We start from the raw sequence: 57671 nt of genomic DNA, 5'->3' as shown, positions 1-57671 counted from the left end.
CATTGAAATTAATATTTAGATAAATAACTATAACGCTTCAATAATAACTACTCCAACTTTAAGATTGAAATCAATAGCTATTATATTAAGTTTAATTGTAAATAAAAAAATAGCCCTGAATGAAATTTAAATAACTTCACATCGGACTATATATCTAAGTTTCATAACCTAGACCTTTATTATCTATATAAAAATTTGCTTAAATCTAAAGTAAAAAACCATGCACCTTTGTATCGAACGCATATCATAAACGTTACCGAAGTCGACAGCTAAATCTCGGCTACCCTACGGCACATATGAGGATCCACTTAATGCTGCTTCCGTCAGGACCTGACATGGTTCATGGGTTCATATTGCATAGGACCGAAATCTTCAAACACTACGTGCTTCGGGCAGACTTCACAAAAATACGCCCTCAACAAAGGAATTAAGTCTCGCATAAAGCGGATTTCGAGTACAGGGAACCGCTACCTCCCCACCTAGCACGGTAAGAACTATATTACTATAATTCTGCCTCTCTTTGCAAGCGTAAAAATTTAATCTTCTTCGCTTTAAAAAAACACGACGATTTTTGAAACTCATTAAAATGTAATTATCGTCGTCTTAAAAATTCTGCGAACTTAAATTCTGTGGCTAAATATTTTGAAATAATATATTAAAAATATGTGGTATCTTTAAAAAAAACAGTACTTCTGACAGTAGCTGTAAAAGGTGTAAAATAATTACCAAAAATTTCGTAGTCAAAAGATAAAAAAGTTTCAAAAGTAATAGACTTACTTGAATAACTTATATCTAATTTCGAATCCTTTTCAATGATTAATTGTCTTTGAAGACGTTTCTCCTACGATCATTAATTCTTTATTTCCAAAAGCATTTAAATTTTCTGCACAATGAGTTACATTGAAAATTTATTCATATATAAAAATCACAACTACAACATAAAAAGGCAAATACTTATTAACATAAGCACTTGCCTTTGGTATCTATTAGTCTTGGAATTTAAATTCTAATGGCGGAGGAAGAGGGATTCGAACCCCCGCGGCCCGTTAAGGCCCTGTCGGTTTTCAAGACCGATCCCTTCAGCCGGACTTGGGTATTCCTCCAATTAACACAATAACAATAATATAATGACTTTAATTAAAAGTCAATATAATTATTCTTGAGTTTACACTAGAACTTTTTTACTTAAGTATTGATCAACAGACTGTGCTACTTCACGACCTTCTTTTATTGCCCAAACAACCAAGCTCTGACCTCGTCTTGCATCTCCTGCAGCAAATATTTTAGCATGACTGGTTTGATAATTTGTATCATTAGCTACAATTTTATTACGCTCGGTGTGTATATCAAACGCATGCGGAACAGTGGTTTCAGTGCCAACAAACCCTATAGATAATAAGACTAAATCAGCCGGCCAAAATCGTTCTGGTCCATCTTCCATAACCATGCCATCAGGCGTTTCTTTTAATATTTGTGTATATAAGCCTTTAACATTTCCTAACTCGTCAACATCATAGCGCATTGTTTGTACACCATAGGCTCTTGGTTCTTGACCAAATTTAGCTTCATATTCCTTATGCGCATAATCCATTTTGAAAACAGGCATTGCTAATGGCCAGGAAGTATTACTTTCAAAAGTAATCTCTTCAGGTTGCTTCGTATATTTATTAAATTGGACAATAGATTTACAGTTTTCACGTAATGCAGTCGCTACACAGTCTGCACCAGTGTCACCAGCACCAATAATAATTACATTCTTATCTTTAGCAGTAATGCTCAAACTTTCAATCTCACCATTTAGATACTGGGTTTGTTCAGTAAGATAGTCCATTGCAAAATGAATACCAGAGCCCATTCGTCCTTCTAATGGCAAATCTCTCGCATTTTGAGCACCTGTGCATAAAATAATAGCATCATAATTTTCTTCAAGTGTTTCACGGCTCACATCGACGCCAATTTCAACGCCTGTTTTAAATAAAATCCCAGCATCTTTCATAAGTGATACACGTCGACGTATTACGTCTTTATCTAGTTTCATATTTGGTATGCCATACATTAGCAAGCCACCTGGTTCATGCGCCTTTTCATAAACCGTAACTTTATAGCCTTTAAGGTTTAATTCTTCAGCTGCTGTAAGTCCCGCTGGGCCACTACCTACGATAGCAACTCGTTGGTCCTTACGCTCTTCAGGATATGCGGGATGAACCCACTTGTTCTCATATGCTTCGTCAATAATTGTACGTTCAATACCTTTAATCGCCACGGATTCTCTATTAATTTTCATAACACATGATTGCTCACATGGTGCTGGACAAACTCTTCCTGTAAATTCAGGAAAATTATTCGTCTCTCTCAATCTTTCGTAAGCAGCTTTAAAATCTTGATGATAGACTAAGTCGTTCCACTCAGGTATATAATTACCAATAGGGCATCCTATTGTTTCTCTTCCATAAGATTGACCAGTTTGACAAAAAGGTGTTCCACAATCCATACAGCGAGCACCCTGAATCGAAGCATCTTCTTTAGTGAAGCGTTGTTGAAACGCTTCATGATTCGAAAGACGGTCTACCAAAGACAATTCTGATAGCGACTGTTTATCATATTTCATAAATCCTTTAAATTCGCCCATGATAATCCCCCACTTCTTTAATAAATGACTGCTGGCTGTAACTCTTGTTCAATTGTTTCTCTATCATCATAAAACGCTGCCAGTGTTGCTTCATCTTCACGTTCCATTTGACGTTTTTTCAAATCAATTTTTTGCATCATTAATTTGTAATCTTTTGGAATAACTTTAATTGCTAACTTTTCAATATTGTCAAATTGGTCGAGTATTTGGCGTGCTTTATTACTACGTGTATGCTTAAAATGTGCTTCGAGCATGTCTTTGATAAGGGATTTTTCCTCATCAAAACGTATACTACTGAATTCTAAAGTTTCAAGCGCATTAACCTTTTTAAATGTCTCCACGTCAGAAGGGAAAATATAACTTACGCCCCCGCTCATACCTTGGCCAAAGTTCTTTCCTACATCTCCTAAGATAATGACATGTCCCCCTGTCATATATTCAAGTCCATGATCACCAATACCTTCTACCACAACATCTGCGCCACTATTTCTAATACAGAAACGCTCACCAGCTTTACCATTGATAAACGCTTTACCTCTAGAAGCCCCGTAAAAGTTTACATTTCCTGCTATAATTTCATTTTCACGCTGACTATTTGGAGCATTTACGATGACAGTTCCACCGGACAATCCTTTACCTACATAATCATTAGCATCACCGGTATGATGAATTGTTAATCCGCGTGGTGCATATGCAGCTAAGCTTTGACCTGCATGACCTTCAGTGTAAGCAAGTATCGTATCTTCAGGCAATCCTTCTTCTCCATATTGTTTAGCTATCGCACTACCTGTAATTACACCTACATCTCGCTGTTCATTATTAACAACATAATTTCCGGTAAAAGAGTGCCCGTTTTCAATGCTATAGCGTGCGTCAGGGTACAGATAATTCAAATCGAATCCTTCATCAAGATGATGATTTTGTGATATCTCTTTCGTATTAACACCGTCAAATTGTTCAATTAAACGTTCTATTTGAAGAGACGCTGCTTTACTATTTGGTTTCAATTGCGTCGAACGTTGAAGAAGATCTGTTCTCCCTACTAACTCTTCTACTGTTTCTAAACCAAGTGAAGCCAAAATTTCACGTAATTCTTCAGCTATAAAATACATAAAGTTAACTACATGCTGTGCCTTACCTCTAAACAAAGCTCTCAAATCTTTGTTTTGTGTTGCAACCCCTACTGGACACGTATCGTTATGACAAACTCTCATCATAATACACCCCAAAACAACAAGTGGTGCTGTTGCGAAACCAAATTCTTCTGCACCGAGCGCACAAGCATAAGCTACATCTTTACCTGTTAGTAACTTACCATCCGTTTCTAATTTTACACGACTACGCAAATCATTTAATTTAAGTGTTTGATGTGTTTCGGCAAGGCCTATCTCCCATGGCAAACCTGCATGTTGAATACTTGTTTTAGGCGATGCACCTGTACCTCCATCATAACCACTTATAACAATTTTATCGGCGAAAGCTTTAGCTACCCCTGAAGCTATAGTTCCAACGCCAGTTTTAGATACAAGTTTAACTGCAATATCAGCTCTTCTATTTGCATTTTTTAAATCATGAATGAGCTGTGCTAAGTCCTCAATTGAATAAATATCATGGTGTGGTGGTGGTGAAATTAATCCTATACCTGGTGTCGAACCTCTAGTCTCAGCAATCCATGGATATACTTTTGAACCTGGTAGTTGTCCACCTTCCCCTGGTTTAGCGCCTTGTGCAACTTTAATTTGAATTTCTTTTGCATGTTGCAAGTAATCACTCGTCACCCCAAAACGACCTGATGCAACTTGCTTAATTGCACTTATCTTATTACTTCCATCCTTTTGAATTTCGTAACGTGAAGAATCTTCACCACCTTCTCCACTATTGCTTTTACCTCCAATTTGATTCATAGCTTGAGCCAAAGTCTCATGTGCTTCTGCTGAGATAGAGCCGTAACTCATAGCTCCCGTATTAAAACGTTTCACAATTTCACTTGCTGGTTCAACACGACTAATATCAATAGATTGACGTGTCTTGAATTCTAATAAATGTCTAATATGATCCGTACGTTTTAAATTTACAGCTTTGGAGAATTTTTTAAATAACTCGTAATCATTTTCTCTACATGCATGCTGCAATAAAAAAATCGTACGAGGATTAAATGCATGATGCTGACCTTGTTGTCTCCATTGGAATACACTTCCGGATTCAAGATAATCAGAATCATCACTTTGTCTCGCTTTATTCTCTTGGTCTATTTGTTCAATACTTATACCAGATAATTTTGACTGTGTACCTGTAAAATATTTTTCTATGACGCTATTCGATAAACCTACCGCTTCAAATATCTGTGCTCCTTGATAACTTTGTACGGTAGAAATGCCCATTTTAGCCATCACTTTAATAACGCCTTCTGACAATACATTGGTATACGTAGCAACATTTTCAGCGACGTTTCCTGAAAGTTGACCTTGACGCGTTAATTGTTCAATCGTTCGTTGCGCTAAATATGGAACTACAGCGTTTGCACCATAACCAAGTAAACATGCAACATGATGAACTTCTCGTGTTTCACCGGACTGCGCAATGAGGCTGGTCTCCATTCTTAATCCTTCTCGAATTAATAATTGATGCACGTGACTTAATGCTAATAAAATTGGCATTGCATAACTATTTTCGTGAGTTAACGACGTATCGTCTAACACCAAAATTTTCGCCCCTTCATGTACAGCCTGTATTGCTCGGTTCCCTAGTTCAGTTAAGCTACTTTCCAAATCATCTGTATAAAGTGTAGATAAATACGTTACATTAAAATACGAATGATCGATTGATGATAATTGCGCTTCATTTAAAACTGGTTTTTTTAATTGAATTCTTTCTAAAACTGATTCATCAGGACATAAAAGGTTCCCTTCTGAACCTAAATATGAAAGTTCACTCGTTACAATCTTTTCTCGATAAGCATCGATGGGTGGATTGGTAACTTGTGCAAATAATTGTTTAAAATAATTAAATAGCGACTCAGGCTTATCATTAAGAACTGCAATAGGTGCATCATATCCCATCGCTCCAATGGGATCTTTTTTATTGATGACTAAATCTGTCATATATTTATTGATATCTTCTTTAGTGTAAGCAAATTGTTTCTGTAAGCGGAAGAGTGTTTGATCATCCCAGTCGGAAGATTGGTAATAAATATTATCTAAATCATTTTGATTTTTATAATCTTTTAGCCATTGTTCGTAGGGCAACTCATTAGCAATATTAGTTTTTAGCTCATTATTTTCTACAACCTTATTTTGTAAAAAGTCTACAAGTAATAACTTCCCAGGATTAAGTTGTCCTTTAAATGCTACATTTTCTTCCGGAACATCAATGACACCTACTTCGGAAGAAAAAACAATAAAATTATCTTTAGTTATTGTATAACGCCCAGGTCTTAATCCATTTCTATCAGTCAATGCACCTATCTTATCTCCATTGCAAAAGGAAATCATAGTTGGTCCATCCCATGGCTCCATTAAATAACTATAAAATTCATAGAAAGAACGAACTTTTTTATCGTTAGATTCATTGTATAACCATGGTTCTGGAATTAATAACATCGCTGCTTTTTCAGGCTCCATTGCTAATGATAAGAACTCTAACGCATTATCAACTATTGATGAGTCACTACCATCTTCATCAACAATAAAATGCACCTTATCTTTCTCATCTTCAAATAATGTTTCAACTAGTTTATTTTGGCGTGCTCGCATCCAGTTTACGTTACCCTTAATGGTATTAATTTCACCATTGTGCATAAGCATTCGATTGGGATGTGCACGTTTCCAACTTGGAAATGTATTAGTACTAAAGCGGGAGTGTACAAGTCCTAATTTTGATTGATATGCCTCATTTTGTAGGTCTAAATATAAGCCTTTAATTTGATCTGAACGTAACCAACCTTTATAAACAATCGTTCTATGAGAGAGACTTGTGAAATATAAATCTATGGATTGTGTTTCACTATATTTTTCAATTTGTTTTCTTGCTAAAAACAATCGTTTTTCAACTTCATTTACACCTGTGATGTCAACAAATACTTGTTGAATATAAGGCATAGTATCTGCAACATGTTGAGCAATAGCGCGAGTATCTACTGGCACATCTCTATATCCAATGACTTTAAAACCTTCACTTTCAAAATATTGATTAAACATCTCTTCGTGAATTGAATCTCTAACTTTCTCTTTAGAAAAAAATAATCCCACAGCATAATATCCTTCGCCGGGAACTTTGAATTCTGTTAATTGTTCGAACAATTGGTATGGTATCTCCGTCATAATTCCAGCACCATCACCAGTAATACCGTCGGCACCTACTCCACCACGATGATCTAACCGTCTTAACATTTCTAAAGATTTTTCTATAATATCGTGAGATCTTTTATTATCCATATTGGCATAAAATCCAATACCACACGCATCATGCTCTTCACGATAATCGTATAGTCCCTTTTTTAATTTCTCATTGTACATGATGCACACTCCCTTATTAGAATTTTCTGACAATTTTGTTTGATAGTAATAACTATAATGTAATTTATTTATCTGTTCAATATATAAATTAGATTAAATTCATCTAATTATTAGAACGATTCCAAAAAATACTGATATACTAGGTTTAGAATAAGACAGTATTTATTTTATTGAATGGAGGGAAATCAACTATGGATATAAAACAACTTAGATACTTTGTAGAGGTTGCACGTCGAGAGCATATTTCAGATGCAGCATTAGAACTAAACATTGCACAGTCTGCGATTAGTCGTCAAATCACTCAACTCGAAAAAGAATTGGGGGTGACATTATTTAAAAGAAGTGGTAGAAATATCATATTAACTGTTGAAGGTAGACAGTTACTCTCACAGGCAACTCAAATACTAGAATTAATGGATAAAACCATTCACTCATTTCAACAACACGCATCACATAATCAACAGATAATTTATATTGGATATGAAGAAAGTGATGCCTCTCAAATGATTCTTCCCCTAATTCAAACATTTGAACAACAAAGTAACAGTACCATGATTCCGCAACTTACAATACATGATAAATTATTAGATCAAATTCTTTCCAATCAGTTGGATATTGCAATCACTGAATTTACTCCTGTGTTAGAACGGGAAACACATTTACGCGTCATGCCTTTATTTGAAGAAAATTATCATATGTATGTACCCAAATCACATCCGCTAGCTATGACTATACATCCCCCGCTATCTCAATTTACAAATCAATCACTATACTGTCTCGAACCAATGACAAACTCTATAAAAAGTAAATTGATTGAAAAGACTAAAGCACAAGTACGAATGATTTCAGATATGAAACTCGCGCAACATATTTTGAGTAATGATAAGGGATTTATTATTTCTAGTCAAAATTGTTTACTATATAATCACGTAAATTGGACTAAAATCCCTTTAAATCATACAGAATTAAAACGAACGCTATGTGTAGTTATGCGAAAAGATAACAAGAAAAACGACATCAATGTAGCATGGGATTTAATTTACACATTATTAAATAAATCTACTATATATTAATTATTCATCTTATCTTTGTAAAACTTTATCACTCTTCGACATCAACATTTCATTGATAACTTTTTGAGTTCAATCATAAAAGGTCGTATAATCGCTATATCAATATGATTATTAAGTTGAGAATTGAGGTTTTAAGATGCAATCCAAGAATTTTTTAAAAATACCTTTTACTTGGATGATGATAATCTTTAGTTGCCTATTTTTAGGTACGTTAATATTCACGTTTTTTAACGATAGATTTTATAATATGCCTATAGGTCAAATCACTCAAATTACTGATATCCAATCACAAAAGGTAACAGACGAGCACAAAAATAAAGATATTAAATACAAAGAGAAGCTAACATTCAAGATTCTAAATGGTGAATTCAAGGGGCAAACAACGACGATTCCCCACCAATATGTGAAATCTCAAGCTGATTCAGAATCATTTTCCAAAAATGACAAAGTTGTTTTACATATTTCTAAAAATCCTAAAGACGCAACGATTATAGAGAAAAAACGAGATACTATTGTTGTCATAATAACCGGCTTATTTTTACTTACTGTTTTAGTCGTAGGAAAAAAAGTAGGACTTCAATCTATATTATCACTTATCGTTAATACTATTACCGTTATGGGAGCTATTTTAATACATAATCAATATGGGACTATAAGTTTATTCTTATTGATGACTTGTGCCATTATCATTTCCACTTCTTTCACTTTGCTACTTGTAACAGGTTGGCATACCCGAACCTTAATTACTATTGTAAGTACGCTGATTGGTACGTTCTTATGTGTTGGAATTACCGAAGTCATCATCAAATTTACTGGGGGAAATGGAATAAAATACGAAACAATCACTTTCCTTACTCTCCCTCCTAAAGATGTCTTTCTAGCTTCCGTACTAATAGGTACACTTGGAGCAGTGATGGATGTTTCTATTACCATTGCAAGTGGGATGTATGAAATTTTACAACGTAGCCCTCAAATATCAATGAAACGTTGGGCTCTTGCCGGAAGACATATCGGTCAGGATATAATGGGAACAATGACTAACATACTACTCTTTTCATATCTATCTGGTAGCTTACCTATGTTTCTAATTTATTTAAAAAATGCTAACACTATTACTTATACTATTTCGATGAATTGGTCATTAGAAATTGCTCGAGCATTAACTGGTGGGATAGGCATCGTTTTAACTATTCCTATAACAATTGCTTTAATGGAACTATGGCTTAAACTGCGAGGTGTTAATCAATGAGTGCAATTACTATTTTAGGTTTCTTATTTTTGTTGATAATGGTTATTTTCGGAGGTAAAAAAGGACTCATTTCTTTTTTTACTTTGTTTTTAAACTTTAGCATTCTTGTAATAAGTATTCTTTTAATTATATATGGTGTACCAATCTATCTTGTCACATTTATATTTTGCTTTATCATAGCCGCAGTTAATTTATTTGTATTAAATAGTTATAACGTCAAAACACAAGCAGCTTTTCTAGGTACTTTAGCAACAATACTTATATTAATACTCATGATATACTTTTCAGTTGAGATGGGTCACTTACAAGGTTTTGCAACCGAACAGCAGGATGAAACATATGTGTATTCAATGAATATTGGTATTAATATGGTACAGTTTATGGTATTTACAATTGTTCTTGCAGTGATAACCGCAGTCATTGATTTAGCAATAACAATTAGTTCCCCTATGTATGAACTATATGAGACTAACCCTAATTTAAATCAGCATCAATTATTTCAGTCTGGTATGCGCGTGGGTAGAGAGATATTAGCAACTTCAGCCAATACCATTTATTTAGCATTTTTCGGAGGACAATTAACTTTATTCTTCTGGTTCTTTAAATTACATTATTCATTTGGACACATCATTAATTCGAAAATATTCACACAGGAATTTATAACTATTTTACTAGGTGGCATCGCCGTTGCAATTAGCATTCCCATTACTGCATGGATTACAGCATTTATGATTAAACATGTCAGTCAAAAGAAGACTCTTACGAATCAACAAAATAAATAAAATATTCCCACCGCCTTTAAATAATTATAGCGAGCGTTTATGATCAAACAGTTTAACTTAATTATTATATGGCGATGGGATGTTTAATATTATTCTTAATGTATAGACCTAATTTAAAGTAATTGCATTTTTAATAAATATTCGTCATGTTCTTATTTTTAATATTTGATAGTGTACGTAAATTCTTTAACCCATGAAAAAATATATATCATCTGTGTAACAACTTACTCATTTTTCGCCGACAACTTATCCTCAACATTAACTTTCTATAATGCATCATCAAAATAGTATAGCAAACAGGAGTTTTCATATACTGTCTAGCCATTAATCTTTCCACTCAGAAAGATTCAGTCATCTATGTACCTGCACAACTAGGTTAGTCTAATGGATTCTATGATGAGTACGGTTTAAATACTTAATTAACGATCTTTCATAAACTTGATATTATCAAAACTTCACATCAATAGAAATTGAGTTGCGTAATATGATGTTAATATTTAACTCCTATCTATTAATGATTGATAAATTCCTTAATCCAACTATTTACTGCAGGCGCTATATTTTCACTGTCATTGATATCGAACCATTTCATGTCAGTAATTTCATGATCGGTTTCAACTTTTGACCAATCTATAGCTCGATTAACTTTGAATCCATTAAGTTCAGTCAACATATTAGGTTGTGGATAGGCTTCTCCGACAATAGTTCCAATAAATTCTAGTTCATCTTTAGCTAATTCTAAGCGCAATTCTTCCTTCAATTCTCTTTGTAAAGCTTCCACAAGACTCTCACCCTCATCAATTTTACCACCCGGGAAATAATACTTATCTCTATGTCGAACTTGTACAAGTAGTAACTGATGATTCTTTTCTTCAACTAAGCAAACACATTTAATCATTCATCAATTCATCCCTATTCATAATAAATATCTTCAATTTCATACTTATATTTAGTATTATGTTATCATAAATAAGTTACTACATGATTTAACTAAACTACTTTTAATTGAAAATATGACATTTAACCATACATTCGAATATTTTATTCTTCAAAATAAGTATGGTATACGGAGGGAATCATTATTTATGGCTAAACAAGCAAACACTTCACGTTTATCAAGATTATTCAACGTAGCAGGATTCATTGTAGATGGTTATAACGGGATTCGCTATAATGCTAAGAATAAACAACTTGTCTATTTATCATTAGGTCTAAGCGCACTAGGAACAATCATTGATTTTTACATTTCTATTAAATCCGCATCTAAACTTCGTAAGTTAAGTGCACTTGGATCATTTGCAATCAACGGGGTACGCTTATTTACAAGTTTTAAAAAAGTTAGAGATGAATATGACTATCACTAAACAAATTAAAACTGATAATTAAATTTTTTGAGAAAAAATAAGTTGCCAAACATTAAAATATATTCTTATGAGATGACTAGTTTTAAAATATCGTTTTAATCATTTTTAAACTAGTCATCTTAAAGTAAGGGGTGAGGAGATGAAGAGTTTAAAAATTCTTCCTTACCTCTTTTTTATTTTAAACAAATTAAACAATTATAAAATAGTGTGACAAAGCATTGCATTTAATACTAATCACCAACACGGTTATATAGTACAAATACTGAATAGTTATTAAAATTCTTGTATTTTTCATAAAAGTGTTTATCATGAGTAATTAACAATTTATAAAACTTATCTAATAATTTAAGTTTGAAATAAAGGAGAATTAATTATGATATACACAGTAACAACCACCCTCCCATTATCCCATGGTGGTAGGACTCAAGCTTTACTCAGACGAATTAAACTGTTAGATGAAGAATTTAAAATTCCAAGTAAAATTCTCACCACTAATTATCATGGTAATTATCCTAGTATTTATAAAAAATACAGACAAGAAAACAAAGTTACAGAAAATATACAATTCGAAAATATGTATGAATGGTTATCAAATTTCAAACTTTTTAAAGTCCCAAAAACATTGATTACTAGGAATCCAAAATACATTAAAACACCTAGAAAGATTAAAGGACTTATTGATAGGCGAGGAAAAAAGAGTGGTCTTATTCATTATTATAATAATGAATGTCATGTGAGATCTCGAAAGTATTATGGACAGTCTAATGTTCTTGAATATGAGGACTTCATTTCTCCCACATCAGGATTGAAATATGAGCGCCATCAATATAATTTATACGGCCAACTTCATAGAAAAGAATATTATTATGATGACTCTTCTTTAAAACATAGTGACGAATTATTTGATACTGAGGGCTCTATGTACTGCAAGAGATATTTTAAAACTAAACCAAACAGCAAAATTAATGGCGTAGAAATATATAGAAATAAAAAACTTTATAAGACCTTTAAAAATGATAAATTATTAGCTCAGTTTTATTTTCAGAATAGATTCAAAGATCAAGATATCGTCTTTAATGATGCTCGATTTTTAGATAAGCCATTACTTAAGCAAACGCACCAAACAAAAAACATTCTTGTTTTACATAGCTCGCATTTATCAGGGGACCAAATAAAAAAATCATATCGATTTGCTTTAAATCAATCAAAAAATGTTTATAAGTATATTGTTCTCACTCACCAACAAAAGCACGATATACAGCAACATTTCCCTATAAGTGACGACCAATTTCAACTAGTACCACATTTTATCGAATTAGATACAGAGGTAGAACAAGATTCCTCAAACAATCAAAATCGCTTTATATATATAGGACGTTTTAGCGCAGAGAAACAGATTGATCATATTATTAGAGCTTATCACAAGTTTTTGCAAAGTGGTTACCAAACAGAATTACATTTATTTGGTAGAGATGAAGATAATCAAATTCCATTGATGAATACTTTGATTTCAGAATTAAAATTATCGGATAAAGTTAAAATATTTAAATATACCAATCAACCTTTACAAGAATTTAAGAATTCTAAAGCCTCTCTACTTACAAGTCAATATGAGGGATTTGGCTTAACACTAATGGAAAGTATAGAAATGGGGTGTCCAGTCCTATCTTATAACGTTCGTTACGGTCCAAGTGAAATTATTCAAAACGGAATAAATGGCTATCTCATTGAAAAAAATGATATTGATAGTTTATCAAAACATATGATTAACATCATTGAGCACCCACTACAAGAAGTGAAAAATAAAGACACTTTAAAATATAACGCCGCAGTGAATAATTACAAACAACTTATGCAAAGCTTAGACTTATTAAAATAGTCACTTTTTCCGATATTATAAAGATTTGGTAGCATCTTTATAAAACTATAAATAAGCCCATCGATGATTCTTAATCCAATCATCAATGGGCTTAATTTGATAGTTATATATTGTTAAACAATTTTCTTAATGAATAAATTTGTAATTTCTCACTTGATAAGCTGGAATTGTTCTATATGTCATATTTCCAGGAGCTGCACTCCAGTTCATTTCTGAAACTAAAATACTTCCATCGCTATTCACGCGCTCTACAAACGCTACGTGACCATAGTAACCAGCGTCAGTTTGTGCAATTGAGCCTACTGTAGGACGATAATCAATAGTATATCCATCAGCAGCTGATGCATTGTCCCAATTATTTGCATTCCACCAGTATGTACTGATACCTTTTCCTATTTCAGCACGTCTATTAAATACGTGCCATGTACATTGTCCCCAAGTATACAAGTTTTGATGGTTAAAAGTTGGTGAATAATAGCCACCATTTGATCTAGTATTATTAGAAGATGAGCTACTAGAACTACCACCAGGCACTTTTAACTTCTGTCCAGGATAGATAAAGAAATTAGTTAGTCCATTTAATTGCATAATTTTTTGATATGTTGTCCCATATTTACTAGCAATTGCAGATAGTGAATCTCCATATTTAACAGTATATGTTGCAGTACGACCACTAGACCCACTAGCTTTTGTACGACTGGAACTCGTCGCTTTACCAGAAACTTTCAACTTTTGTCCGGGGAAAATAAGATAGTTATTTAACCCATTAAGTTGCATGATTTTTTGATACGTTGTACCGTATTTTGCAGCAATAGAAGATAATGAATCTCCAGCTTTAACTGTGTAAACTGTGCCACTATTTGTTGACGTTGCTCTTGAAGATGAGCCTGATACTTTCAATACTTGATTAGGGAATATTAAATTGGAAGTCAATCCATTAAGTGATTTTAATTTAGCAATACTAATCCCATATTTGTGGGAAATTGACCATACAGATTCTCCACTTTTTACTGTATGCGTTGTTGCAGCTTGTGCATGAGTTGATGCCAATGCGCTAAGGGCAGTTGTTCCTATAATGGCAGTAATATATTTTTTTTGCACTTGAAATCCTCCTCTACTTTAGTTTTGCTTATTCGCGTTTTAACAATACAAAGATATTATACTCTTTAATTATGTATAGCATGTTTGCTTTAGATGACATTCTGATTACAAATATTATTTTAAATAAAAAATAGGGCTACGCTCAAACATATTTGCATTTATCCAATTTAATACATTTTGCAGTCAATTACAATGTCTTTTTTATTACAAATATTATTAATATGGTTTCGCTCCTTATATTTACAATTTCGAATATAATATTTTTTCTATTTTCAAATTAATATTAAATAGACAGACGCTTATTTCTAGATTCTAAATTCAACATTTTGAATAAAAAAAGAAGTAGGAATAGAATTCGCTATGGATTCTTTATCCCACTTCAAAAAGGTGAAATGCCATGAAAGATATAGAAATATATCTTCAACTTTGTCATTAACTATAAAATTGTTTTGCAACCAACACATATAACTGGAATTCTAGACTGAAAGTTTCTATAAGATGAATGTGCGCTAAAACTTTATATTATTTTTTTGCCAACTCATTTTCGATTTCTTTGATTTCCTTTTTAGAAAGATCTACTGGTTTTTCACCGTCTTTAGTGTCTTCTTTTAATGCTTTTTGAGCTTCTTTTGAATGATAAAGTTCTATAATTTTTTTGTAGGTTTTATTATCTTTGTCTTTAGAGTTGACAGCTACAACATTAATATATGGTTTTACTGCATCTGAACTTGCTTTTTCCAAATAAATAGGATCCTTTTTAGCATCTTTTCCTGCTTTTGTTGCAACACCGTTATTGATAACTGATATATCCACATCAGAAAGTGCACGCGCTGTTTGTTGTGCATCAACAGCTTTAATTTTTAAATCTTTAGGATTACTTTCAATATCTTTTGTTGTTCCGTTTAATCCAAAGTTCTTCTTAAGCTTAATTAAACCTGCAGATTCTAATAACTTAAGTGCTCGAGCTTGGTTAGATACATCATTCGGAATAGCAACTTGCGCACCTTTTTTAACATCTTTAATGTTCTTAACTTTATCTGAATAAATACCTAATGGAGCTAATACAGTAGTGCTAAGTGCTTCAATATTGGTATCTTTATGAGCTTTTTTATATTGATCTAAAAAAGCAAAGTGTTGGAAGGCATTTAAATCGATATCCCCGTCACTAAGCGCTTTGTTCGGAACATTGTAATCTGAAAAGTGCTTGATTTCTAAATCAATATCATCTTTTTTAGCTAATTCTTTAACTTTTTCCCAAGCCTTCGTGTCGTTGGATGCAACACCTATGGTTACCTTTTTACTATTATTACCACCACATGCTGCTAAAACTAAAATTGCAATGATTAAAAAACTTAAAATCTTTTTCATTAATGAATTCCCCCTAAATATTTATAAAACCCTTACTAGTATTTTAATTTCTACGGATAACCCTAGCGATAAAGTTACCTAACGTTTGTATAATTTGAACAATAATAATAAGTACAATGACTGTAATCACAATAACAATGGTATCGAACCGTTGATAACCATACACTAAAGCCAAATCACCTATACCGCCACCACCAACAGCACCAGCCATTGCTGTACTACCGATGAGACCAATAATAGCTGTAGTTATAGCTAGAATTAATGAACCAAGTGCTTCCGGCAATAAAAAATAACGTATAATTTGAAGAGGTGATGCACCCATTGCTTTAGCTGCCTCAATAATCCCGTCATCGACTTCCAGTAATGAATTTTCTACTAAGCGTGCGATATAAGGTGCTACATAAACCGTGAGTGGTACTATGGCTGCTGTTGTACCGATAGATGTGCCAACTAGCAATTTAGTAAAAGGCACTATGGCTATTAATAAAATTATGAACGGAATTGATCTTAAAATATTAATGATAGGATTTAATACTTGATGCAATATCGTATTCGACCATATACCGTTTTTTCTAGTTACCACCAACAAGATGCCAAGAGGTATACCAATCAAAGCACCGATTACAAGCGATACTGTCACCATATACAATGTTTCGTATAGAGCTTGTAATAATTGAGATGAATCTAAACTTGAACCAAACATATTTATATAACCTCCTCATACCGAATATGTCGTTTTGAAAGGTAATCAGTAAGTTTAAAATCATTAAAAGACTCATCATGCTCAAATCTCAACCACAAATAACAAACCGTTTCATCTTGTATTTCTGACATAGAAGAAAATAATACGTTAACGTTAAGATGATGCTCGTTGATAAGCTCATTCAATATTGGCAATTGAATTTGTTCGGAGTCTAAAAACAGTTTATAATCTGTGAAATTTGAATCCTTTCTCGAGTTAAAAGAGGCTCGTAACTCTTTTGAAGGCTCAGTGTTAATCACCGTCGAAACGAAATTTTTTGCAGTGTTCGTTTGTGGATGACTAAAGACATCTTTAACTGTCCCCATTTCTATCACTTCGCCATTTTCCATGACAGCTACACGATGACAAATTTTTTGAATTACGCTCATTTCATGTGTAATCATCATAATCGTCACACCAAATGTTCGATTCACATTACTTAATAAATTTAAAATTGAGCTTGTAGTAGCTGGATCTAGAGCACTTGTCGCTTCATCACATAATAATATTTTAGGATGCGTTACTAATGCTCTTGCGATGGCAACACGTTGTTTTTGTCCACCTGATAGTTCATCTGGAAATTGATCTTTTTTATCAGCAAGCCCTACAAATTCTAACATTTCGTCAACTTTTTCCTTAATTTCTTTCTTATTTGTCTTACTTAAAATAAGTGGCATTGCAACATTTTTATAGACTGATTTAGAATTAAGCAAATTGAAATGTTGAAAGATCATACCGATATCTTTTTTAATATGACGCAAATCTTTTTCTTTATATGTATCAATCTCATGACCATCAACAATAACTTGACCATCTGATACTGTCTCAAGTTGATTGACTAACCGAACTAATGTACTCTTACCAGCACCACTATAGCCAATCACACCAAAAATATCATGTTGGTCGATCTTAAATGATACATTTTTCAAAGCTTGAATAGTTTCTCTTTTTTTGTGAAAAACTTTGTTAACATTTTTGAATTCAATCACCTAATCTCTCCCTCCGATTTCCGATTAAAATTATCTGAATATTTGCATTATATTGAATTGATGTCGTACCGTCAACACGCTTTTTTGATTTTTCCAAAATTAATTAATATTCCGAAAAATTACGTTCTAAAATTGATTACTTATATAAAAAATTGTGGAAATTACACAACTCAATAGTAAATATAAAACAAGAGATTAAGATGCAAAACGCTTTATTTCATCATCTTAATCTCTAACTAAGCGATATTACCTCAAAGTATTTAAGGCTTGTTCTAAATCATTAACTAAGTCTTCCGTGTCTTCAATACCAATAGATAAACGAATGAGACCATCCGTAATACCTTCCTTGGCTCTTACATCTGATGGAATGGATGCATGCGTCATAAGTGCCGGTACAGAAATTAGACTTTCTACTGCCCCTAAACTCTCTGCCAGTGTAAAGTAGTTTGTTGCGTGAATCACTTGTTTAGCCGCTTCTGTATCCTTAACTTCAAAAGATACTACCCCTGTATGACCACTTGCTTGATTTTGATGGATAGTATAGTTCATATGTTCCTTAATACTAGGATGGAATACTTGTTGAACTTTAGGATGCTTTTGTAACATTTGAACGATACCTTCAACGTTTCGGTTTATTTGCTCCATTCTTAGACCTAGCGTTTTAATACCTCTGATTAATAAATAGCTATCTTGAGGTCCAAGTACACCACCTGTAGAATTTGAAATAAAGCCTAGACGTTCTGCTAAGGCATCATCAGCAGTAGCAACAAGACCAGCTACAACATCACTATGACCTCCAATATATTTAGTAGCCGAATGCAATACGATATCAATACCAAAGTCTAAAGGATTTTGGTAGTAAGGTGTCATAAATGTATTATCGACTACGGATATCAAATCATATTTTTTCGCAATTTTTGCTGATGCTTTAATATCAGTCACACGTAATAATGGATTTGAAGGTGTTTCTACATATAACATTTTAGTTTCAGGTTTAATATATTGTTCAATGTTTTCAATTTTAGTTGTATCAACAAAATCTACGTCTATACCAAAGCGAGTAAATACTTTAGTTAATGCACGATATGTGCCACCATAAACATCAGAATTAAGAACTAAGTGATCTCCTTTATCTAATAACATGATAACTGCACTAATTGCTGACATTCCTGAACCAAAAGCAAAACCATGCTTACCATGTTCTAAATTAGCAATAACACTTTCAAGAGACGCACGTGTAGGATTTGCAGTACGTGAATATTCGTACCCTTGTCTTAAATCCCCAATATCATCTTGTAAATAAGTACTTGTTTGATAAATAGGTGTTGTCACTGCTCCAGTATAGTTGTCTGTCGTATGTCCCCCATGTATCATTTGCGTTTTTTTATTCATTATTAAAACTCTCCTTATAGTTGAATATTTGTTTGGACATGTATCGATCGCTCCCATCTGGAAAGATGGTAACAATCACACCAGTTTGAATGCTTTTTTTTAATTCCAATGCTCCTTGTAATGCCGCTCCCGAAGAACTACCAACTAACAATCCTTCTTTATTCGCAACAAGCTTAACATTATTAAAAGCATCGTTATCAGCAACAGTAAAAATACCATCTACTAATTCTTTTTCTAAAAATGATGGCCACTTTTCAGAACCAATCCCTTCAGTTGCATGAGGATGACTGACACCACCATTTAAGACAGAGCCTTCTGGTTCTACAATATAATTTTTTACATCATAAGTTTTTAAGTGTTGTGCAACTCCTGTAAAGGTACCACCGGAACCAACACCTGCCACAAAATAATCAATATGTGAAAGTTCATCTGTGAGTTGTTTGGCAAGTGTTTGTGTATATGCCTCAGGATTATCTTTAGTTTCGAATTGATTCATATATAAATATCCATATCGTGTTGCGTATGCCAACGCCTCTTGCTGTGCGCCAGTCATTCCCTCAACTTTGGGAGTACGTCTAACATCTGCACCCAATGCTTTCATAATTGAAATTTTTTCTTCTGCAAATCCTTCTGGAGCAAAGATGATACATTTTACTTTGTGCCGATTAGAGGCAATAGCAAGTCCAATACCTGTATTACCAGCAGTCGCTTCGACTATTGTATCCCCTTCTTTAAGTCGTCCTTCGTCTATTGCTTTTTCAATTAAGTACTTCCCCAGACGGTCTTTGATGCTACCTCCAGGATTAAATTGCTCAAGTTTGGCGTATATTTTAACATTCTCGTCACTAAAGCTTTCTAATAAAACTAATGGAGTTTGTCCTATCAAATCGTATGCAATCATTATTTTTGGTTCAGATGACAACAATGAGTATCACTGAACTTAACCCACTTTCTTTATTTATGTTAGCGCTAATCCTTACTTATCAGATATGAATTATAACTTATCGACATTGTTTTTGCAATTTCTGAAAAACGTACAATCAATTTGAAATTTAAACATTATTTAAAATAAGTATTTTTATAATTGATTACGTTCATATGAGAATACTTAACGAAAGTGTTATGATAGGGGTAAATAAGCTAGCACATCGATAAACGTTATCGAATTACATACACTAGAAATGATAAGGAGCTGCTTTAATTATGACGAAACAAGATTTATCTTTATCTGTATTTACCAATGAAAATTATAAGAATCTTCGTTACACATCATCTAGTTTTAGAAATTCTATGTATGATGAATTAGAGGTTAATAAAAGTCGCTTTAAAAACTGTAATTTTAATGAAGGTATTTTTAAGAATATAGAAGCAATTTGTAATTGTAAATTTACAACATGTGGGTTTAATAATTGTATTTTCGAAGATGTTCATTTTTATAAAAACCAATTTAAAGATTCAACATTTGTGAATACACCATTTGATCAATCCGTATTTAATAACACTTTATTCCAAAATGTAATGTTCGATAGCAATCTCATTCGTAGCGTAAAATGGACTGATATTATTTTTAAAAACGTTTCTTTTAAAAATGTAGAAATTGAAGGAACAACATTTAAAGATGTAAAATTCAAGAATTGTGAGTTCAAAAATGTAATTATTACTAATTCAACTATGTCGCAAAAGTTAATGAATGAATTACAAAAACAAGATGTTACTTTAGAAGATATAGACACTTCTATTTAACATTCATTAACTTGATCTTAAGAAAACAATTTAAGATTATAGTTAAACATTCGCTCGTTTAATGGTGTTCGATATTTCGAATCAGCTACATAGCATTCTTTATATAGTAAAACGGTCAACTCCACTAAAAAATGGAATTGACCGTTTGTTTTAGTTTTATCAATAACGTCTCAATGATTTAAAATAATTGAACTATAAATACTAAAATAATGACAATGGGCATGATGAACTTAATTAAATAATACCACGGTAAAAATAGGTTGAATTTGTCTTTCCCAAAGCTTTCTTTTAATAATTTTTTATCTAGTAATTGGCCAACCACCAATGTTGTTCCTAATGCCCCTAATGGCATAAGAATATTAGATACAATAAAATCCATATTATCAAATATAGTACCAGCGCCAAAACGCAAATGACTTAGACTACTAAAAGATAATGTTGCTGGGATACTAATGATAAATACAAGTATACTACCTATGATTGCCACTTTTTGTCTTTTACTATTATCATTTTTAGTAAAATTAGATACATTTAACTCTAATAATGATATAGAAGACGTTAATGCCGCAAATAAGAATAATAGTAAAAATATAAAGTAAAAGATTGTACCAAAAGTCATTTCGCTAAACACTAGTGGTAAGACCTTAAATAATAAGCCAGGGCCTTCTTGGGGTTGGTAACCAAATGTTTTAAGCGCAGGAAATATAGCTAATCCAGCCAAGACAGAAATTAAAATATTCATTACGACAATTGAAAGTGCTGAAGACTTTATCGTCATATTTTTAGGTGCATAACTTGCATAAGTAATCATTCCGGTTGTACCTAGAGACAGCGTAAAAAACGATTGTCCTAACGCAAATAGTACCCCTTGAATAGACATATCTTCAACTCGAGGTTGCAGTATATAACGTACACCTTCTAAAGCACCTTCTAAAGTTAAAGATTGTGCTACAACAATAATTAAAAAGATAAATAATAGAGGCATCATTATTTTAGAAGCTTTTTCTAAACCTTTTTCAACACCTAACATAACAATTACCATTGTTATCAAAATAAATATGCCTTGACCTAAAACAGTCAACCATGGATTACTAATAATTGTTTCAAATTGAATATTTGTCAGCATACTTGATTTAAAAATCGCGATTTGTGCTATGACATAACCTATATATATAATAATCCAACCACCAATAACACTATAAAAACCAAATAATATAAATACGGCTAAATTACCATTCCACCCGATAATATTAAGCCATTTCTTTCCCGTTAATTTCTTATATATTTGCGTTGTATATGTACGCCCCATTTTACCTACCGTAAATTCCATAATTAACAGTGGTAGTCCTACAAATATAGTAAAAATTAAAAACATTAAAAGAAAAGCGCCACCGCCATATATACCTGCCATATATGGGAACTTCCACATTGCACCCAACCCTATTGCAGAACCTGCGCTAGCTAATATAAAACCGGTAGACGTTTTCCATTGTGAATGACCACTCAAATTACCAACTCCCTTTAAAGCGCTAAAGTGTTAAAATGCTTAAGTCCTACTCTATCATGAGTTTATTTTATGTGCAATGTACCTATATATTGTCAGAATAATGAAATACACATTTTTTGATATTTATGGATTGTTGCTGTATTTTTATTCAAAATCATAAGTAATGTGTTGTCCCTCTGTCACTTCTTCAATGTCTAGACTTTCAATGTGATCAACATTAATATAATGTACAACATCTTTTTTAATATATAAGTATGCCAATTCATCAAATTCATCTATGATTCGCGATACACATGTATCGTAATCAGGACCATTTTCAAATGTTTTAAATTCCGTATATGTTTTTCCTGATACAGTTGTATAAGTTAATAAAAATGTACGTTTCATATTCCTACACTCCTTTATTTACTGAAAAATTGGATAATAGATTGTTCTACTTTGTATGCATAATCACCGTATGTCATAAGATGACCACTTTTTTCAAATTTGAGAAGTTCTTTATCTTGACTATTTACATTATCATAAATGTATTGCGCACTTTGAGCATATAATGGGTCATCTTCATCGCCATACATAATATTCACTGGTACTGTAATATTTGCAAGACAAGCCATAATTTCATCAATTACACCTTGAAATACTTCAATTTCTTTATCATAGGACAAGATGGTTTCCATTTGGTGACGACGCTCCTCTTCGCTCAAACTCAAAATTTCATTCATTCGATGCCCATACCTTTCAAGACGCCAAGCAATCTCGCTTTCACGCTTTTTATGTGGGGCTGACATCACAGCTATACGTTCTAAATTAAAATGTTCAGCCAACCTTAAAGTAAATAACCCACCTAATGATACGCCTGTCACATTAATTCTGCTATATCCTTCATTTCTTAAAAATTGATATGCTGAAGTAACTTGTTCCCACCAATCATTAATATTGTGTTTAGTAAATTCCTTAAGCGGCAAACCGTGCCCTGGATAACTAGGGACGTAACAAGTAAACCCCTCTTCATTTAACTGTTGTGCTAAATGTTTTACATCACGTACAGTTCCCGTAAAAGAATGTAATAACAATACAGCTTGTTGACGATGTCCTTTTAAGTAGATTGATTGTGGTGATTTAACTTTCATTTTTACATTCACTCCTATTTATGTAGATGTTGATATAAAATAGACGCCCTGCACTCTCAAGACCGTCTAAAAATTGATATTTTAAAATTTTTCAAGCTACTTTCACTTACTTTTCCCCCAAAAATTTAATAAAGGTGACACTAATATAAATAACGATACCCAAATAATCGCTAAACTTACGCCTCCTACAACGTCAGAAAAATAGTGTGCATGAAAATACAGTCTACTTATTAAAACGCTAATCCAAAATACAATACTTAAAATTGTGATTATAAATTTAAAAGCACGCTGTCGGATTAATGGGATAATAATGATCATAATCATTAAAAAGAATAACGTATTAATATTAGAATGCCCACTAGGAAAAGACCATCCTGTATCAACACTTAAATGATTCTCAGGCCTTGACCTTTCAATCGTTTGCTTAATTAAATAATTAATCAATGCGCCACTAGTCATCGTTATGATTAGCCATATTGCTTGTTGAACCTTCTTGTAAAACATGAGTAGCACTGCAATAAGGATAGCCACAATTAATATAGTCTTAACATCACCAAAGGTAGCGCAAAACATCATTATGTTGTTGATGAAACCATGTCCAAACACTCTATTAGGATCCCCAAATTGTTTACTAAACCACTCTTGCACGGTAAGATCAACCATTCCCAACCACTGATTATGCGCTAGCACATGAGTAGCGATAAAGCTTAAAAGAATAATCATGCATATTAAAATTGGGATTATCCCTTTTGCTATATTCATATATTTAAAATTCATATCAACACCTATTTCTTTAATATGGTTCAGTTAAGTTATTTTGTCTTCTTTTGAATACGAAATATGTCTTCGCACCTCAAACATAATCATTCTTTCTCATTTTACACTATATCAGTGTTTTATCATTAATTTTACTTAACAAACATTTACTTGAATACTTTAAATGTCTTTAAAATATCATACTCATTACATATACAATAATGTATAATGTGATTTAACATAAAATATAATTTTAATGAGGAGGCGACATATTGTTTACTAAAAAAATATTGATTTATATTGCGCTCCTTATTACCTTAATTCGTTTTTTTATTCCATTACATCCAGACTTTGATACGTTGTTAGTATGGTTGTTTATTCTTTACATAGTTCCAATTATTTTATGTATCATTGGCTTTAAATCAGATAAACTCATCGCTACTATGATTATGATTCCAAATTTAATGGGTATAGGTTATCGTCTATTCATCTTCTTTAATGACTTTTTGCATTTAAAATAAAACAGCACTATCTATTAAAGATAGTACCGTTAAATAATTTATTACTCATGTAATGCTTTATCAAAACGATCTTCCAACTTAAAAATCATTACGCGTTCACCGGTTATAGTACTTAAATCACTATGAAAACTTTTCACATTAAGTCCAGTCAAATCTTTAATAATGCGACTCAAGTCCTCTTCACCAGACTCTACAAGTTCAGAACGTGTACGTTTAATATTTAAAAGCCCTTCATTTGTTTTACACACGCGATATTCAGCAGGTGTCAAAATGCCTTGTAAACTAACAATCACCATATCACGAAGAATGTCTGTTTTTACAGACAAAGAACCTCTCCCTAAAAAATCTTTTTCCCATTGCGTAATGGCTTTACTAATTTCAGATTCATAAATACCTTTCGTCTTTTTCATAACTGGGCGACTCCTATTTCTTGATTACTTATAGTTTAACATTAAACTGAAATAATCAAAAAACTTAATTTCTTCTAATGTATCTTTAATTATTAATCTCACCGAGTATTTTCTACCAGTCTTTCCAACTATTATTTTCATCAATACTAGCAAGTCTTATCCATTGATGATCAACCTTTTGTCTAAAATGATCATGATGTTTTAACAAACGTTGAATATATGCATCTGGTGCTTGAATAACAATTAAAAGTCTAATAGGTGCGTGATACGCCTCTTTATCATTCATCATTACTGACTGCCATGGTAAGCCATACATTAAATCACTAGCATTTCCTTGCATGACACCAACACCACTTGTCACAGTTTGCGTTGTTTTACTACCGCTTCCATAATAATGAGGTGCCACAGTTGAGGCGTAGTATTGTAAATTAATCCATTGTGCTACTAGTGCCGGCCCAGAAATAATTGTATTTAAAATCTCACCGTCTTCATCCTTTGTCCAATCATAATTATGAAGAAATGCCCGTCCCTCTAGGTTACTATTTTGAGTGATTTGACGTTTCCCAATAATGAATTCAGCATTTCGTGCTAGGCCCCATTCTGGACGAACCTCACTCCAATCGCTAGCGTGACGATGCGCTTCGGCTTTAGGATTTTGGTCAGTTTTTTTTATATTTGGCAATGATGCCAAACGTTCTAAATTGGCTTTATAACATACTTTTGGCATCACACGCTTAAGTTCGTCAAAGGCATTTTGAGCTTCTGTAGTTAATGGTGGAACATAAATATACTCTAACTCATCAACTGACGTTTGATGTTCAGCAGCTATAAACACTGTATGTCTTGGAATATCGATTCCTTCCATCACTAATCCACGTCTAACATTTTCTTGATTACACATTACTGCTAATAATTTCGCATTGAATCCACTCGAGGCACCGCCGCAAGCACCACATTCTAATGAAGCATGATAGGGATTATTATGTGATTCACTACCGTGTCCGCATAGAACAATAAGTGGTGCAAAATCATCTGTTAAGTCCATTAATTGTAATGCTTTTTTGGAAAATTGAATCTGTTCATCTAAAGTAAAGCCGATAGGTAGTTTTGAATACGCATCTTGCTCACGCTGAATAGTTAACTTACCTGTTGGTTTACGTAGCCATTTTTGTGAGAATCGATGCACAATACGTTGTGCTTTTTTAGGAAAAATTGTGTTAGCTATAGTCGCAATACTTAAAAAAGGACCACTTAATTCTGGTAAAAGTAAACTTGGCAAGACGTTGTTTTTCATTAATTTAAAGTTATAAAACATAGATGTAAGTGTATGTTGTTGTTGATTATAAATTTTCATTTCATGTTGATCAGCATATTCTTTAATACGATATGCAGGTTCTACCATCACTGGTAAAGATGGATGTGCAAATTGCTCATCAAGTACTTCTTTTTGAATTGGCAGACCAAAGAACCCAGCAATTCCTATTGTTTCAAAAGGCCCTTCACTTTCTAAATGTCTTCTAAACGGTTCGGATCGTACATCAATACAAAACGCAAGTTGTACTTTTGCTTTTGCTTGATTAGTATCTTCGGTTGGAACACGATAAACTTCATCAACCAAGCGACGTTCATGCGTTTCTTCCCATGCATCTAACCATAACTTTTTAAAATAAAACGGGCTGAATCGTGTCCCCAATTCAATGTATGCTTGTTGCTTTTTAGATGATAGATTTAACCACTGCTCAACATTCATTTGTATGTTAAATAGCAAATAACGTATTTGCTCTAACTTTTTTTGAAGATATATAGATTTTTTTAATAAGGTTGTATGGTGGTCCTTTAAAAGTGCCATCTCAATTGAGAGACGAATCGCAACATAGTCTGTTAATAAGTAATCATCATTACTATGTGTCTGTGACCGATGATACATGATTCCTGCCCAACCTGGTAAAGATAATAAATGACTCTCAATATATGATTGTCGATATTCTTCTTTTACCCCTAATTCTTGAAAGGCGTACTCTATTGCTTCGGTTGCTTGATTTGGCAGATGTACTAAAGTAAGTCGTTGTTTTTTTGTGAATAGCGGATCATGTTTAACTAAACGTTGCCAAGCATGATAGAACCCTTTTTCTCTTTTTGGCATGGTCCAACTTGATTGAAAGTCATCAACATATAATTTAGACCACTTAATCATATGAGCATCTAAAATATCAATAAGTCGTGTACCTTCCTTTGTGAAAACACTAGCACTTTGCGCTATCACATCATCTTTTTTCTTATAATCCTTAAAATAAGTTTGCACCCATTTTTCCAGTTTCTCGTTATCTTTTGTATCAAAGTAACCTTCTTCAATCGTTTTTAAATTTTTCGCTCTGTGAATATATGTGTTGATATCACTGTCAGATAGTGAACTATTATTATAATGCGCACGATTTTCATCCAACCGTTCTTCAAATACTTTTAAATCTATTTCTTTATTACTAATCGCTCTGTGAATGGAAGACGCATTAGGATAAATGTCAATATCCCCTATACTTTTTAACCAATGTGCCACTTGATCAAACGAAGCATCTTCTAGCCCCTCCCACGGATTACGTGCAGCAAATGTTGAAATCGGTGATAAAGGGGTAATCACACGTTTAGCCTGATTAACTAATTCATTGATATCTGATTGAAGCATAATTTCTATCCTCCTTTATTAAAATCTTTTTAAATATGAGGGATGACTTTCTATAGATTGGGTTTTAGCCTCTCCTACTTTAATAAGCCACAGGTATAACTTCGCAAATGCCTTTGATTCTCTTCGCCGTGCTACCCATATGCTTAACATACTGCCGAAAACTATAATAGCAATCGATAGAATAATACTTATGAGTGGTGGTGAAACAATATGAATATCAACAGTACTTAATGTCGTGAAGAAGTAATGATGCGTAATAATATAAACAAGTGCTACAACAATAATCATACATATTCCGATAATTCTTCCGATGAGTCCATGACTAAAAGCAACTAATTGATTCCATGACACCATTAACGACCAAGCTAATATAAGAGCGCTTAATATATCATAGGTATGTCTATCACTATTCAACCAAAATATTATCGCTATAAGAATAGCTAGTAGACGACCAAATACAAGCCATCCATATGACTTTTTAACAGATGGAGGTGTAGGGATGTTAAATCTTTTAACAACAGAACCCGATTGTAGAAATAATGTCGCTTTAAACACGCCATGCAATATTAAATGTACTATCGCCGCAGAATATGCTCCAAGCGCACATTGTACTAACATAAAACCCATTTGACTTATCGTAGAACCTACAAGTTGTCTCTTGTAATCAACATGCACAAGACTGATTCCAGAACCTAACAATACTGAAATGCTTGCAATAATTAACAACAGTGAAATAGCTATTTCGTCATTAAATACCGGAGAAAAGCGTGTAAGAATCACGCCACCAGCATTAACAATACCTGCGTGCATAATAGCTGAAACTGGCGTAGGCGCAGCTACAGATTCAATAAGCCAGCCTTGAAATGGAAATTGTGCCGCCGGAATAATCACTGCTAGAACAATAAGTAAATTGATACAGAGACGCATTCCATAATTGATTGCATTATCATCTGACATATTCGAATGAATATACCAATCTCCTGTAGCGATATACAATAAAATGACAGCAATCAATAGCGACAACCATGCCAATGTAAATGACCGAGCTGAAATTCTTGCCGCTTCCCTAGGTACCTTCCATAATTTGTTAACTTTAATGAGACGTGTTAACACAAATAATGTTGCCCCCCAAAACATGGTCATTAACCTTAAGTCGCCACTTAACCATGCCAATGAAGCAAATGAAGTAATTAGTGTAAGAAACGGAAAATATTTACGGTAATGCATGTCACCAATTAAATAACGCATAGAAAACTTTTGAATGATAAAGCCTAAAGTCAAAATAAATGTCATCATCAACCAAGTAAGATGATCAACTACAAAAGGTCCAACATTCACCCTTTCACCGAAAAATATTAATCCACTTAATCCCGCAATGATAGGTAAAACAAGTAAATATATATGAAATTTAATATATTGAATGGGCACTTGATGATTCAAAAATATTAATCCACTCAGTATAGCAATGACAAGTGTGATAAAAAACATAAACAAAACAAACTCTGAACTTAACATTGCGTATCCTCCATCTCAAAAAATATTTAAAACATAATAAAAAGCCTACAATAGCCAACCTTTCATATATCATAATGAAAGAATTTAAACTATTGTAGGCTTCAATTTAACTCAAGTGTTTCGCACTTTTATCCTCAATATGTATATAAATCTTACGGAGTATAAATAAATCGTACACTTTATTTAAATAAGCTGCCTATATCATTTTGTAGTAAAGTAAGAACTCTTTCCCCTCTATCAATCAAGGTTACTCAACCTAAAATTGCTAAAGCAAGACTTAGTTATTACCTTTTCGAATAATACTATTAATATATTTTAAATGAGCAAGAGTGTCAATGGTTACGCTTCTCAAAATAAGATTCAATTAATCATATAGTAATGATTATTGAAAGCTTAATTACTCAAAGATCCTTTTGTAAAGCTTATGTAAACAGTATAAAGACAAAATAACACTTAGGAATAACTCACTGTTGAGTGAAAAACATGAATCATTCACTTAAGACATTGATATTTTAATTTAGGGACTATGCACATATTTAATTCAAATTCCAGTTACACTATAGATAACAAATTAGTAAGGGAGGTCATTTAAATGGCAGATGTAATCGCTAAAATTGTTGAAATTGTTAAAGGCTTAATTGATCAATTTACTCAAAAATAATATTTAAAAGTTAAGTATTTTATAAGTTAGCTTTTGAATATTCAACAACCATCTCTAAATACATTTCCCTTTTGAAAGGAGGTCATGAACATGAGCATCGTATCAACTATCATAGAAGTCGTTAAAACTATCGTAGACATCGTTAAAAAATTCAAAAAATAGTCTACATTCTACATAGCCACCATCTTTTACGATGGTGGTTTTTTATGTCTATTTATTTTCAGCTCGCTTAAACACCTTTAACCACCCAACATTTACTTCTCTTCATTATTGGATAACTTTTCAAAATAAACTATTGTAATGAATATATTTTTACTTATAATGGTAAACACGGCATCACGTTTATTAAAACAACGATGACTATTGATTCATTTGGTAAATAACGACATCGAAAGGAAGGACAAAATGAAGAAGGGTTTAATTTCCAGCTTATTATCAATTATTGTCACGCTCATTAGTATTTTTATATGTTTTACAACCATGTTTACGAACATCTATAACAACACTGACTTTAACTTTTGGTATTTCCCAGGAGCAATTATCTTTGTTATCTCAATTATTATTAATATCATAGCAATGTTTAAAGGTAATAAGACGTTAAACATCATCCTATTTTTTATTAACTTTTTTGCCTTACTTATCTTTACCACACCATTTGCAATCGTTTAAATGTTGTTTTCAACTGCAAAATAGTTAGGCACAAGTCATATCACATCTTCGCCCGTAGAAATTTTTTGCAACTAATAACTGATTTTGAAAATACGTCGATATTAATATTTTAGGTTTCAATATTTAAGCGGGCAAGCGTCTCTGAATTCAAAGGCACTTGTCCACTTAATTTTTCACGTGAAACAGCACAGTATATTCATTCGTATTACATTTTCATTTAAAATGATGAATCAATCAACTACATTCTTTGATCATACGTCCACTGATACGGACTATCTAGCAATCGCCAATCTTCATCAATCTCATCACTACGAATTAAACATGCATCTAATTCCCGGGAAATTTTTTCTTGATCTAAATCCGTACCAATAATTACAAATTGCGTTTGACGATCTCCATATTCGATATCCCAATCTTCTGCTACATCTTGACGTGCTTCCAAAATAGCTTCCTGCTGGCGCTCACTCATTGTTGCCACCCAGTATGTAACGGGGTGAATATTACAAGATGAACCAGCCTGTGATAACAAACACGCTACATCATTATACTGCGCTAGCCATACAATCCCTTTTGTTCTTACAATATTTTCTGGCATTTGTTCTAGCCATTGATGAAATCTTTTTGCATGAAATGGTAATCGTCTAGTATAAGCAAATGATGTAATCCCATACTCTTCTGTTTCCGGCGTATGTGTCGCATGTCCTCCAGCTGTTAATTCTTTGATCCATCCAGCTGATTCACTTGCCTTCTCAAAATCAAATAATTGCGTATTAAGTACATCTGATAGTTCCACTTTAGCATTTACTGTTTTAATCATTTTAGCTTCGGGTTGCAATGCACGTAATACATTTTCTAATTTTTCTAAAGCTTCGTCGCTAATCAAATCGATTTTATTGATAATCATCACATCACAAAATTCTACTTGATCAATGAGTAAGTCAGCAATAGTACGCTCATCTTCATCATCAACACTTTCATCACGGTCTGCCAATAAATCTTCACTACGAATATCATTAACAAAGCGATTCGCATCTACAACCGTCACCATTGTATCTAATCGACATATAGAGGTTAAATCAATACCTAATTCTTCATCTATATATGAGAACGTTTGAGCTACTGGTACAGGTTCAGATATCCCAGTTGATTCAATTACAATTTGATCGATTCCTCCTTTTCGAACTAAACGTTCCACTTCTCGTAGCAAATCGTCTCTTAAGGTACAGCATATACATCCATTAGAAAGTTCTACTAATTTCTCATCTGTTCTAGATAAGCCACCACCTTGTGCTACTAAATCCTTATCAATATTAACTTCACTCATATCATTGACTATGACAGCAATGCGACGCCCTTCTCTATTTTTTAATATATGATTAAGCAATGTCGTTTTTCCCGACCCTAAATATCCACTTAATACAGTTACAGGTATTTTCGCCATTTCAAGAACCCTCTCTTTTGTAAATAGTAATTATTACGTTTTACATTCTATAGAAAGTTTCTTCTTTTATCAATACTCAATTTTTTAAAAATTAAATAAACGTTATTAAATAAAAAAAGCTAGTTGGAATCATTATAAATTTCCAACTAACTAAGATTAAAATATTACAATTATATATGTTCATCTAAAAAGTAATTAAATACCCAAATGATACCATTGAGATGGTCTTTTACCTCTGCATGATAGGCATTAAAAAAAGTTTTATTGAGTTTCACTTTAGCATGACCACCATCATCAATTAACCTTTTATAGACACGCTCCAACTCTTCTAATGAATCACATTCAATAATAAGATGAGGATTTTTAGAAACGGGATGCTTATGAAACGTATCGGAGAAATGAACGAACGTTTCATCACCAATAATAAGTTGGGCATGATAAGTTCGACCATCTTTACCCATAAGTATTTCTGTTTGAGCATTAAATACATCTTTGTAATAACATAAAGATTTATCTACGTCCTTAACGTAAATAAACGGACTTACATTCTTCATAATTTCCTCCTTTTTTTATTTATTAACACATTTAGACACACTTTCATCAATTTAAACTAATCATTTTCGGGATTATTGCAAATTAATACAATAAAACCACTCCTCAATGGAGTGGCTACTTTTCTATTTTTTAGGTTCACCGTTGACTAGCACACTATTTAAAAAGTTGAGAAATTGTATTACGAATTGAATTGAATCGTTCATAATCTACATCTCCTCTCAATACTTTTTTAACACTTTTATTATAAAACGTTTATGCTTCAACATACTAAATTTGCCTAACTGTATATTTTTCATACTCAAGTGTCAAATAAATGGTGTGATATTATTTTGTTCAACTACATTTCTTCTAATATTTAAGAGTTGCACGCATACATATTAACAAAAATATTTTCTCTAACTTTGAATAGAAAATATTCTGTTCATTTTATGTATTCACATAATCGTGAAATCATCTATGACTTTGATCAATTTTCAAATCGCCTAGTCTTAGCGCTCATCATTGTATACTCAGTTATGTCATTGTGTCCCGTTCTAACATTTGCTTTTTAGTAATAATGGGGTACTTTTTGAAAACAATAGACCCTACAATACCAGCAATAGTTCCTATAATCGCCATAACCACACCATAGATAATCACTTTCGTTAAACTATTAAAACCAAACATCACTAAAAAACCTGCAATAGGTGTAGCAGTGCCAGTTGCATTATTAATCATACCTGACCAAGCAATTATAATACCGGCAATTGCCCCACCAAAGAAATTAGTGACATAAATAGGAATAGGATTAGCGGAAACAATATCAGCTTGAGAAAGCGGTTCGATTCCGACTGAAATGGTTGATTTACGGTCTCCCAATTTCAAACGATGGAACAATGCACTATTCATAAACGCGGAACTAAATGCGGCCATGGCACCTATGGCCATAGGCGCACCCGTTAAACCAAGCAATGCAGTGAGAGCCATTGAACTTAATGGAGCAGTACCTACTACTGTAATAATACCTCCCAATACAATTCCCATAATCAACGGGTTAGTGTCAGTACTACTTTGTATAATATCCCCAATTTTAATTAACGTGTTATTAACCACTGGCGTCAATCCAGTAGCAATTAATCGAGCAATAGGTGCAAGTATAACAATTGAACCAATTAAATCAATACCGTCTGGCACATATTTTTCTGTATACTTCATCATATAACCTACAATATACCCAGCGAAAAATCCTGGTAATAAATCCATACCTCCACAAGCTGCCCCAATAACAAGTGCATAAACTGGAGATACGCCAATCGCTAATGCGGTTAATCCAGCCGCAGCCACACCACCTAAACCTCCAGCAGCATCTCCTAATTCTTCTAAGAATTTAATACCAAATACTTGTCCACCCACATATTTATTGAAAGCTTCAACTAAAAACGAAGCAATTGCCGCATTCGCTAAAGCACCCATCGCTTTCATCCCACTGGGTGCCTTGTATGTAAATAGAGTAAAAATAACTAAAACTAAAATTAAAAATAAAGTACCTATAAGTAAATCCATATCAAATATTCCCCCATTCATTTAAAATTTTCAGATTTTTTAGAAAACAACTATAAAATACATAGTACCAAAAAAATATACCTTTGAGGAGAATTTTTTGAAAAATAGAAAATATTTATTAAATTAAATAAAGTTAAATAGTAAAACATTGTAGCAAGTGAGTCATTTAGTTCGATGATTGATCAATCTCTATTATATACATTGATTCTCTTTAATGCGCTTGAACAAAACATTATCAAATCGGTTTCTTAATAAACTTGATTCTCTTATTAAAATGTTCAAAACGAAACTAAAATATGCAATCATAAACCCATATCACATAAAAAAGCTAGAAACACTTTTGTTTTAGTATTTCTAGCTTTTAAAATGATTATTTTGTTATTCCCACTCGATGATATGTAATTTTTACATGTATTTTCTACTATTTATATACGTTGTCATATTAGAGTTTTATAGATACTTCTTTTTTATAGATTGCTATTAATTTTTAAATAACGTATTCAAAACGTATTCAAAACAAAAAAGATTTATTTAACTTGCCCGTATGCTAACTATTTAATGCTTTTGCCTATGTTTCATACATATACTATTTTTTATCCTTATTTAAAGTAAGATAAATATATAGCTACACTAACCATGAACAATGCAATTACTCCATGTAATATTAAATTAATCATTATCATTTTTCTATTCAAGTTTTTATTACGGTTCATTCTTCTATAATTCATATTGTATAAAAGTGTATTAATAACAGAATATATGATTATAAACAATATACCTAATAGAATAGCATCGTATATATTCAATATAGTTTACCTCTTTTGTTTAATAAACTATCTCAACTGTAAAATTGTTAGTCGATTCTCTCAATGCTTTAGAATGCGTCTCTCAGCGTCTTAAATTACAAAAATGCCACTTATAGTGGTGTAGAATTTAATATAGAAGTTATTTATTTAATAAGAACACTACTTAAACAGCTCTTCATTAAAGTACAAATAAACTAATACGCCTATAGGAACACCTAATAAAGGAGTTGTAAATATGCTTGCTAAGAATATGTAAAATACTAAATAACATACATCGTCAGCTTTCCATTTCTTGTTTACTAAATATCTCCATATTTCTTTAATGCTCACACGAAAACCACCTTTTTAATATGTAATAAAATTCTGTTCACTCTTACATATATCATAATGTTGCTATAAATTAAATAAGCATTTTATTGATTTTAACAATCGAATTTATATTCATTTTCTTATTCCCGATGCCACATAGCACTTATTTAAAATAAAAACGCCACTCGTAAGTGACGTTTGAAAAGATATATTTAACTTGGCAGTGTGTGAATTTTTTATCCCTTATATACTTAGCTAAAGGCAGAGGCTATGCACTCAAAACAATCATTAATACTGTTTTGTAAAATTGGCGTGCATATTTGTCTGAAAGTTTCACTATCGCTCATCTTTACCACTCCTAACAAGAATATAATTAAAATTATAGATGCTAAAAGGTCAGAATGAGTACTAGCAACTACCTCGAGCCAATGCCATTGGCTAAATATATAAAGGTTATTACTAGTTAAATATACCACTTAATTCTTTTTTTAAACATTAAAGAGCTCATTTAAAAAACTCCAATTTAGTAATCTGTCTATTTATTTAAGGGATCAACAAAACACAAAACCTTTAACCATATCGCTAAATCAACAAGCTGATAAATGCTGCAATCCTAAATTAGGACTACACCCGTGTAATAACACATATCTAAATTGGTAATGTATCTATGTATCGAAGCGGTTTGCTGTATTCACTTACTAACGTCGCAAGCTGCTACACATGGGGTAGCGTTTCACGACACCATGAATAAGGAAGCATTTCGTTTATTCCCCACTTAGACCACATTACAAAGGGCGTCGTGTTTCCCTACTCTCTTTATCGAATACTTATGTAGCTAACGTCACAAATTGTTACGTCAGCTCATGCACTAAAATACTTCAAAATTGTATTTCTCACTACGTAAATATATAAGTTAGACAAGCCACATTCAGCTTTTCAGAATTTAGAGAACGGATATAGTCGTTTTCTAATGCACTGACTTAGTGCGTCAGCATTTGTATTATTAATTAACGAGCTCACATTTGAGCCAGTTAAATATATATATAGCTAATCAGTTCTATTACTGAGCTCAATTTTGAGCTGAGTATAAACCAATATACCCAAATTTGAGGATATTAAAAGGCACCCCTAATTTGGGGCACCCTTTATTCTTTTATCAAACCACTTCCCTATTTTAAGGTACTGGTTACAAGCGTACTTTTAAGTCTGTTTGTAACTTTATGAAATGTCAAGTTTTGACAAGTTAAAAAGACTACATCTAACGGATACAGTCATTTAAAGGATACTCAATTTTGAGTAGTACATTTCAGTAGATACGTTCATTATCTTTAAGAAAACTATAATTGTAAATGTTAAACATCTACTTTTGCGTTTATAAATCACACTTACATTTATTTTTTTATTTTAGTATTATTTCTGTATAATATCAAAGCAAAAGGAAACTCGTTTTCAACTCGCTTCAAAAACCCTCCTGATTTTTAGAGAAAAATTCTCTTATTTCATCGTCTTTAATAAAATAATATGCCATCTTTCCCTCTTTATAAAAATCAAGTACCTCATTTTTATATAAAAGTCTTAAATGATGTGAAGTTGAAGCAACACTCATTTTCAATATCAAAGAAATATCACAAACACACAACTCATCTTCTTTAATCAAAGATAATATAATTTTCAATTTCTTCTCATCACAAATTTTTTCTAAAATGTTAAGTAATTTCTTAGATTTATCATCTTCTAAAAAACTTAAAGCATTGTTAACTTTATCCTCATGTACACAGATCACATCACAAGCATTTTCATAACTCATATGAAATCACACCCTAAATTAAAATATAAATCCTAAAATTGTTTGAATAGTGTCATTTTCTATAATAATAAATAAACCTAAAGCTATATAAATAACAGCCATAATCCAACGGCTAAATTTCTCAACAATTTCTCCAACTCCTGGAATATTAGCTAATTTTTGTGCAGTAAATACCAAGAAGAAAATTAAAATTAAAAAGACAAACAAAGTAATTAATAAATTAGTAACACTTAATGTCACAAAATACGGAACAAATAAACCAATATTATCAGCACCACAACTTGCTATCGTAACAATTGCAACCGTACCAACTAATTTAGACAATCCTTTTTCATTCAATTCTTTTTTAGCTCTCTTTTCTCCTTCACAATCATCATAAATAGCCACTTTAATTCCTAAATAAATCGGTATTAACCCTAATAATCCTAATATCCATTTTTCAGGAACATAATTTAAGACAAAGGCAAAGAATAAACTTACGACAATCAATGTCACAGATCCTACATATTGACCAATATAAATATCTCGATATTCCTTTTTAGTCTTTGCTTTAGCAAAAAATATTAACAAAATCACTAATAAATCTACTGCTGTCGCAATATAAAGAATAGCAGCAGTTACAATAGTCTGAATCATAATTACACCTCATTCAAAAATATTTTTGAATATATTATAACTTATGTTTTCAAATAATCATAGATGCTTTATTCCAATTGCTTTATTGATATCGATATTTAGAATTCTTAACAATTTCAAAATCAACATAAATGAGCGATTTATTTTTGTGAATACTTCTTAAAAATTCCAATAATCCAATTAATTAAAAATACAGTTAAAACACCAAAAGCAAGCCCATCTAAAATTTTAAAAGTTATTGTATCAGGTGACGGAAGTAAATAATTCATGGTACAACGAAGCATAATTACCAATACTAAAGCTTTTAAAAAGTAATTAACTTTGTCCAATTACCATTCTCCTATTATTTTTTAATCTTACCCCTTTTAGATTATCATTTATTAATCAATTTAAATACTAATAAAATAATATCTCAATTAAAATCAAAAATGCCCATCTGAATATTTTCAGATAGGCTCTATTTAGTCGCCTAACGGTATATCATCAACAATCATAGTTCTATTAGGATAGTTTTCTTTTATTTTATCTGGCTCTCTCTGTGTATCTTCTTCATCGCCTTTATCCCATTCACCAATATTAACAATTACCGGAGTATCACCTGTAAAAGCTTTTCTCTCAGTAAATAGTTTATGACACCTCCCAAGCATATCATCACGAACTTTCAAAAGATCACTTGGCTTAATAAGTACTTCTACTAGCTGTACATATTCATTATAAACAAGTTGCACTTTACCGTTTTGTGGGTTTTTCTTATATTCACCTCGATTTATAACAAATCCCTTAGTTTCTGTCACCATTAGCTGAATTGGTTAATAAATATAGTTATTCATTAATACTTAATACATTTTCATCAATGATATTTTCTGCCCTTTTCCCAACTTCGAAAACACGAAAAAACCCTCTAACCATTGCGGTTAAAGGGTTGTTGAATTATTATATTCTATTCCCACTCAATTGTACTTGGTGGCTTAGAGGTAATGTCATAGACAACGCGATTAACGTGGTCCACCTCATTGACAATTCGACTTGAAATCTTTTGTAAGACTTCCCAATCAATTCTAGCAAAGTCACTAGTCATGCCATCGATGGATGTTACCGCACGAATACCTACAGTATGATCATACGTACGGTAGTCTCCCATGACACCGACCGATTGAATACCTGGAAGTACTGTAAAGTACTGCCAGATGTCTCTTTCAAGACCTTCCTCACGAATCACTTCACGTAAAATCGCATCTGATTCACGAACAATTTCAAGCTTATCTTCAGTAATTTCTCCAAGTACACGGATACCTAATCCAGGTCCTGGGAATGGTTGTCTCCAAACTAAGTGTTCAGGTATACCTAATTCTATTCCTAATGCACGCACTTCATCTTTGAATAATGTATTGATCGGTTCAATAAGTTCAAATTCCATGTCTTCAGGTAATCCACCTACATTGTGGTGAGATTTAATTGTTTGAGCTGTCTTAGTACCTGATTCAATCACATCCGTATATAACGTACCTTGAGCTAAGAAATCTACATCTGTTAATTTCGCAGCTTCGTCATCAAAGACATATACAAACTCGTTACCAATGATTTTACGTTTACGTTCTGGATCAGAAACACCTTTTAGTTTACTCATGAAGCGTTCTTGAGCATTAACACGAATAATATTCATATCAAAACCTTCACCGAATTGCTCCATGACCATGTCACCTTCACCTTTACGTAAAAGACCATGGTCCACAAAAATACATGTTAGTTGGTCGCCGATTGCCTTATGTAAAAGTACAGCAACTACGGATGAATCTACTCCACCACTCATTGCACATAATACTTTACGATTACCTACTTGTTGACGAATTTTCTCAATTTCAATTTCAATGAAATTCTCCATCGTCCATTCCCCTGTACAATTACAAACACGGCGAACGAAGTTTCTTAGTAAGTCGTTCCCATATTCAGTGTGACGTACTTCTGGATGGAATTGTACACCGTAAATGCGACGTTTTTTATCTTCAATAGCTGCATAATTAGTACTTGGACTATCTGCAATCACTTCAAATCCTTCAGGAATTTCAATTACTTTATCAGAATGACTCATCCATACTGTTTGTTCAGAAGGTAAGCCAAAGAAAAGTTCATCTGATTTAGCGTTAATTGTAGCTTTGCCATATTCACGCTCATTAGCACGCTCAACTTTACCACCTAAAAGCTTAGTCGTTAATTGCATACCATAACAAATACCTAAAACTGGAATACCTAAATTGTAAATTTCAGGGTCGATGGTAAATGACCCCTCTTCATACACTGAATTTGGACCACCTGAAAGAATGATACCTTTAGGATTCATTCGTTTAATTTCTTCAATAGAAATTTCGTGATCATGTAATTCACTATAAACGCCCATCTCACGGATACGACGCGTAATTAATTGGTTATATTGGCTACCAAAGTCTAAAACAAGAATCAGCTCTTGCTCTTTCGCCATTTCCATAGTCATGAATCTCCTTTATTGTTTTATTTTATGTAAAAGTAAGAGAAACGCGCCTATCAATGCCCTAAATGATAGCTTTAAGTATTGTAACGTATCATTAAGCATTGTTGTTTTAAGAATTAAGCGCGTTCCTACAAATGATTAATTCATCACCCAAAGTTTAACACTAGAAAGAATAGTTTGGTGATTCTTTCGTAATTTGAACATTGTGAGGATGACTTTCAGCTAAGCCAGCTGGTCCCATACGTGTAAATTGTGCTTCTTCACGTAATTTTTTTAGGTTTTCTGAACCAGTATAACCCATACCAGCTCTAACGCCACCCATAAGTTGATAGATTGTATCTTGTAATGGTCCTTTATAAGCTGTGCGACCTTCAATACCTTCAGGAACAAATTTTCTTGGCGTCTTATCTTCTTGGAAGTAACGATCATTTGAACCTTTTTCCATAGCACCTAAAGATCCCATACCGCGATAAACTTTATATTGTCTACCTTGGAATACCTCAGTTGCACCAGGACTTTCTTCTGTACCAGCTAACAAACTACCTAACATAACCGCATGACCACCAGCAGCTAATGCTTTGATAATATCACCTGAGAACTTAATACCACCATCAGCAATAATAGCCTTACCATGCTTACGGGCTTCTGTAGCACAATCATAAACTGCTGTAATTTGAGGCACACCTACACCTGCAACAACACGTGTCGTACAAATTGACCCTGGACCAATACCTACTTTAACAACATCGGCACCAGCTTCAAATAAAGCACGTGTTGCCTCTGCAGTCGCTACGTTACCTGCGACAACAGTAATTTCAGGATATGTTTCCTTAATGTGTTTAACTTGATTAATAACGCCTTTAGAATGACCATGAGCCGTATCAATAATTAACGCATCTACGCCAGCTTCAACTAATTTTTGTGCACGAATTTCAGTATCTTTAGACGTACCGATTGCTGCTGCAGCTAACAATCTACCATGTTCATCTTTAGCTGCGTATGGGAATTCAAGTACTTTTTCAATATCTTTAATCGTGATTAATCCTTCTAAACGACCATTTTCTACTAATGGAAGTTTCTCAATCTTATGTTTTTGAAGAATAGCTTCGGCTTCATCTAAAGTCGTACCAACTGGAGCTGTTATTAAATTATCTTTCGTCATTACATCTGATATTTTTATTGAAAAATCTTCAATAAAACGTAAATCACGATTTGTTAAAATCCCAATCAACTTGCGATCCTCTTGATTATCGACAATAGGTACACCAGAGATACGGTATTTGCCCATTAATGCTTCAGCCTCATACACACTTTCGTCCGGTGTTAAGAAGAACGGGTTAGAAATAACACCATTTTCTGAACGTTTAACCTTTTGTACCTCATCAGCTTGCTCTTCGACGCCCATATTCTTATGGATAACACCTAAACCGCCTTGACGAGCCATAGCAATCGCCATTTTTGATTCAGTTACTGTATCCATACCTGCTGAGATAACAGGAATGTTTAATTTGATCTTATCTGATAATTTGACACTTAAGTCAACATCGCTTGGTAAAACATCTGATGCAGCTGGAATGAGTAACACGTCGTCAAATGTTAAAGATTCTTTAGCAAATTTATTTTCCCACATTAAAAACAGCCTCCAATTTTATTTATACTTAGTTACATTATTTCACATTTTCTTCGGTTTGTTTATACTTTATACCATTAAAAAAGAAATTTAAGATGATTGCAGAAATTGCGCCAAGCACTATACCATTTTGAGTTAACCAAGCAAATTGTTCTCCTAATCCTTTAAATGCTTGAGGTACTGCACTAATACCAGCACCTAACCCTACTGAAATTGCAATAATTAATAAATTATTTTGATTTTGGAAATTAATGTTACCCAAAATACTAACACCGTATGCCATAACCATTCCAAACATTGCTATCATTGCCCCACCTAAAACCGGCAATGGAATAATATTAGCTAAAGCACCTAATTTAGGTATACAACCACAAATTAGTAAAAGAATAACCATTCCATATATCACATTGTTCTTTTTAGCTCCTGATAAAGAAACAAGACCTACATTTTGGGAATATGCAGTGTAAGGAAACGCATTAAATATTGAACCTAAAATGATTGCTAGACCTTCCGCAGTATACCCTTTTCGAAAATCTTTTCTTTCTAATTTTCTACCAGTAATTTCACTCAGTGCATGATAGACACCAGTAGATTCAATTAAACTTACAACTGCAACAATGAAAAATACAAGTATCGAGCTTACATCAAAGCCAAAACCAGAAAATCTGAATGGAACAGGGAATCCAAACCAATGTGCATCGCCCACTTGTTTGATATCAACCATTCCAAATATACCAGCTAAAGCAGTACCTATTGCCAATCCTATAAGTATCGCAATTGATTTCAAGAAGCCCTTTGTAAATCTTTGTAAAATAAGAATAATGAGTAGTGTAATACCACCTAACATTAAATTCTTAGTATCGCCATAGTTTTTCGCTCCTTCGCCACCTGCCAAGTAATTCATTGCAACTGGCATTAAATTGATTCCAATAATTGTCACGACACTTCCTGTTACAACAGGTGGGAAGAATTTAACTAAATAAGAGAAAAAAGGCGCAATTAAAACAACTAAGATACCGGATATTAAAAGCGAACCATATAAAACATCAAGTCCTTTGGTTTGACCGATGAGTATCATAGGTGCAACAGCAGTAAACGTACATCCTAGTACAATCGGTAATCCAGTCCCTGTGACTTTATTCGCTTGAAGAAATGTCGCTACCCCGCACATAAATATATCAACAGTAACTAGATAAGCAATTTCTTCAGCTGAAAATTTTAAGCTTGTCCCCACAATAATAGGAACAAGAATCGCCCCTGCATACATCGCTAACAAATGTTGCACACTTAATATGAAATTTTTCATTACGCTTCACCTAAAAGAGTTACCTTATTGCCTTTTAATGAAGCTACCTTACAAAGTGAAGATACATATAAGCCTGCATCTTCTAAACGTTGGCGACCATTTTGGAAACTTTTTTCAACCACAATACCCACGCCAACTGTCGTCGCATTTGCTTGTTTTACAATGTCATTAAGACCTAGCGAAGCATCGCCATTAGCTAAAAAGTCATCAATGATAAGTACTTTATCGTCTGGACCTAAAAACTCTTCAGATACAATGACTGTACTCGTTTTATTTTTTGTGAATGAATGAATATCCGTGCTATAAAAGCCATCTTTCAAGGTACTAGGTTTAGCTTTTTTAGCAAATAGACAAGGAACATCAAAATGAAAAGAAGCCATAATAGCAGGCGCAATACCAGAAGCTTCAATAGTTAAAATTTTAGTAATACCAGCGTCTTTGAAAGACTCATAAAATGTTTTACCTACATCATTCATCAACTTTGCATCAATTTGATGATTTAAAAATCCATCTACTTTCAAAATTTTCTCATCGATGACAACGCCATCTTCTTTGACTTTTTGTCCTAACGACTCCACTCAAAAAACCTCCTCAAGTAAATTCAAATTCGATTCCTAGATACAAAAAAACCTCAAACTACCATTAATAGTTTCAGGATCTATGAGTGAACGTGCAATACTTTGCCTTAAAGCAAATTAAGAAGAAGATACGCATACGTAATCCTAAAAACGCTTATTAAATTTGATAAAACTCAAACAATTGCACTCAATTTATACAGGCTTATGTGTATCCTCACTTGTTTCCAGTTATACCAAATGCGTTTTACTTTTATGTTGCTTTAGCGATTTAAACTGCTCTTAATGTATTGGATTGTTACTCATAGTCGTGTCGTTTATGGCGACACGGTAGAAACTTCTAAAGCCATATTCTCTAGATTATATGAGTCATATAAATTATTTAATGATAATAGCAAATTTTTGTTGTATTTTCAATATAATTAAAGAGATGTTCACGATTCAAAAAGCATCAAAATTCAGTGTAAGCGTTATATTAAAGGATGAATTATCATTGAAATGTTTTAACACAAAATTATATAATTATCTGTGTAATAGTTTTATTAAATTAGACTAGGGTATAACCATGTAAGACAACATTTTTAAAAGGGGCGATAATCATGGCAAAAATTACTGTAGTGAATAACCAAGACGAATTATATAAAGTCATCAATCAAAAAAAATCTGAAGGTTATTTAGAGACAGAATTAGCTGTTATCAGTAAAAGTAAGTTGCACTTAGATGATTTACACAACTCTCAAATCTCATTAATGTCTACAAGTGGCTCATTTAGTGACCGTATGTCTCGTTTACTTACAGGTGAAGATGGAGAAGAAGCAGTATTATCTCGTTATGATTTAACTGACAATGAACTAGAAGGATATAAACAAGATATTTTAAACGATAAAATGCTCGTTGTTGCTAACAGTGATCGTTCTTCTCATGATGAAGTTGAAGATAATAATGCTGCATATAAAGAAGTGGATATTACTCATTATGCCGCAGAGTCTGAAGGGCCTAAAGCATAATTTTATTTCTACATTATAAAAGCATTGCACCATAATGTTTGTTTAGTCGAGCAGACATTATGGTTTTTTTTATCATTAAATAAAGCTAATTAGCTACGATTGAATAATATTAGGGAGAGGATATAACATGGAATTTAAAGTAATAGAATCAGCTAAAGATCCATTATTTAGCGAGGCACTCAAATTATATGATAATAAATTGGATATTGGTTTAGATGAAGATAGTAAAATTTTTAAACGCTCACTTGAAAACAATAAAACAGAAAATGATTACGCCTTTATCGTTGGAATTGAAAACCAGACTGTAGTTAGCTTAGCAACTGCGCATTACGAAGCAACAACCAATTCTGCATTTTTAATTTACTTAATCGCAAAAGAAAGCCCCAATCATGATGAAAGAATGTCCTTAACTTTAGAGGCAATAGAAAAACAATTAAACCTTTTATCACAAGAAGTTCATAATAGAGATATTAATTTCATCATGTTAGAAGTTCCAAAAGAACCCTCGACTGTTGACATCGATGACAAGCTCAGAAACGCACTAGAACATCGTCGTCAATTCCTCTTTGAAAATCAATTTGAAAAGCAGGACGACATCGACTACATTCATCCAAATCAAAACCAAAAGGAAACGCCACAAAAAGTAGATTTATTTATTAAAGCTAACATTGAATTAACAAAGGACATTTATGGCACAAGCATCAAATCTAATTATATTCTTAAATATGTTTTTGCAAACGGCATTTCAAGAGAAATTATTTACCCTCTCCTAAAAGAAATGAATTTAAGATAGTCTGTCTAAAACACCTTGAAATCAATATTAAGAAAAGGTAAACTATCATATGAGGTAAGACTGACGTTTCACTGGCCGAAGACAAACGTCACCATACATAATTAAAATATGAAGGGACTTTTTCAATGTTAACTAAAGAATTTGCTCAACGTGTAGAACTAAGTGAAAAGCAGGTCCGAAAAATTGTACAACATTTAGAGGAACGAGGCTATCACCTTAGTAAAACAGAATATCGTGGTCGTGAAGCCACAGACTTTAAAGAAGATGACATCGAATTATTTACAGATATCGCTAACAAAGTTAAACAAACGAATAGTTATGATTTAGCATTTGAAGAGCTTGAAAAGGAAAAAGACTTTTTACAAGTCATTGTTAAAGACGAGGATAGCCAATTACCAACTGATCAAAATGTAGCACAACTCGTTGAAGATTTACGTTCTGAAATTCAAAAAATGCGAGAAGAACGTCAAATGTTAGGGCAAATGATTAACCAAGTACATCACCAACAACAGGAACTTAAAGAATTACAGACTGATATTACAACAAAATTAGAATCGAATGCCCAGTCTTTAAAATCAATCCAAAATTCTCAAGAGGCTATTCAGTCAGCACAAGAACAACAATCTAAAGACATCGCTAAAGCTAACGAATTAAAAGATAGTGAATTACGCAGTCATTTTGATTCAATGTCAAATAGCGCTTCAATATCTCAGAGCAACATCGCAAGTCAAAGCACTACAGCAAGTTTAAGCCAATCTGAATCAGTAAATGGTTCAATGAGTTCATCTCTATCCGAGTCTAACTCGATAACATCTGAAAGTAATACAAATAGCAAATCAGAAATTGAATCAAAAAGTACGTCTACAAGCGAGTTCTTGTCAGAATCAGGAAGTGTATCTAACTCAGAAAAATCTGAGTCAATTTCTCATTCTCAATCAACATCAGCTACACCATCTTCTCAATCGACTTACCAACAACAACCTAAAGAAGAGAAGAAAGGTTTCTTTGCACGTCTATTTAACTTATAAATGATTTATATTCATAGCTGACTCATGCTTATTCATAATATTAAATAAAAAACGCGCGCAATCATGTCTTCTTATAGCATGATTGCACGCGTCTTTTTTATTAATGTAAATCTCTTTATGTCCTCTTTGCTCACTTTTCTAATATACATAAACTTCCAATTTTTCATTATTCTAGTAATCACCTTCACACTATTCTGCTTTAAGTGAATCAGAAAACTATAAATCAACAACTTGAATTTCTTCTTAACCCTCTTTATTCTTATTACATATGTCGGAATACTAAAATTATAAAAGGAGCTATATATTCATATGGAAATACTTTTTACAGTAATTAATGTCATCGTGTTACTTGTTTTCCTAGTTATGTTAAATATTATGGCAAGAAAACACGTTTCATTCCCTAAACGCGTCTTTACCGCTTTAGGAATAGGTATCGTATTTGGCATTGTATTACACCTCATATATGGTGCAGAGTCTAAAACTCTCGAACAATCAACAGACTGGTTTAGTATTGTCGGAGATGGTTATGTTGCACTATTACAAATGATTGTCATGCCACTAATATTCATTTCAATTGTTGCCGCTTTTAGCAAAATACAAATTGGTGAAAAATTCGCTAAGATCGGTTCTTATATTTTTATGTTTTTAATTGGTACTGTAGCCATCGCAGCTATCGTCGGAATTTTTTACGCTTTGATCTTTGGTTTAGATGCATCGTCTATTGATTTAGGTAGTGCAGAACATTCACGTGGTACAGAAATTTCAAAACAAGCCAAAGATTTAACTGCAAACACTTTACCACAACAAATTCTCGAAGTATTCCCAAGCAATCCATTTTTAGATTTCACAGGACAACGTACAACTTCGACAATTGCAGTTGTTATTTTTGCAACGTTTGTGGGCTTTGCTTATCTTAGAGTTGCAAGAAAACAACCGGAACATGGAAACTTACTTAAACGTGGTATAGAAGCAATCTATTCTATCGTTATGGCTATCGTAACTTTTGTTTTACGATTAACGCCTTATGGCATTTTAGCTATTATGGCTTCTACTCTTGCGACCAGCGATTTTTCTGCAATTTGGACGTTAGGTAAATTCTTAATTGCTTCATACGCAGCTCTAATCACAATGTATATCATCCATTTAATTATACTGAGTGTCTTAGGTATCAATCCCGTTAAATACGTGAAAAAGACAATAGAAGTACTAATCTTCGCATTTACTTCACGATCAAGTGCAGGTGCATTACCACTAAATGTTCAAACACAAACAAAACGTTTAGGTGTACCTGAGGGAATTGCAAACTTCTCTGCAACTTTTGGTCTATCCATAGGGCAAAATGGCTGTGCAGGAATCTACCCTGCTATGCTAGCAGTTATGGTAGCACCAGTAGCAAATGTAGAAATTGACTTCCAATTTGTTGTTACACTTATTGCTGTTGTTATTATAAGTTCATTTGGTGTTGCAGGTGTAGGTGGCGGTGCAACATTCGCATCAATACTCGTATTATCTACACTTAATCTACCAGTTGCTCTAGCAGGAGTACTGATATCTATCGAACCTCTCATCGATATGGGTCGTACAGCACTTAACGTTAATGACTCAATGCTAGCTGGAACAGGTACCGCACGCTTAACAAATCATTGGGACAAAAAAACATTTGACTCAAATGATTACGGCGATTTATCTGCAAATTAAATGTAAGATAAGTTGTCATTGGTCATTACGATATACAATTATAAAAAGAGCGGAGCAAAATTTGTGTTTAAAATATCGCCCCACCCAGCCTGAGACATGTATTTCTGTCTCAGGTTCTTTTTATCTTTGAATAAATCCTGCTTTTTTCAATTCATCTAACATATCTAAACGTGTTTTACGTCCTAGAAATGTTTCTATTTGTTGTGACCAATTTTCTGTACGCACACCGTGGGTACGTTCTTTATAATATTCACTCACTACTTGGTCGTATGCTTCCAATTCTTTACGTTGTTGGTGATGATTTGCATCATACTGATCTTTATGAAAAATATGTTTAAATGGCAAGCGCGGTTTAGGTGACCCATTTTCTTCATCAGAAGGTTCACCAACTGCCATACCAAATAACGGAAACGTATAATCAGGTAAATTTAAAATTTCACGCACTCGCGCAACATCATTACGCAATGACCCTAAATAAACAATTCCATACCCCATATCTTCGGCAGCAACTGCCATGTTTTGTGCAACTAATGCAACATCTATTGTACCCACTAATAGTCCTTCTGCAGAACCATACGATGTCTCCATATTTGACGCCGCAACTTCATCTACTAAATGATGACGATAATAATCTAAAACAAATACAAATAAATAACCATTATCTAAAACATAAGGTTGACCTGACACTTCCTTTAAACGCGCTTTAATGCTTGGATCTTCAACACCAATAATAGAATAAGTTTGAAGATAACTGGATGTAGAAGCACTCTGTCCCGCCTCTACTAATTTTTCTACCGTCTCAGAACTAAGTGGTTGATCCTTAAATTTTCTAACTGAATGATGTTGTTTCATCAACTCATAAACATAATCTGACACTATACCCACTCCTATCAAAATTTACGTTATTAATAATTTTATACCCTAAATGAAGTATATTTAAATAGATTTGCACACTTCATATTTAGAAGTTATCATAAAAGTATCAATTTTCAGATAATTTAGGGGGATACAATATGACACTAACAAATAAAGAAGTTGCTAAGGTTTTATTTAAAGCTTATAGATATAAAAAACCCATCGATTTCATTAGCGAGAACTATCAATTAAACGAAGAAGAAGCATATCATGTACAAGAAGAACTAATTGACCAATTAACTTTCAAAGACCGTTCGACTGTTACAGGGTATAAAGTTAGTATGACTAGCAAGGCAACGCAAGCAATTGCTAACACTAACGAACCAGCATATGGAACACTCTTATCTAACCAAATTGTTAATGATGGTGCCTCAGTCTCTCTTTCAGAATTATTTTCACCATTACTAGAACCAGAAATTATCTTTATAGTGCAGGAAGACTTACCTTATGATGCTGATTTAGAAACAATTAGATATCATACCCGTATCGCGCCAGGCATTGAAATTCCAGATGCAAGATATAAAAATTGGTTTCCAAATTTTACTTTATCAGATTTAATATCAGATAATACCGCAACAGGACTTGTCGTAGTAGGTGACTCTGTAGACGGACTTGATAATGATGCATTTGCTAATGTACATTTAAATTTATATAAAGATGATAAATGTATCGCCACAGGAGAATCATCCGAAGTACTCGGAAATCCTTTAAACGCTATTCATTGGCTAATTAAAAAACTACACACGCACGGCAAACAACTTAAAAAAGGAGATATCATTTCATCTGGAACTTTTATATCTCCATTAAAATTAGAATATGGCACGTACCGTGCTGAATATAGTGGTATCGGTAAGGTGTCATTTTCGGTTAATAAATAAAGTAAGTTTAATAGGGTTATTTTCACAGAAAGTCATAACAACTTGTGGAAATAACTCTTTCTGTTTTATACAGATGCTAAAAAAGGAAATCCATGTATGATACATGTTATTATATATATGAAGTAGTAATAAAATTACACTTCATTATCAATAAAATAACCATAGTTGAGAATGATAACTGAGATTCAATGTCATACACATTTGAAAATTTCAGTTTCACATTGGATTTTCAACTTTTTTCACTCGCTATTCTTTAATTAATGAAGGATTTAAAATGGCTTAATTATAGCTTTTTTATACTTTCATAGATTTTAAGAACTTCTAAAGTTGACTATTCAATGCCAAGATGTAATAATACTAAACAAGAGATTAGAATTATTATAAACAAACAATTATTTTTAAGTAATTCTAATTAACACTTAACTTTTCAGGAGGAATTTATCTATGTCTTTAATTAACAAAGAAATTTTACCTTTCACAGCACAAGCTTACGATCCAAAAAAAGATGAGTTTAAAGAAGTTACTCAAGAAGATCTTAAAGGTTCTTGGAACGTTGTATGTTTCTATCCTGCTGACTTCTCATTCGTATGCCCTACTGAATTAGAAGATTTACAAAATCAATACGCTAAATTACAAGAATTAGGCGTTAACGTGTACTCAGTATCAACAGATACACACTTCGTACACAAAGCTTGGCACGACCATTCTGATGCAATCAGCAAACTAGAATACAGCATGATTGGTGATCCTTCTCAAACAATCACTCGCAATTTCGATGTGTTGGATGAAGAATCTGGTCTAGCACAACGTGGTACTTTCATTATCGACCCTGATGGTGTGGTACAAGCAGCAGAAATCAATGCTGACGGAATCGGACGTGACGCAAGTACATTAGTTAACAAAATTAAAGCCGCTCAATATGTACGTCAACATCCAGGTGAAGTTTGCCCAGCTAAATGGGAAGAAGGTTCAGAATCATTACAACCTGGTTTAGACTTAGTAGGTAAAATCTAAGGAGGCATTAAAATATGCTTAATGCTGATTTAAAGCAACAATTACAACAATTACTTGAGCTTATGGAAGGCGACGTTGAATTCGTTGCCAGCCTAGGCTCTGATGATAAATCAAACGAACTCAAAGAATTATTAAATGAGATTGCTGAGATGTCAGCACACATAACAATTACTGAAAAATCTTTAAAACGTACACCAAGTTTTTCAGTTAACCGCCCTGGTGAAGAAACAGGTATTACATTTGCTGGCATACCTTTAGGCCATGAATTCAACTCTCTAGTATTAGCTATACTACAAGTGAGTGGTCGAGCACCTAAAGAAAAGCAATCCATTATCGATCAAATTAAAGGACTCGAAGGTCCATTTCATTTCGAAACCTTTGTAAGTCTTACTTGTCAAAAGTGTCCTGACGTCGTTCAAGCGTTAAACCTAATGAGTGTTATTAATCCTAACATCACTCATACTATGATTGATGGCGCTGTTTTCCGTGAAGAATCTGAAAACATTATGGCAGTGCCTGCCGTCTTCTTAGATGGTCAAGAATTTGGTAACGGACGCATGACAGTTCAAGATATTTTAACTAAATTAGGAAGCACGCAAGATGCCTCTGAATTCAACGATAAAGATTCTTATGACGTGTTAATCGTTGGTGGCGGACCTGCAAGTGGTAGTGCTGCAATTTATACAGCACGTAAAGGGCTACGTACAGGTATTGTCGCTGATCGCATTGGTGGTCAAGTTAATGATACTGCTGGTATCGAGAACTTCATCACTGTTAAAGAAACGACAGGTTCAGAGTTCTCATCAAATCTTGCAGAACATATTGCACAATATGATATTGATACAATGACTGGTATTCGTGCTACAAATATCGAAAAAACAGATTCAGCTATTCGAGTAACTTTAGAAAATGATGCTGTTTTAGAAAGTAAAACTGCCATCATTTCTACAGGTGCAAGTTGGCGCAAACTAAACATCCCAGGGGAAGACCGTCTAATCAATAAAGGCGTGGCTTTCTGCCCTCACTGTGACGGACCTTTATTTGAAAATAAAGATGTCGCTGTCATCGGTGGTGGTAATTCTGGTGTAGAAGCAGCTATTGATTTAGCCGGCATCGTTAAACACGTAACATTATTTGAATACGCTTCTGAATTAAAAGCTGATAGCGTATTACAAGAACGTCTACGCTCACTACCTAATGTTGATATTAAAACGAGCGCTAAAACAACAGAAGTAATTGGTGACGATTACGTTACAGGTATCAGCTATGAAGATATGACTACCGGAGAGTCACAAGTAGTTAATTTAGATGGAATATTTGTACAGATTGGATTAGTTCCTAATACATCTTGGTTGCAAAATGCTGTCGAATTAAATGAACGTGGCGAGGTTATGATTAATCGCGATAACGCAACAAACGTTCCTGGTATCTTTGCAGCTGGTGACGTTACTGATCAAAAAAATAAACAAATTATTATTTCTATGGGTGCTGGTGCCAATGCTGCACTTAATGCATTCGATTATATAATTAGAAATTAATTTTTAAAACGTTACTTATCATAAATATTTTAACCTCACAGAGTTCCCATGGTGGAGCTCTGTTTTTTATTATAAAAAAAACCTATTGAAACAAGTATATTATTCATATAATCCGACATAATTTAGTCATATCTAACGGTAAATGTAGTTCTAAAATATTCAAATATTTTTCGATAAATGATACTCTAATAGATGTATAAATTTAAAACACTGTTTAATGATAGAGACGCAAAAGGAGTTACTCAATTCTATGAAAAAGAGAGTCATTACATACTTGATACTAGCATTGTCTTTAACACTTGCAGCATGCTCAAATACGAACGATAACAATAGCCAAGAGCATCACAGCAACGCTCATGCACCTAAAAATGCTAAAACCTTAAAGGAAAAAGATATTTTTTCTTCAAACAAAAAAGGACAAAAAATTAACGAAAAAGAGATGAAGCAAGCTTTAGAAAAATATTTACAAGCGAATAGCGATGTACTTGATAATAAGTATGTCATGCAACATAAATTAGATAAGCAAAGTGATAGTAATCCTAAAATCACAGAATCACAAGCTGATCGTCTTAGCAAGTTATCCAATTTAGCAGTTAAAAATGATTTGCATTTTAAAAAATTTATAAAAAACAATCACATCCCTGAAGAATATAAAGATCCAACAGATCGTATAATTAATTATTTTCACGCTTTAAATAGTACTATTTCAAACGTAGATGAAGACATTGAGAAATTAAACTACCAACCACAAAATTCAATTAACGTTGTTGATGTACCCACAAAATATTCAGGTGATGTAAATAAAAAACAACAAGATAAAATCACTACTTTCCTTAAGAAAAAAGGAATAGACACAGAAGTATTTAATAAATAAAACAAAAGGCTTTTTCTATAGCACATTATTTTACTTGCCCAAAAAAGATGTTGGACTAACATCTTTTTTGGGCTTGTTTGATATTCGAGTTAATTTCATCATCTCATCTTTTTGAAACATGCTTTCGCTATTTTGACAATTCAATATATTTATTACACAATAAAATTAATATAGCATATATATTTTTCTAAATAAAAAGAAATGAGGAAAATCATTATGAAGATACGTTTAACATTTATTATCTTATCAATACTATCTACCATCGGCTTAGTACTTGTTTTAGCAAAATATCCAACAGGCCCACACACAATCAACTATAACGAACCTTATACAGTACTCATAGCCATTACGACAATAGTTATAATGGCTTTACCAGCACTCATATTAGGTATATTTAATCATCTTGCATGTAGAATCATATCGGCGATATTACAAATAAGTGCACTGATGATATGGGGATTTTTAGTAATCATTAGCTTAATGATGGGACAAATTGTCATTACACTTATGGCTTCCTTAACGATACTTGCATTACTTGTTAGTTCTATTGTCACACTTTCAGTACACCCATCTACTTCAGATAGAATAAATTAATCAAGTAAAGGGGTAAGAGAGGTAGAATTTACATTAAAATCCTCTTTGTTGGGGTCCCACCCCAACTTGCTTTGCTTGTTGAATTTCTCGGTGAAATTCTCTTTGTTGGGGCCCATCCCCAACTTGCTTTGCTTGTTGAATTTCTCGGTGAAATTCTCTTTGTTGGGGCCCCACCCTCTTGTAAAAAATGGTTTGATATTTGTGTGTATTTTTAATTCTATCATTGACTGATTGTATGTTATGAAAGCCTGAGGCATCGATAATCTATGCCCCAGGCTTCACTCACAATCCTATATTATATATAACAATATTGCTACGGTTGTTGATAGACCTCAATCATACCTTTTGATAGAGAATTAATATCAATTTAGCCAGCAATTACAATTTTACAATTCAAATGATTATATATGTATTCAAAACTTCATTTCTCTTTTAATTAAATATGGATAGCAATTAAGAACTTCCGTCGATAAGGCTTCTTCCTTAGTTATCATTTTAAAATAGACGAAAAAACATCTAATTACAACTTGGTGCGCAACTATCACTACACGTCTCTGCCGTTGATTAAGCTCATTTTCAATGAAAGTAACCACTCTATCATAGACATCTTGATAACTTTCTCCTTGTGGTGCTTTTTGTGAAAAACTATGTCTAAAGTATTTATAATTAGGATCATGGAAATATTTTTCGAACCTTTTGTCTTTACAAACTTCTTCTTTATTTTTCCCTTCAAAAACACCTAACGAACGCTCTCTTAACGTCTTAGTATATATTGTTGGAAGATCATAAGGAAATAGCTCATCATACGTTTGCCTTGTTCTTTTTAAATCTGATACATATACAGTGTCAATGTATTTATTTTTAAAATAAGCAGATAGTTCTCTAGCGCTTTTTATACCTCTTTCCGTCAAAGGGATGTCTAACTGTCCACAAAAATATAGATACCCGTGCTTATTATCATAATTGGACTGCGACTCACCATGCCTCACTAAATAAATTTCCATTCTATCTCCTCATTTCTGACTTAGCTACTTTTACTTAATAATAAATTAATAGATAAGCCAATTAAAACAAACCCTACAATATAATCAAATATAGCTTTGAATCTTGGTCTGCTGAATAATAATTTAATATATTGAAAGATAAATACACAAAATAAAAACCATAAGCATGTAACTACAACAACTGAAAAAGCAAATAACGCAATCTCAGATTTCATATGTATATTACCGTTAGAAAGAAACTGAGGGAATATACTAACATAAAATAATAAAGCTTTAGGGTTAAGACTTGTACTTAAAAAACCTTGTCTAAAAGAAGTGATATAACTCACATTTCTGACATCAGCTAAAGCTTGTTTACTAAAATCAACAGAACTGTGCGCACTTAAAATACTTTTGATTCCGAGATAAATAAGATAACAAGCACCCAATATTTTTATTGTTAAAAAAACAAAGTGTAAACTCGTAAGTATGTATATAATTCCAAAAATTGCTAATGAAGAGTATAAAATATGCCCCGTAGTGATACCAAATGCGGCCATAAAACCATTCATTTTACTTGAGTTAATAGTATTTTTCATTACAATAATGAAATCTGGCCCAGGCACTATAATAATCAATAATGTAATAATGATAAATGTAATTAAACTGTCCATAAGAAACCTCCTCGATGTCGTTTTACAATTCATTATTACATATCACCAATGGCTTATGAAACCGAACAGAGGCCTTTAAATCAAAGTAATAATTTTCTCAATTTTGTTGGAAATTTTAAAAATCAAAACCTTTAATGTTGTCAGATAAATAGCAATCTGATAATATTAAATTGTAGTTATTAGTAACTACAAAGTCTTTTATATTCATGAACATAATACTCCTGGATGGCGTAACCCAGCGCCATCCTTTTTTATGTTTTATAACATGAAAAAAGCACCCACACCATTTTTATTGGTTTGGATGCTTTGATAACTATAATTAATGTAACTCAAACGATTAAAGACATCATCAATATCTATCATTGAGTTACGTGCGTATAGATAAACACACATACTTTAACTGTATTAATTGATTACTTTCAAATAATCAAGCAACACATTTTCTACCTAAATTAAACTTAATCTATACTTATTATTTTTTTCTTAGTGCTTTTAAAATTAATGAAATAATAAAGATTAAAATAATTGAACCTAATAATGCTGGAAAGATGTGTATTTTACCTAATTGTGGTCCCCATTCACCTAAAATCATAGTACCAACCCATGATCCTACAATACCAGCAATAATATTTCCTAGAATACCTCCTGGTACGTCTTTACCTAAAATTAAACCTGCGATCCATCCAATGATACCGCCGACAATAATCATACCTATTAATCCAAACATAATTGATTGTCTCCTTTATTTATATATTTTATTCACTAGTATGAGATACCCCATGTCAAAAATGATTAAACGCTTTGTATAAATTTTTATTTTACTGATAAAAGCTATTTTGCTTTTATTTTTTCAATATTTATTATTATCAACCTCAATCCTATTGTGTTAAGCTATTAAAGATGACTAAAATGAACTATTTCTAAAAATATTTAAAGTAGGTATTTTACATGCAACATAAAAATAAATTTCAACGTATTAACCAAATTATACAAATTATAGGTTTCCTTTCATTTTTAGCAATTCTCACTATCATTACACTTAACTTTTTTATAAAAGGACACTTACAAGGTCATTTTGAAATAGGTTTTAATATTCAAAGTAATCAAGTCTATGTAGTAACGACACTAATCATGGTTACAATCATCTGTACTATATTATCAGCTATTCTAAACATGCTTTCTAATAAAAAACAAAATTACAAACATTAAATTTTAATGATGGTGCTACAACTTCAAAGTATAACCCTTTAGATATGCTAATTGATAAAATGACATCTTGATGTCAACGTAGACACTTTCATCATGAATAGAAGATGTAGCACATAAATTTACATATTTTATATAACTTAAGAACTAAAAGACATATAGAGATTGAAGAATTAACTACTCAACTTAACAAGAAAAATGTCACGCATAACAAACCACTTCAAATTTGGGAATGGTAAACCATTATCATCAATCAATATTTAAAGATGTTATGCACCTAACCCATTTTTTCAACGTACCGTATCAAATGTTTAAAAAATATATTGATGGCCTAGTTTTAGAAAGGTAAGTATAATAAACTAAGATGTTCCGTTTTAAACCACTTTACAACGCATAATCTTAACTCATTTTGGGATTCAATCTCATAACATCACTGAAAAATATCGTCAAAGGATATGTATCTAAAAATCTAGCTTTCAAATTCCCGCCCTTTTTAAATATTCAAAAACACAAAAACAACCCCGTAAGCCTATACTTACGGGGTTTTACAATAAATAAAGTATTATTGTTCTTCTTTTATATAGATGTATTTTATATCATTTCATTCACTATCAAAACACTTATGTATCAACGTTTATAACTTTATTTTGATTATATTCACTTTCATACACTTGCCCTTATCATCAAAATTATGCCCTTTTTT

The 57671-nt window shown here is 32.7% G+C and carries 54 protein-coding genes, 1 tRNA gene, 1 other RNA gene, 2 pseudogenes and 1 riboswitch; of the genes and pseudogenes, 22 read left to right on the top strand and 36 right to left on the bottom strand.

Going from position 1 to position 57671, the window contains the following annotated elements; genetic code table 11:
* Nucleotides 1-218: 218 nt before the first annotated feature.
* From ffs to gltB, 5 genes and pseudogenes are all read right to left on the bottom strand, one after another.
* Nucleotides 219-488: signal recognition particle sRNA large type (gene ffs / locus HMPREF2663_RS03645), an RNA gene on the bottom strand.
* Between the two features lie 104 nt (nucleotides 489-592).
* A pseudogene (locus HMPREF2663_RS13000) lies at nucleotides 593-814 on the bottom strand (trehalose operon repressor); the annotation flags it as partial.
* A gap of 196 nt (nucleotides 815-1010) precedes the next feature.
* Nucleotides 1011-1103 (bottom strand) — tRNA-Ser (locus tag HMPREF2663_RS03640).
* 62 nt (nucleotides 1104-1165) lie between these two features.
* Nucleotides 1166-2629 (bottom strand): glutamate synthase subunit beta, encoded by a 1464-nt coding sequence (locus HMPREF2663_RS03635; protein ID WP_002447738.1) that lies wholly within the window; start codon nucleotides 2627-2629, stop codon nucleotides 1166-1168.
* A gap of 17 nt (nucleotides 2630-2646) precedes the next feature.
* Entirely contained in the window at nucleotides 2647-7143 is a 4497-nt protein-coding gene (gene gltB, locus HMPREF2663_RS03630) for a glutamate synthase large subunit (protein WP_002476178.1), read from the bottom strand.
* 191 nt (nucleotides 7144-7334) lie between these two features.
* On the opposite strand from gltB, the gene gltC reads away from it, so the two are divergent.
* The 3 genes from gltC (at nucleotide 7335) to HMPREF2663_RS03615 (ending at nucleotide 10247) form a co-directional block, all read left to right on the top strand.
* Nucleotides 7335-8216, top strand: coding sequence for a glutamate biosynthesis transcriptional regulator GltC (gene gltC, locus HMPREF2663_RS03625; RefSeq protein WP_070845796.1), 882 nt, complete (start codon nucleotides 7335-7337; stop codon nucleotides 8214-8216).
* Between the two features lie 136 nt (nucleotides 8217-8352).
* Nucleotides 8353-9465, top strand: a complete 1113-nt coding sequence (locus tag HMPREF2663_RS03620) for a YibE/F family protein (protein WP_002447735.1) — start codon at nucleotides 8353-8355, stop codon at nucleotides 9463-9465.
* Nucleotides 9462-10247, top strand: a complete 786-nt coding sequence (locus tag HMPREF2663_RS03615; protein ID WP_070845794.1) for a YibE/F family protein — start codon at nucleotides 9462-9464, stop codon at nucleotides 10245-10247. The genes HMPREF2663_RS03620 and HMPREF2663_RS03615 overlap by 4 nt, the downstream gene beginning before the upstream one ends.
* A gap of 511 nt (nucleotides 10248-10758) precedes the next feature.
* Here HMPREF2663_RS03615 and HMPREF2663_RS03610 read toward each other — a convergent pair.
* A complete protein-coding gene (locus HMPREF2663_RS03610) occupies nucleotides 10759-11145 on the bottom strand; it encodes an NUDIX domain-containing protein (RefSeq protein WP_002491706.1) in 387 nt (128 codons plus the stop codon).
* 187 nt (nucleotides 11146-11332) lie between these two features.
* On the opposite strand from HMPREF2663_RS03610, the gene HMPREF2663_RS03605 reads away from it, so the two are divergent.
* Together HMPREF2663_RS03605 and HMPREF2663_RS03600 are read left to right on the top strand one after the other, a co-directional pair.
* Nucleotides 11333-11611: a hypothetical protein gene (locus HMPREF2663_RS03605; protein ID WP_002458582.1), complete on the top strand. Its 279-nt coding sequence runs from the start codon at nucleotides 11333-11335 to the stop codon at nucleotides 11609-11611.
* A gap of 373 nt (nucleotides 11612-11984) precedes the next feature.
* Nucleotides 11985-13490 carry a glycosyltransferase gene (locus HMPREF2663_RS03600; protein ID WP_070845792.1) on the top strand — a complete coding sequence of 502 codons (1506 nt, stop codon included), beginning with the start codon at nucleotides 11985-11987 and terminating at the stop codon, nucleotides 13488-13490.
* Between the two features lie 126 nt (nucleotides 13491-13616).
* On the opposite strand, the gene aae is transcribed toward HMPREF2663_RS03600, so the two are convergent.
* From aae to HMPREF2663_RS03570, 6 genes are all read right to left on the bottom strand, one after another.
* Nucleotides 13617-14591 carry an autolysin/adhesin Aae gene (gene aae / locus HMPREF2663_RS03595; protein ID WP_002447730.1) on the bottom strand — a complete coding sequence of 325 codons (975 nt, stop codon included), beginning with the start codon at nucleotides 14589-14591 and terminating at the stop codon, nucleotides 13617-13619.
* Between the two features lie 522 nt (nucleotides 14592-15113).
* Entirely contained in the window at nucleotides 15114-15959 is an 846-nt protein-coding gene (gene gmpC, locus HMPREF2663_RS03590; RefSeq protein WP_002475258.1) for a dipeptide ABC transporter glycylmethionine-binding lipoprotein, read from the bottom strand.
* Nucleotides 15960-16002: 43 nt separating this feature from the next.
* The gene (locus HMPREF2663_RS03585) at nucleotides 16003-16662 is read right to left on the bottom strand and encodes a methionine ABC transporter permease (RefSeq protein WP_001829353.1); all 660 of its coding nucleotides are present in this window, start codon (nucleotides 16660-16662) and stop codon (nucleotides 16003-16005) included.
* 2 nt (nucleotides 16663-16664) lie between these two features.
* Nucleotides 16665-17690, bottom strand: coding sequence for a methionine ABC transporter ATP-binding protein (locus HMPREF2663_RS03580; protein WP_002490213.1), 1026 nt, complete (start codon nucleotides 17688-17690; stop codon nucleotides 16665-16667).
* Nucleotides 17691-17936: 246 nt separating this feature from the next.
* Entirely contained in the window at nucleotides 17937-19082 is a 1146-nt protein-coding gene (locus HMPREF2663_RS03575; RefSeq protein ID WP_070592915.1) for a bifunctional cystathionine gamma-lyase/homocysteine desulfhydrase, read from the bottom strand.
* Nucleotides 19075-19983: a PLP-dependent cysteine synthase family protein gene (locus HMPREF2663_RS03570; protein ID WP_002491707.1), complete on the bottom strand. Its 909-nt coding sequence runs from the start codon at nucleotides 19981-19983 to the stop codon at nucleotides 19075-19077. Before HMPREF2663_RS03570 ends, HMPREF2663_RS03575 begins: the two co-directional genes overlap by 8 nt.
* A 302-nt stretch (nucleotides 19984-20285) precedes the next feature.
* Between HMPREF2663_RS03570 and HMPREF2663_RS03565 the strand changes: the two genes are divergently transcribed.
* Nucleotides 20286-20825, top strand: coding sequence for a pentapeptide repeat-containing protein (locus tag HMPREF2663_RS03565; protein ID WP_002447724.1), 540 nt, complete (start codon nucleotides 20286-20288; stop codon nucleotides 20823-20825).
* A 178-nt stretch (nucleotides 20826-21003) separates the two neighbouring features.
* Here the strand turns inward: HMPREF2663_RS03565 and HMPREF2663_RS03560 are convergent, their stop codons facing one another.
* From HMPREF2663_RS03560 to HMPREF2663_RS03545, 4 genes are all read right to left on the bottom strand, one after another.
* The gene (locus tag HMPREF2663_RS03560; RefSeq protein WP_070845785.1) at nucleotides 21004-22332 is read right to left on the bottom strand and encodes a sodium-dependent transporter; all 1329 of its coding nucleotides are present in this window, start codon (nucleotides 22330-22332) and stop codon (nucleotides 21004-21006) included.
* A gap of 144 nt (nucleotides 22333-22476) precedes the next feature.
* Nucleotides 22477-22719, bottom strand: coding sequence for a hypothetical protein (locus HMPREF2663_RS03555; protein ID WP_001829367.1), 243 nt, complete (start codon nucleotides 22717-22719; stop codon nucleotides 22477-22479).
* Nucleotides 22720-22733: 14 nt separating this feature from the next.
* Nucleotides 22734-23462: an alpha/beta hydrolase gene (locus HMPREF2663_RS03550; RefSeq protein WP_002447722.1), complete on the bottom strand. Its 729-nt coding sequence runs from the start codon at nucleotides 23460-23462 to the stop codon at nucleotides 22734-22736.
* A gap of 102 nt (nucleotides 23463-23564) precedes the next feature.
* On the bottom strand, nucleotides 23565-24239 hold the full coding sequence (locus HMPREF2663_RS03545) for a phosphatase PAP2 family protein (protein WP_070845783.1): 675 nt from the start codon (nucleotides 24237-24239) through the stop codon (nucleotides 23565-23567).
* 251 nt (nucleotides 24240-24490) lie between these two features.
* Between HMPREF2663_RS03545 and HMPREF2663_RS03540 the strand changes: the two genes are divergently transcribed.
* Nucleotides 24491-24739 (top strand): hypothetical protein, encoded by a 249-nt coding sequence (locus tag HMPREF2663_RS03540; protein ID WP_002447720.1) that lies wholly within the window; start codon nucleotides 24491-24493, stop codon nucleotides 24737-24739.
* 41 nt (nucleotides 24740-24780) lie between these two features.
* On the opposite strand, the gene HMPREF2663_RS03535 is transcribed toward HMPREF2663_RS03540, so the two are convergent.
* The 3 genes from HMPREF2663_RS03535 to HMPREF2663_RS03525 all read right to left on the bottom strand — a co-directional run bounded on the left by HMPREF2663_RS03535 (nucleotide 24781) and on the right by HMPREF2663_RS03525 (nucleotide 29344).
* Nucleotides 24781-25149 (bottom strand): Na-translocating system protein MpsC family protein, encoded by a 369-nt coding sequence (locus tag HMPREF2663_RS03535; RefSeq protein ID WP_001829349.1) that lies wholly within the window; start codon nucleotides 25147-25149, stop codon nucleotides 24781-24783.
* Between the two features lie 112 nt (nucleotides 25150-25261).
* Nucleotides 25262-27829, bottom strand: coding sequence for a DUF2309 domain-containing protein (locus tag HMPREF2663_RS03530; protein WP_002475272.1), 2568 nt, complete (start codon nucleotides 27827-27829; stop codon nucleotides 25262-25264).
* 18 nt (nucleotides 27830-27847) lie between these two features.
* On the bottom strand, nucleotides 27848-29344 hold the full coding sequence (locus tag HMPREF2663_RS03525) for an NADH dehydrogenase subunit 5 (RefSeq protein WP_002475268.1): 1497 nt from the start codon (nucleotides 29342-29344) through the stop codon (nucleotides 27848-27850).
* 592 nt (nucleotides 29345-29936) lie between these two features.
* On the opposite strand from HMPREF2663_RS03525, the gene HMPREF2663_RS13185 reads away from it, so the two are divergent.
* The 3 genes from HMPREF2663_RS13185 to HMPREF2663_RS12175 all read left to right on the top strand — a co-directional run bounded on the left by HMPREF2663_RS13185 (nucleotide 29937) and on the right by HMPREF2663_RS12175 (nucleotide 30674).
* A complete protein-coding gene (locus tag HMPREF2663_RS13185) occupies nucleotides 29937-30005 on the top strand; it encodes an alpha-1/alpha-2 family phenol-soluble modulin (RefSeq protein ID WP_096824640.1) in 69 nt (22 codons plus the stop codon).
* 90 nt (nucleotides 30006-30095) lie between these two features.
* A complete protein-coding gene (locus tag HMPREF2663_RS12675) occupies nucleotides 30096-30167 on the top strand; it encodes a phenol-soluble modulin PSM-delta (RefSeq protein ID WP_087587975.1) in 72 nt (23 codons plus the stop codon).
* 243 nt (nucleotides 30168-30410) lie between these two features.
* Nucleotides 30411-30674, top strand: a complete 264-nt coding sequence (locus HMPREF2663_RS12175) for a hypothetical protein (RefSeq protein WP_083319968.1) — start codon at nucleotides 30411-30413, stop codon at nucleotides 30672-30674.
* Nucleotides 30675-30912: 238 nt separating this feature from the next.
* Here HMPREF2663_RS12175 and HMPREF2663_RS03520 read toward each other — a convergent pair whose 3' ends face one another.
* From HMPREF2663_RS03520 to HMPREF2663_RS03510, 3 genes are all read right to left on the bottom strand, one after another.
* Nucleotides 30913-32115, bottom strand: coding sequence for a GTP-binding protein (locus HMPREF2663_RS03520; RefSeq protein WP_070845781.1), 1203 nt, complete (start codon nucleotides 32113-32115; stop codon nucleotides 30913-30915).
* Between the two features lie 170 nt (nucleotides 32116-32285).
* On the bottom strand, nucleotides 32286-32669 hold the full coding sequence (locus tag HMPREF2663_RS03515; RefSeq protein WP_002447716.1) for a VOC family protein: 384 nt from the start codon (nucleotides 32667-32669) through the stop codon (nucleotides 32286-32288).
* 514 nt (nucleotides 32670-33183) lie between these two features.
* Nucleotides 33184-34167 (bottom strand): PTS sugar transporter subunit IIC, encoded by a 984-nt coding sequence (locus HMPREF2663_RS03510; protein ID WP_225307998.1) that lies wholly within the window; start codon nucleotides 34165-34167, stop codon nucleotides 33184-33186.
* Here HMPREF2663_RS03510 and HMPREF2663_RS12995 point away from each other — a divergent pair.
* Nucleotides 34121-34237 (top strand): hypothetical protein, encoded by a 117-nt coding sequence (locus HMPREF2663_RS12995; protein ID WP_371091744.1) that lies wholly within the window; start codon nucleotides 34121-34123, stop codon nucleotides 34235-34237. The genes HMPREF2663_RS03510 and HMPREF2663_RS12995 overlap by 47 nt on opposite strands.
* Before the next feature lie 940 nt (nucleotides 34238-35177).
* Here the strand turns inward: HMPREF2663_RS12995 and HMPREF2663_RS12670 are convergent.
* The 9 genes from HMPREF2663_RS12670 to xpt form a co-directional block, all read right to left on the bottom strand.
* Entirely contained in the window at nucleotides 35178-35348 is a 171-nt protein-coding gene (locus tag HMPREF2663_RS12670; protein WP_002458592.1) for a VraH family peptide resistance protein, read from the bottom strand.
* Between the two features lie 1438 nt (nucleotides 35349-36786).
* A complete protein-coding gene (locus tag HMPREF2663_RS03505) occupies nucleotides 36787-37134 on the bottom strand; it encodes an ArsR/SmtB family transcription factor (protein ID WP_002447711.1) in 348 nt (115 codons plus the stop codon).
* 18 nt (nucleotides 37135-37152) lie between these two features.
* Complete coding sequence (locus HMPREF2663_RS03500; RefSeq protein ID WP_002455892.1) at nucleotides 37153-37770, bottom strand: CadD family cadmium resistance transporter; 618 nt, start codon at nucleotides 37768-37770, stop codon at nucleotides 37153-37155.
* 140 nt (nucleotides 37771-37910) lie between these two features.
* Nucleotides 37911-38099: a hypothetical protein gene (locus HMPREF2663_RS03495; RefSeq protein ID WP_002475276.1), complete on the bottom strand. Its 189-nt coding sequence runs from the start codon at nucleotides 38097-38099 to the stop codon at nucleotides 37911-37913.
* A 132-nt stretch (nucleotides 38100-38231) separates the two neighbouring features.
* Nucleotides 38232-38567, bottom strand: a complete 336-nt coding sequence (locus HMPREF2663_RS12990) for a hypothetical protein (RefSeq protein ID WP_002475265.1) — start codon at nucleotides 38565-38567, stop codon at nucleotides 38232-38234.
* A gap of 143 nt (nucleotides 38568-38710) precedes the next feature.
* The gene (gene guaA / locus HMPREF2663_RS03485; RefSeq protein WP_002468031.1) at nucleotides 38711-40252 is read right to left on the bottom strand and encodes a glutamine-hydrolyzing GMP synthase; all 1542 of its coding nucleotides are present in this window, start codon (nucleotides 40250-40252) and stop codon (nucleotides 38711-38713) included.
* A gap of 166 nt (nucleotides 40253-40418) precedes the next feature.
* The gene (guaB, locus tag HMPREF2663_RS03480) at nucleotides 40419-41885 is read right to left on the bottom strand and encodes an IMP dehydrogenase (protein WP_002475261.1); all 1467 of its coding nucleotides are present in this window, start codon (nucleotides 41883-41885) and stop codon (nucleotides 40419-40421) included.
* Between the two features lie 37 nt (nucleotides 41886-41922).
* On the bottom strand, nucleotides 41923-43191 hold the full coding sequence (gene pbuX / locus HMPREF2663_RS03475) for a xanthine permease PbuX (protein ID WP_002447705.1): 1269 nt from the start codon (nucleotides 43189-43191) through the stop codon (nucleotides 41923-41925).
* A complete protein-coding gene (gene xpt, locus HMPREF2663_RS03470; protein ID WP_002447704.1) occupies nucleotides 43191-43769 on the bottom strand; it encodes a xanthine phosphoribosyltransferase in 579 nt (192 codons plus the stop codon). Before xpt ends, pbuX begins: the two co-directional genes overlap by 1 nt.
* 282 nt (nucleotides 43770-44051) lie before the next feature.
* Nucleotides 44052-44154, bottom strand: a riboswitch (purine riboswitch).
* A gap of 211 nt (nucleotides 44155-44365) precedes the next feature.
* Here xpt and HMPREF2663_RS03465 point away from each other — a divergent pair.
* The 4 genes from HMPREF2663_RS03465 (at nucleotide 44366) to HMPREF2663_RS03450 (ending at nucleotide 48292) form a co-directional block, all read left to right on the top strand.
* A complete protein-coding gene (locus tag HMPREF2663_RS03465; protein WP_002447703.1) occupies nucleotides 44366-44773 on the top strand; it encodes a YflT domain-containing protein in 408 nt (135 codons plus the stop codon).
* Between the two features lie 127 nt (nucleotides 44774-44900).
* Entirely contained in the window at nucleotides 44901-45566 is a 666-nt protein-coding gene (locus HMPREF2663_RS03460) for a hypothetical protein (protein ID WP_070845779.1), read from the top strand.
* Nucleotides 45567-45691: 125 nt separating this feature from the next.
* On the top strand, nucleotides 45692-46594 hold the full coding sequence (locus tag HMPREF2663_RS03455) for a hypothetical protein (protein ID WP_070845777.1): 903 nt from the start codon (nucleotides 45692-45694) through the stop codon (nucleotides 46592-46594).
* A gap of 309 nt (nucleotides 46595-46903) precedes the next feature.
* Nucleotides 46904-48292: an L-cystine transporter gene (locus tag HMPREF2663_RS03450; RefSeq protein ID WP_002475270.1), complete on the top strand. Its 1389-nt coding sequence runs from the start codon at nucleotides 46904-46906 to the stop codon at nucleotides 48290-48292.
* A 120-nt stretch (nucleotides 48293-48412) separates the two neighbouring features.
* Here the strand turns inward: HMPREF2663_RS03450 and HMPREF2663_RS03445 are convergent, their stop codons facing one another.
* A complete protein-coding gene (locus HMPREF2663_RS03445; RefSeq protein ID WP_002458604.1) occupies nucleotides 48413-49168 on the bottom strand; it encodes an NADPH-dependent oxidoreductase in 756 nt (251 codons plus the stop codon).
* Nucleotides 49169-49305: 137 nt separating this feature from the next.
* On the opposite strand from HMPREF2663_RS03445, the gene HMPREF2663_RS03440 reads away from it, so the two are divergent.
* The 5 genes from HMPREF2663_RS03440 (at nucleotide 49306) to HMPREF2663_RS03420 (ending at nucleotide 54105) form a co-directional block, all read left to right on the top strand.
* Nucleotides 49306-50085, top strand: a complete 780-nt coding sequence (locus tag HMPREF2663_RS03440; protein ID WP_002458605.1) for a 2-keto-4-pentenoate hydratase — start codon at nucleotides 49306-49308, stop codon at nucleotides 50083-50085.
* Nucleotides 50086-50529: 444 nt separating this feature from the next.
* On the top strand, nucleotides 50530-51099 hold the full coding sequence (gene ahpC, locus HMPREF2663_RS03435) for an alkyl hydroperoxide reductase subunit C (protein ID WP_002447697.1): 570 nt from the start codon (nucleotides 50530-50532) through the stop codon (nucleotides 51097-51099).
* Nucleotides 51100-51113: 14 nt separating this feature from the next.
* Nucleotides 51114-52637 carry an alkyl hydroperoxide reductase subunit F gene (ahpF, locus tag HMPREF2663_RS03430; protein ID WP_060545617.1) on the top strand — a complete coding sequence of 508 codons (1524 nt, stop codon included), beginning with the start codon at nucleotides 51114-51116 and terminating at the stop codon, nucleotides 52635-52637.
* Between the two features lie 250 nt (nucleotides 52638-52887).
* Nucleotides 52888-53511, top strand: a complete 624-nt coding sequence (locus HMPREF2663_RS03425) for an NDxxF motif lipoprotein (RefSeq protein ID WP_002458607.1) — start codon at nucleotides 52888-52890, stop codon at nucleotides 53509-53511.
* A 216-nt stretch (nucleotides 53512-53727) separates the two neighbouring features.
* The gene (locus HMPREF2663_RS03420; protein ID WP_002475273.1) at nucleotides 53728-54105 is read left to right on the top strand and encodes a hypothetical protein; all 378 of its coding nucleotides are present in this window, start codon (nucleotides 53728-53730) and stop codon (nucleotides 54103-54105) included.
* Nucleotides 54106-54138: 33 nt separating this feature from the next.
* Here HMPREF2663_RS03420 and HMPREF2663_RS12845 read toward each other — a convergent pair whose 3' ends face one another.
* The 4 genes from HMPREF2663_RS12845 to HMPREF2663_RS03400 all read right to left on the bottom strand — a co-directional run bounded on the left by HMPREF2663_RS12845 (nucleotide 54139) and on the right by HMPREF2663_RS03400 (nucleotide 56489).
* Nucleotides 54139-54279 carry a hypothetical protein gene (locus HMPREF2663_RS12845; RefSeq protein WP_176746327.1) on the bottom strand — a complete coding sequence of 47 codons (141 nt, stop codon included), beginning with the start codon at nucleotides 54277-54279 and terminating at the stop codon, nucleotides 54139-54141.
* A gap of 239 nt (nucleotides 54280-54518) precedes the next feature.
* Nucleotides 54519-55109 (bottom strand): histidine phosphatase family protein, encoded by a 591-nt coding sequence (locus HMPREF2663_RS03410; protein ID WP_002501293.1) that lies wholly within the window; start codon nucleotides 55107-55109, stop codon nucleotides 54519-54521.
* Between the two features lie 20 nt (nucleotides 55110-55129).
* Nucleotides 55130-55762 carry a LysE family translocator gene (locus HMPREF2663_RS03405; RefSeq protein WP_002447691.1) on the bottom strand — a complete coding sequence of 211 codons (633 nt, stop codon included), beginning with the start codon at nucleotides 55760-55762 and terminating at the stop codon, nucleotides 55130-55132.
* A 472-nt stretch (nucleotides 55763-56234) separates the two neighbouring features.
* Nucleotides 56235-56489: a GlsB/YeaQ/YmgE family stress response membrane protein gene (locus HMPREF2663_RS03400; protein ID WP_001832461.1), complete on the bottom strand. Its 255-nt coding sequence runs from the start codon at nucleotides 56487-56489 to the stop codon at nucleotides 56235-56237.
* A gap of 221 nt (nucleotides 56490-56710) precedes the next feature.
* Between HMPREF2663_RS03400 and HMPREF2663_RS03395 the strand changes: the two genes are divergently transcribed.
* A complete protein-coding gene (locus HMPREF2663_RS03395) occupies nucleotides 56711-56971 on the top strand; it encodes a hypothetical protein (RefSeq protein ID WP_002458611.1) in 261 nt (86 codons plus the stop codon).
* A gap of 113 nt (nucleotides 56972-57084) precedes the next feature.
* Nucleotides 57085-57317: pseudogene (locus HMPREF2663_RS13180) on the top strand (XRE family transcriptional regulator).
* Nucleotides 57318-57671 lie beyond the last annotated feature (354 nt).

The sequence above is a fragment of the Staphylococcus sp. HMSC077D08 genome (assembly GCF_001837945.1).
Taxonomy (GTDB): Bacteria; Bacillota; Bacilli; order Staphylococcales; family Staphylococcaceae; genus Staphylococcus; species Staphylococcus epidermidis.
This window is presented reverse-complemented; position numbering and strand designations above follow the sequence as displayed.

Excerpts from the sequence above, each read along its gene's own strand:
- ahpF (WP_060545617.1), top strand. The coding sequence starts at position 51,114 with ATGCTTAATGCTGATTTAAAGCAACAATTACAACAATTACTTGAGCTT.
- gltB (WP_002476178.1), bottom strand. The coding sequence starts at position 7,143 with ATGTACAATGAGAAATTAAAAAAGGGACTATACGATTATCGTGAAGAG.
- pbuX (WP_002447705.1), bottom strand. The coding sequence starts at position 43,191 with ATGAAAAATTTCATATTAAGTGTGCAACATTTGTTAGCGATGTATGCA.
- HMPREF2663_RS12990 (WP_002475265.1), bottom strand. The coding sequence starts at position 38,567 with ATGGTGACAGAAACTAAGGGATTTGTTATAAATCGAGGTGAATATAAG.
- HMPREF2663_RS03405 (WP_002447691.1), bottom strand. The coding sequence starts at position 55,762 with ATGGACAGTTTAATTACATTTATCATTATTACATTATTGATTATTATA.
- guaA (WP_002468031.1), bottom strand. The coding sequence starts at position 40,252 with ATGGAAATGGCGAAAGAGCAAGAGCTGATTCTTGTTTTAGACTTTGGT.
- HMPREF2663_RS03555 (WP_001829367.1), bottom strand. The coding sequence starts at position 22,719 with ATGAAACGTACATTTTTATTAACTTATACAACTGTATCAGGAAAAACA.
- HMPREF2663_RS03605 (WP_002458582.1), top strand. The coding sequence starts at position 11,333 with ATGGCTAAACAAGCAAACACTTCACGTTTATCAAGATTATTCAACGTA.
- HMPREF2663_RS03635 (WP_002447738.1), bottom strand. The coding sequence starts at position 2,629 with ATGGGCGAATTTAAAGGATTTATGAAATATGATAAACAGTCGCTATCA.
- HMPREF2663_RS03545 (WP_070845783.1), bottom strand. The coding sequence starts at position 24,239 with ATGAATTTTAAATATATGAATATAGCAAAAGGGATAATCCCAATTTTA.
- HMPREF2663_RS03500 (WP_002455892.1), bottom strand. The coding sequence starts at position 37,770 with ATGATTCAGACTATTGTAACTGCTGCTATTCTTTATATTGCGACAGCA.
- HMPREF2663_RS03515 (WP_002447716.1), bottom strand. The coding sequence starts at position 32,669 with ATGAAGAATGTAAGTCCGTTTATTTACGTTAAGGACGTAGATAAATCT.
- HMPREF2663_RS03610 (WP_002491706.1), bottom strand. The coding sequence starts at position 11,145 with ATGATTAAATGTGTTTGCTTAGTTGAAGAAAAGAATCATCAGTTACTA.
- HMPREF2663_RS03425 (WP_002458607.1), top strand. The coding sequence starts at position 52,888 with ATGAAAAAGAGAGTCATTACATACTTGATACTAGCATTGTCTTTAACA.
- HMPREF2663_RS03620 (WP_002447735.1), top strand. The coding sequence starts at position 8,353 with ATGCAATCCAAGAATTTTTTAAAAATACCTTTTACTTGGATGATGATA.
- HMPREF2663_RS03525 (WP_002475268.1), bottom strand. The coding sequence starts at position 29,344 with ATGTTAAGTTCAGAGTTTGTTTTGTTTATGTTTTTTATCACACTTGTC.
- HMPREF2663_RS03570 (WP_002491707.1), bottom strand. The coding sequence starts at position 19,983 with ATGATTGCATACGATTTGATAGGACAAACTCCATTAGTTTTATTAGAA.
- HMPREF2663_RS03460 (WP_070845779.1), top strand. The coding sequence starts at position 44,901 with ATGGAATTTAAAGTAATAGAATCAGCTAAAGATCCATTATTTAGCGAG.
- HMPREF2663_RS03440 (WP_002458605.1), top strand. The coding sequence starts at position 49,306 with ATGACACTAACAAATAAAGAAGTTGCTAAGGTTTTATTTAAAGCTTAT.
- ahpC (WP_002447697.1), top strand. The coding sequence starts at position 50,530 with ATGTCTTTAATTAACAAAGAAATTTTACCTTTCACAGCACAAGCTTAC.
- HMPREF2663_RS03450 (WP_002475270.1), top strand. The coding sequence starts at position 46,904 with ATGGAAATACTTTTTACAGTAATTAATGTCATCGTGTTACTTGTTTTC.
- HMPREF2663_RS03420 (WP_002475273.1), top strand. The coding sequence starts at position 53,728 with ATGAAGATACGTTTAACATTTATTATCTTATCAATACTATCTACCATC.
- HMPREF2663_RS03395 (WP_002458611.1), top strand. The coding sequence starts at position 56,711 with ATGCAACATAAAAATAAATTTCAACGTATTAACCAAATTATACAAATT.
- gltC (WP_070845796.1), top strand. The coding sequence starts at position 7,335 with ATGGATATAAAACAACTTAGATACTTTGTAGAGGTTGCACGTCGAGAG.
- HMPREF2663_RS03575 (WP_070592915.1), bottom strand. The coding sequence starts at position 19,082 with ATGAATAAAAAAACGCAAATGATACATGGGGGACATACGACAGACAAC.
- HMPREF2663_RS03530 (WP_002475272.1), bottom strand. The coding sequence starts at position 27,829 with ATGCTTCAATCAGATATCAATGAATTAGTTAATCAGGCTAAACGTGTG.
- HMPREF2663_RS12175 (WP_083319968.1), top strand. The coding sequence starts at position 30,411 with ATGAAGAAGGGTTTAATTTCCAGCTTATTATCAATTATTGTCACGCTC.
- HMPREF2663_RS03550 (WP_002447722.1), bottom strand. The coding sequence starts at position 23,462 with ATGAAAGTTAAATCACCACAATCAATCTACTTAAAAGGACATCGTCAA.
- HMPREF2663_RS03520 (WP_070845781.1), bottom strand. The coding sequence starts at position 32,115 with ATGGCGAAAATACCTGTAACTGTATTAAGTGGATATTTAGGGTCGGGA.
- HMPREF2663_RS03615 (WP_070845794.1), top strand. The coding sequence starts at position 9,462 with ATGAGTGCAATTACTATTTTAGGTTTCTTATTTTTGTTGATAATGGTT.
- HMPREF2663_RS03535 (WP_001829349.1), bottom strand. The coding sequence starts at position 25,149 with ATGAAAAAGACGAAAGGTATTTATGAATCTGAAATTAGTAAAGCCATT.
- HMPREF2663_RS03600 (WP_070845792.1), top strand. The coding sequence starts at position 11,985 with ATGATATACACAGTAACAACCACCCTCCCATTATCCCATGGTGGTAGG.
- HMPREF2663_RS03410 (WP_002501293.1), bottom strand. The coding sequence starts at position 55,109 with ATGGAAATTTATTTAGTGAGGCATGGTGAGTCGCAGTCCAATTATGAT.
- HMPREF2663_RS03505 (WP_002447711.1), bottom strand. The coding sequence starts at position 37,134 with ATGAGTTATGAAAATGCTTGTGATGTGATCTGTGTACATGAGGATAAA.
- HMPREF2663_RS03455 (WP_070845777.1), top strand. The coding sequence starts at position 45,692 with ATGTTAACTAAAGAATTTGCTCAACGTGTAGAACTAAGTGAAAAGCAG.
- HMPREF2663_RS03585 (WP_001829353.1), bottom strand. The coding sequence starts at position 16,662 with ATGTTTGGTTCAAGTTTAGATTCATCTCAATTATTACAAGCTCTATAC.
- HMPREF2663_RS03400 (WP_001832461.1), bottom strand. The coding sequence starts at position 56,489 with ATGTTTGGATTAATAGGTATGATTATTGTCGGCGGTATCATTGGATGG.
- guaB (WP_002475261.1), bottom strand. The coding sequence starts at position 41,885 with ATGTGGGAAAATAAATTTGCTAAAGAATCTTTAACATTTGACGACGTG.
- HMPREF2663_RS03465 (WP_002447703.1), top strand. The coding sequence starts at position 44,366 with ATGGCAAAAATTACTGTAGTGAATAACCAAGACGAATTATATAAAGTC.
- HMPREF2663_RS03565 (WP_002447724.1), top strand. The coding sequence starts at position 20,286 with ATGACGAAACAAGATTTATCTTTATCTGTATTTACCAATGAAAATTAT.
- gmpC (WP_002475258.1), bottom strand. The coding sequence starts at position 15,959 with ATGAAAAAGATTTTAAGTTTTTTAATCATTGCAATTTTAGTTTTAGCA.